Origin of the sequence: Enterocloster aldenensis, from assembly GCF_003434055.1 — a bacterium.
Lineage (GTDB): Bacteria > Bacillota > Clostridia > Lachnospirales > Lachnospiraceae > Enterocloster > Enterocloster aldenensis.
Genome location: NZ_QVEX01000008.1, coordinates 1 through 57671, shown reverse-complemented (window position 1 = coordinate 57671; position 57671 = coordinate 1). Strand labels below are relative to the sequence as shown.

Sequence of the window (57671 nt, the reverse complement as noted above, 5' to 3'; positions counted from 1 at the left end):
GCTGGGGACAAGCTTGCATGGAATAGGCTGTGGAGGGCCTGCGAGTATGAATGTATGGATATGCACCCGGAATTGAAGGAAGGGACAGAGGCGTTTTATCAAGAAGTAGGAAGGAGATTCAGTGAGATTGTTGATAAGACCCAGGTTGTTGACTCAGTGCTTCACCGGACACAGATTATGAGAAGTAGACATGCATTGGATAGACTGGCTACAAATTTCATGGCTGAGCCATTAAAGACTTATGATATGCTGTATAGGGCGGCTGCTGATGTAAGGATGGGAGTCCCAGGGGCAAAAAAGCGTGCAGTAAGAGCGGGGGCGGTATTCCTCCTGACCGGAGCATGTACTGCACTTGCTGCTTCTGTTGTAGATGCATGGAGGGATGATGATAGAGACAAAGACTTTGTAGACAAGTATTGGGAAAGTTTTCGAAGCAATATGTTAGATTCATACAATCTCATAAATAACATTCCCTGGGGTAAGGATGCCATGTCCGCAATGATTGGAGGATATTCGCCTATCAGAGCAGATTTATCAGGATTTAATGACTTGGGATATGCATGGAAGCGAATACAGCAATTACAGGATGGTAGTAGCAAATATACCCCGCAGGAAGTCGTCATTTACACAACCAGGATGGCGAGTAAGACATTAGGGGTTCCGGTAAATAGCATAGTAAGGGATGCTGGGGCGATTGCGGATACCGCTATAAATGCGTTTGGAAGCGAAACAAGTGATTACAAATGGCTGAAACAGAAGTATGATATAGGAAGTAAACAAAACCTTAATCTATATGTAGGTATGATGATAGAAGCCCATAGGAACAACGATATAGAGTTGCAGCAGAGAATCAAGGATGACCTTAATGCAGCCGAGATTGACAATGATACAATCAGCAGTAAGATTAAATCCCTCATAAAGGGAGAACTTATATCGAAAGACCATGTAGACCCAAGGATTGATGCAGCCGCCCAGGCTAAGATGGAAATGGATTTGGATACCTATGAATCTGCTATAGATGAATTAATGGTAGAAGGATATGCTGGGAAGTTAATCGGCTCCGCCATAGAGTCCAGGATGACACAGCTTAGTACTGGTGATGATATTGACTGGGAGGCAGAGGCTGCTTTGGAACCGGACGAACTATATGGAGAGATTTTAACCGGAAAACCAGAAGAAGAGGGCGAGTGGAGTATATATGGCACAGGAGATATAATAAATGCAATAGAGATGTTTGATAACACTGCAAAATCCTTAGATACATTTAACAGGATATCAAGGTCTATTGTTGATAGTAAAGTTAAATCCGGAAAGAAGGAAAAGGATGTAATAGGAACACTTAAATCTGTTATCACAAGAAAATATAAGTCTGAATGGATAGAGGCATATAAGAAAAGGGATAGAGCATCCTATGAGGCCATACAGAACAAACTGAAATTTTTGAAGGTGAATGGAAAAGCCTTATATAACAGTGAAGACTGGGGGAATTGGATTAAGGATGCGAAAAAGGCTTAGTGTGATGATGGCAGCAGAAATGCTGCCATTTATCGATTGAAATAGCAATTTTGGAGCAAACAGATATACAGATAATATAGATAATCTGTTTAAAAATTGTATAGTTCAATTGTTTCCTTCGCTTGGCACTACTGGTACCTTTCCAGTATCAGACATTAATGGGTCATTTTTGCGCGTTGTTAATAATGGTAGTGACTTCTGCTTTCAGCAACTTGACATCATAACCAACAAACACACAACATCATATATCCGTAGTTGGTATTATGGCAATGATACAGTATACCCTGGATGGTCTGATTGGCGAAGGGTTATCACAAACGCGGATTTAGCCTCTGGTGCCGTGTCATATACAGGGCTAACGGCTGGAGGTGTGACCCAGAAAACTATAACTTTTGGAAAATCTTTTTCGAAGGCTCCCATTGTTTTAGTACAACCTGTGACAAGTAACACAGCCGCACAAGTCAGGGTACGATCAATAGCAGCAACATCGTTTATAATTGATATAACACTACCTTCAAGCATGACAGCGTTAACTGTATATTGGTGTGCCATTATTAGTAACACGTAAAATAATCATTTCGTTGTCCAGCCACTCCAAACGCCCTCACGCCTATATCTGGTATATAGGTTAGGGTCGCCAACCGCCATTGCCAATTGGCATAGCCACTGATCACCAAGGCTGTACGTAAGGCAGAATCCATTGCCGTACGCAGTGTTTCCTGTGGACTTGGGGGTGCTGGCCGTATTGGAATCCCACGCAACTATGTTGACAACTCCCGCGGTATTATTGTTAATGTCTCCCACAAGGCTTGTTTTGAGTGGATTCAGGGATTCCTTTACATTGTTCAGGTCTGCGGATAATCCAGACACTGTATCAGCATTGGCCTTGGACTCTAAATTGCTATTTACATAAGGAAAGGTTGGAATTGTGTAAATTATTTAAACTGGTATCATAATGGGTAACAAACAGTAAAAATACACTGTATTTAAAGGACTTCACACTTTTGTGAAAAAAATGTGAACCCGGCAGTCCATGCAGCCGTATCTTCCATATAGGAAGCGCCATAGGAAATATTCATGGAGGACACGGCTGGGCCGGGTTACAGGTTCCTGTGGATGGTTTCCAGAATCCCGCGCAGTTCCCCCACATCAATCTGTCCGGGCGCCGAGGCCCCGCCCGCAGATCCAAAGGTCAGGCAGGAGCCAAAGACCTCCCCGCTTAAACGGCTGATAAGCCCGGTGCCTTTCATGGACATGGAAATGACCTGGCAGGAAAGGGTGCGGGATGCTTTTTCCGTGGCTGACAAAAGGGTCAGGACGTCGCCGGCCGATTGTGGCATCACGGCAATCTTGGCAATATCAGCGCCCAGGAAGTCCATGCGTTCCAGGCGCTTTAACAGCTCCTTTTCATCGGGCGTTGCGGTAAAGTCATGGTTGGAGAGGATGACGCCCACGTTGTTTGCATGGGCCAGTTTAATCAGGTCCCGGACCGTATGGTCATCGGAGAACAGCTCGATGTCCACCAGGTCGGCTGAGCCGGAACAGATGGCCCGTTCAAGAAGGGTCCGGTAATCAGCCGCGGATGCAGGAAGGTTCCCGCCCTCCCCTTGGGTCCGGAAGGTAAAGAGCAGTGGGATCCTGCCCAGGGTCCGGGCCAGGACAGGCATCACCATGTCCAGGGTGCCGGGGTCCAGTATGCCCGTATACCAGTCAGCCCTCCACTCAGCCACATCCACCGGAAGCGTGGTAAAACGTCCGGCTTCCCGTATAAGGGAATCAAAGCCGGATTCCACCAGAGGCGCGCATATCTTGGGAATCCCTTCCCCCAGTATTACATCTTTTATCTTCACAATATTCATATGGAACCAGCCTTTCTTTGTTCTGCTATGGGTCTTATTATAAAACGGGGAGGAGGATTCGTCCATACGGATATGAAAATAAATACAAAGTCCTTGCGATTCATAGATGATTCGGTTAAAATAAATGCAGCACGAAAGCCGTGAATAGAGGAAAGGAAGTATTGAAGAGATGAAATGCCCTTATTGCAACGAATCAGATACAAAGGTTATCGATTCAAGGCCTGCCGATGACAACAGTTCCATCCGCAGGCGCCGCCAGTGTGAGAGCTGCGGCAAGCGTTTTACCACCTATGAAAAATTGGAGACCATGCCCCTGATGGTGATAAAGAAGGATGAATCCAGGGAGACCTATGACCGCTCCAAGATTGAAGCCGGGATTATCCATTCCTGCCATAAGCGTCCTGTGTCCACCCAGCAGATCAACACGGTGATTGACGAGATTGAGAACCAGATATTTAATATGGAGGAAAAGGAAGTACCTACTTCTGTCATCGGCGAGCTGGTCATGGAGAAGCTTAAGATGCTGGATGAAGTGGCATATGTGCGTTTTGCTTCCGTATACAGGGAGTTCAAGGATGTGAACACATTTATAGATGAGATTGGAAAACTGCTTAAAAAGTAGACAAGGAAGGATTAACGCGGATTATGCTGGAAATGTTTTATCCACAGCGGTATGAGGTTTCTGCCTATGTGATTCCATATGACCACTACCATGCCCAGGGAATCAGGGGCGTCATATTTGACGTTGACAATACCCTGGTCCCCCATGATGCGCCGGCAGATGACCAGGCCAGGGAACTGTTCAGGCATCTTCATGAGATGGGGATGGAAACCTGCCTTCTGTCCAATAATAAGGAACCAAGGGTTAAGGCCTTTGCGGAAGATGTGGGTTCTGCCTACATCTATAAGGCCGGGAAACCAGGAACAGCCGGTTATGGGAAGGCCATGGAGCGCATGGGCACGGACAGGGGGAGCACACTTTTTGTGGGTGACCAGCTGTTTACGGATGTGTATGGGGCCAACAGGGCCGGTATCCTGAGCATTTTAGTCAAACCCATCAATCCAAAAGAGGAGATACAGATTGTCCTGAAACGGTACCTGGAAAAGCCGGTGCTGTATTTTTACGAAAGGCACCGCCGCAGGAAGGCGTGAGGCAGGGCGGTGTGAGGCAGGACGGCGTATCAGGGCGTACGTATGGCGGGAATGGATTATCAAACACACCACGGAACGTGATATATTATAGAATGAACAGCAGGGAGCGAGACGGAAAATGGACGGAAAGACAAGAGTATGCGGGCTGATAGCAAACCCGGTGGAGCATTCCATGTCCCCATTGATGCAGAATTTTTATGCTGAGCGCACAGGTGTGAACCTGGCGTATGTGCCGTTTAAGGTTGAGAATGACAAGGTAGGTGATGCGGTCAGAGGCGCATTTGCCCTGAATATCCTGGGACTGAACGTGACGGTTCCGCATAAACAGCGGGTAATGGAGTACCTGGCGGATATGGATGAAGATGCCCGGGCAATCGGCGCTGTCAATACCCTGGTGCGGGTGCAGGATGGGTATAAGGGTTATAATACGGATGGGGCAGGTTTAAAACGCGCCCTGGATACGGCGGGAATCGGGATATGCAATGAAAACTGTATCCTTATCGGTGCGGGAGGCGCTGCCAAGGCAGCTGCTTATGTGCTGGCAAAGGGAGGCGCCAAATCCATCTACATACTGAACCGGAACCAGGAAAAGGCCGCGGGACTGGCAGGTTACATCAACGGGCTGATGGGCCGCGCCATAGCCTCGGCCCTGCCTCTTGACGGGTATGGCGGCCTGCCCCAGGTAAGGTCCGGTTATCTGGCGGTACAGTCCACCAGCGTGGGCATGTATCCAAATGGGGACCAGGCGGTGATAGGGGACCCGCGTTTTTACGAACTGATCCACACCGGTGTGGACATTGTATATACACCTGCCAGGACCAGGTTCATGGAACTGGTGGAGGAAGCTGGCGGCAGGTCGGTAAATGGCCTGGATATGCTGCTGTACCAGGGAATCATTGCATATGAACTGTGGAATCCCCAGGTGCAGGTGGACGATGAAACCATATGTATGGCAAGGCGGCTGATTGAGGAACAGCTGGCCGGGGCCAGGTCCAAACGCAACCTGATCCTCATTGGTTTCATGGGAGCGGGAAAAACCAGCGTGGGGCAGGCCTATGCCAGACAGTACGGGCTTCCCATCATTGACACGGACCAGAGGATTGAAGAGGCAGCAGGCATGGCCATTGCGGACATATTCGCCGCCCAGGGGGAGGATGCGTTCCGAAAGCTTGAGACAGGGGTCTTAAACCAGCTTCTGGCCCATACGGACCATGCCATCATATCCGTTGGGGGCGGACTTCCCTTAAGGGAAGAAAACCGGGCGCTCCTAAAACAGCTGGGCTGTGTGGTCTATCTGGACGTATCGCCGGAAACAGTGATGGAGCGGATTGGAGGGGATGTGTCTGACCGCCCCATGCTTCAGTCGGAGGATGTGGAGGGAAGAATCCGGGAACTTCTGTCCTTCCGCCGTCCGGTTTATGTGAAGGCCTCCCATATAGTTGTGGATGTAAATGGCCGGAAGGTGGATGAAATTGTAGAGGAAATCCATAAAAAGGCAGGGATATAGAAGAATTTTGGAGAAATTTACACTGCCAATAAAAAAAACCTTGAAAATGATGTCTACATAGTATAGAATATAAAAGATTAAAGACTTATTGGGCGCTGTGTCTGGCGCCGTGAACGAACTCAAGGAGGAATATCTTTATGATATCAGCAGGTGATTTTAGAAATGGTGTTACACTGGAAATTGATGGACAGGTTGTTCAGATATTGGAATTCCAGCATGTTAAGCCAGGCAAGGGCGCTGCCTTCGTGCGTACCAAACTTAAAAATGTAATCAACGGAGGCGTTGTAGAGCGCACCTTCCGTCCAACGGAAAAATTCCCGGCAGCAAGGATTGACAGGGTTGACATGCAGTACCTTTACGCTGACGGCGAGCTGTTTAACTTCATGAACCAGGAGACATACGACCAGGTTGCACTGAACAAGGATATCATCGGTGACGCCCTGAAGTTCGTTAAGGAGAATGAGGTATGTAAGGTTGTCTCTTACAACGGCAATGTATTTTCCGTGGAGCCTCCCCTGTTTGTAGAGTTAGAGATTACCGAGACAGAGCCAGGATTCAAGGGCGATACGGCACAGGGCGCCAGCAAGCCTGCAACTGTGGAAACCGGTGCAACCGTATACGTACCTTTATTCGTGGAGATTGGCGACAAGATTAAGATTGATACCAGGACCGGCGAGTATCTTTCACGTGTATAATGGTCTGTAGGAAAAGAGCTTAAAGATTGCTCCGGCGTCAGCCGGGGCACTTTTAGCTTTCCCGGAAGGAAATGTTAGAGCAAAGGAGAACGTGGATTGTGAAGAAAATTCTGGACTTAATGGAGCAGGAACTGAAACAGGCTTTTGAAGCCTGCGGGTATGAAGCAAAGTTCGCCAAGGTCGTACTGTCCAACCGGCCGGACCTGTGTGAATACCAGTGTAACGGCGCCATGGCGGCGGCCAAGGTATATAAGAAGAAACCCATTGATATTGCCGCGGCAGTGGTGGAGAAACTGACAGGCGCAAGTGCAGATGCGTCCGGTGCACAGGCAGGCAGCGCCCATCCTGTATTCAGCGAAGCAGTGGCCGTGATGCCTGGATTCATCAACCTGAAGGTGTCCGGGCAGTTCCTGGCTGAGTATATGCAAGGCATGGCTGCGGCGGATAAGCTGGGGCTGGAAGCGCCGGCAAAGCCTGAGACCGTGATGGTGGACTACGGCGGAGCCAATGTGGCAAAACCCCTTCATGTGGGTCATTTAAGGGCTGCAATCATTGGAGAGAGCATTAAGCGTATGGGCCGGTTCCTGGGACATAATACAATCGGGGACGTACATCTGGGCGACTGGGGCCTTCAGATGGGGCTGATTATTGAGGAGCTGAGGGACAGGAAGCCAGGGCTGGTATACTTTGACGAAGCCTTTGCAGGGGAGTTCCCGGCCGAGGCCCCATTTACCATCAGCGAGCTGGAAGAGATTTACCCGGCTGCCAGCGCCAAGTCAAAGACCGATGAGGCGTTTAAGGAAAGGGCCCATCAGGCGACCCTGAAGCTTCAGAAGGGATATGCCCCCTACCGGGCCATCTGGCAGCATATCATGTCCGTGTCCGTGGAGGATCTTAAGAAAAATTATTCCAACCTGAATGTGGAATTTGACCTGTGGAAGGGCGAAAGCGATGCGGAGCCATATATTGCGGACATGATCCAGATGCTGGTGGATAAAGGCCTGGCTTACGAAAGCCAGGGCGCCCTTGTGGTGGATGTGGCAGAGGAGACAGATACCAAGGAGATTCCTCCCTGTCTCATAAGGAAATCCGACGGCGCTTCCCTGTATGCCACCTCCGACCTTGCCACCATTGTTGAGCGTGAGCAGGACTTCCATCCGGACCGTTATATTTATGTGGTGGATAAACGCCAGGGCATGCATTTTGAACAGGTATTCCGGGTTGCCAAAAAAGCCGGTATCGTAAAACAGGACACACCTATGATATTCCTGGGATTCGGCACCATGAACGGCAGGGACGGCAAGCCCTTTAAGACCCGGGAGGGAGGCGTCATGCGCCTGGAGACCCTGATTGCAGAGATTAACGAAGCAGTGTACGCAAGGATAATGGAAGACGAAGAGCGCACCGTGTCCGAGGAAGAAGCCAGGAGGACGGCCGGCATCGTGGGCCTGGCAGCCCTTAAGTACGGCGACCTGTCCAATCAGGCTGTTAAGGATTACGTGTTTGATATCGAGCGTTTTACCGCATTTTCAGGAAACACAGGGCCTTACATCCTTTACACCATTGTGCGAATCAAATCCATCCTTAACAAATACAGGGAAAACGGCGGCATTGTCAGTGAAGAGGCACTGGAGAAGGACATCCTGCCGGCTGCCAATGACTCGGAGAAAGCGCTGATGCTTCTGATTTCCAGATACAATGAGGTGCTGGAATCCGGTTTTTCCGAGACAGCTCCCCATAAGATATGCCAGTACATTTATGAGCTGTCCAATGCATTTAACAGCTTTTATCATGAAACCAAGATTCTCACAGAGCCGGATGAAGCCAGGAAGGACAGCTTCATCGGTCTTATAACCCTTGCCAGGCGGGTACTGGAAACCTGCATCGGCCTGCTGGGAATCGAGGCGCCGGACCGCATGTAGAGGAACGCCGAAAGGAAGCGTCAGTCCAATGAAGATAGTCAGGATGAACACCAGCAGCTTCTGGAAAGGAGAGGCTGGTGTGAAAGGCCTGGTGGAAGACCAGGGCAAGACATATAATGTAACTTTATATTTAGGGAGTGGCCGTGTAAAGGATTACTCTTGTTCCTGCAAAGAGGGCAATTCTTATAAGGGCATGTGTGCCCATGGGGACGCCCTTTTTGCGTATTATAAACAGCAGAAGGAAGAAGAATCAAAGCCTCCCGTCCATACATCCAACCAGGCCCACACCATGATCCGTGAATACACCAACCGGGAGGTGGCCCAGATACTGGCCGAGGATGAGGCCGGACGGGTGAGCCTGGAACCGGTCCTTATCATAAGCGGCCGGGAGATGCGGCTGGAGTTTAAGGCTGGCATCAGCCGCTTTTATGTGCTGAAGGATTTGGGCGCGTTCAGGGAAGCAGTGGAAAGCGGGACTTATGTGGAGTATGGCAGGGATCTGGGGTTCCATCATCAGAAATCAGCTTTTGCGAAGGAAAGCCAGGGCCTGCTGTCCCTGCTCCTGGGGGTGACGGAGAACCAGAAGGCTGTGCGGGACATTGTCCTGAGCCGTATGAACAGGGACCGCTTTTTCGGTATGCTCACCGGACGGCAGATGGATGTGCAGCTGGCAGGAGGGATGCGCGCAAGGATGTCTGTGCTGGACGGGGACCCGGTCATGGTCATCCGGGTGTCCAGGTATGGAAGGGATGGTCTGAAGGTTTCCTTTGAGGGGCTTGCCCAGGAAAAAAAGGGTCAGCCAAACAGAATGAACGCCTGTTTCAAGGGGGAACGCCATCTCTATGCCATAACAGGAAACACGGTTTACTGCTGCAGTGAGACATTTACCATAACAGCAGGGCCTTTCCTGGAACAGATATCCAAGGAGCGGGAGGGATACGTGCTGATTGGGCAGAAGGATATCCCTCTTTTTTATGAGCGTGTGGTAAAGCATATAAGTCCTTACAGCCGTTTAATCCTGGAACAGGTGGATTTTGGGGAGTATGAACCGGAACCCCTCAGGGCGGCCTTCCGCTTTGACACCGGCGGACAGGGGGAGCTTCTCATGGAACCGGAGCTTTCTTACGGCGGGTACGTGTTCCATCCTCTGGAGGATGAGAACCTGCCTAAGACCATCTGCAGGGATGTGCCCGGTGAGTTCCGCGTGAGTCAGCTGATTAAGAAGTATTTTAAATACAGGGACCCAGAGGGAATCAAGCTGCTGATTAAGGAAGATGAGGATGCCATTTACCATCTCCTGGACGTGGGGATGGAGGAGTTCCGCTTAGTGGGCCAGGTCTATATATCAGAGAGCCTGAAACAGTGGAAGGTGGTCCCGTCCCCCAAGGTCAGCGTGGGGGCAGGGGTATCCTCGGGCTGGCTGGAACTGTCTGTGGACATGGGGGACCTGCAGAATGAAGAACTGTCCAAAATCCTGGCCGCCTACAGCCAGAAGAAAAAGTATTACAGGCTGAAAAGCGGACAGTTCCTGAAGCTGGAAGAAGGCGGCCTTTATGCGGTGGGCCGGATGGCCTCAGACCTTGGGATCAGCCGGAAAGACCTGCAGAAGGGGAAGTTCAGGCTTCCTGCTTACCGCGCCCTGTACCTAGACCACCTGATGAAGGAAAGTCCGGGGGTGGCATATTACAGGGACCAGATGTTAAAGGCCATGGTACGTGGAATCAAGTCAGTGGAGGACAGCGACTATCCTGTGCCGGAGAGCCTGCGGGGCGTGCTGCGGGAATACCAGCGGGTGGGCTACTGCTGGCTTAAGACACTGGACAGCTATGGGTTTGGGGGCATACTGGCTGACGATATGGGACTGGGAAAGACAATCCAGATTATTACGCTTCTTAAAGACGCTTATGGGACAGGGGAGCGGCAGCCATCCCTGATCATATGCCCGGCATCCCTGGTGTATAACTGGGAGCATGAAATCGGCAGATTCGCACCGGACCTGCGGGTGCTTTCCATTGTTGGGAACGGACCGGAGAGGGAAGCAAGGCTTGAGTCGGTCCGGGAGCAGTTATCAGGAGGAACAGGGGACGGCTGCCAGGTTCTGGTCACTTCCTATGACCTGCTTAAACGCGACATCCGGTTCTATGAGGACATCCATTTCCGCTATCAGGTCATTGACGAGGCGCAGTACATCAAGAATGCGGCCACCCAAAGCGCTAAAGCAGTCAAGGCCATTGATGTCAGGACCCGTTTTGCACTGACAGGGACACCGGTGGAGAACCGGCTCAGTGAAATCTGGAGCATATTTGATTACCTGATGCCGGGATTCCTGTTCGCTAGCCAGTACTTTAAAAAGGAATTTGAGAATCCCATTGTCAGGGACGGGGATGAGGATGCCCTCATAAGGCTGAGGCGCATCATCGGCCCGTTTGTGCTCAGGAGGGTGAAGAAGGATGTGCTGAAGGAGCTTCCTGACAAGCTGGAACAGGTGGTGTATTCAAACTTTGAGGGGGAGCAGAAGAAACTGTATGCAGCCAATGCCGTGAAACTGAAGGAAAAGCTGGAATCAGGGGGATTTGCCGAAACAGGGGACGGCAGGCTTCAGATACTGGCGGAGCTTATGCGTCTGAGGCAGCTTTGCTGCGACCCGCGGCTGTGTTATGAGAATTATAAAAGTGAATCTGCAAAGCTGGAAACCTGTATGGACCTGGTCCGCAGGGGTATCTCAGGAGAGCACAAGATCCTTTTGTTTTCCCAGTTCACATCCATGCTGGAACTGATTGAGAGGAGACTCATAAAGGAAGGCGTGGCCAGCCACAAGCTTACGGGGGCCACGTCCAAGGAAGAGCGGATCCGGATGGTGGGAGAGTTCCAGCGGGATGATGTCCCTGTATTCCTGATCAGCCTGAAGGCAGGGGGCACGGGCCTTAACCTGACCGCGGCTGATATTGTCATCCATTATGACCCATGGTGGAACGTGGCGGCCCAGAACCAGGCCACGGACAGGACCCACCGGATTGGCCAGGAAAAACAGGTTACGGTCTATAAACTCATTACACGAAATACCATAGAAGAGAATATCTTAAAGCTTCAGGAGTCCAAACAATATCTGGCGGACCAGATCGTGACCGAAGGCACGGTCAGTTTTGGCAGCCTGACCAAGGAAGATATCCTGAACATAGTAACCCAGGAGGTAGAGGAATGAAAGTATTGATGTTAAACGGAAGCCCTCATGAAAAGGGATGTACCTACACAGCGCTCATGGAGGTGGCGGGAGAACTTGAGAAAGCCGGAATCCAGACGGAAATCATGCATGTCGGCGGAGATCTGGTTCACGGCTGCATGGGCTGCGGCGCCTGCTCCAAGCTGGGAAGATGCATTTATAGCCAAGACAAGGTCAATGAGGCAGTGGAAAAGATGAAGGAATCCCAAGGACTCATTGTTGGCTCCCCGGTGCACTATGCGTCTGCGGGAGGCGCCGTCACCTCCTTCCTGGACCGGTTCTTCTATTCAGGCGGCGCATATGCCGCCCATAAGCCGGCAGCAGCAGTTGCATCCGCCCGCCGGGCAGGCACCACGGCCACCCTGGACCAGTTGAATAAGTATTTCATGATTTCACAGATGCCTGTGGTGTCTTCCCAGTACTGGAACATGGTACACGGAGGATGTCCGGAAGATGTGAAAAAGGATGAGGAAGGCCTTCAGATCATGCGGGTACTGGGCCGCAACATGGCGTGGCTGCTACAATCCATTGAGGCAGGGAAGGCATCGGGAATCGCTGTGCCGGATATGGAAAAGGAAAAGAAGAGGACGAATTTCATACGGTAGCTGATAGTGGATTTTTATGGCAGGGGCCGCGACCATGGGGGTGCGGTCCCTGTCTTTTCCTTTCCTTCAGGGAAAGGCGGGGATTCCCCAAGGATACCCTTGATTTTTTTTCCTAACTGCGTTATACTATGCTAATGGTTAATTAGCTAACTATCAATTAACTAATCATCTATCAGCTGCCCAACGACCCGCTGCCCAATGACCAGGTACCCAATGACTAGCTAATCAACGACCAGCTATCCAACGACCAGCTGCCCATAAACGGACTGATTACAAAAAAGTCCATCATAAAGCAGCCGTCTATTCATAAACAGATACAATGGAAAAGGAGGAATCATCCCATGAAGGAACCAGAATCCAGATGGCCCTTTGACTCACCGGAGCACCGGCTTATTGAGAAGTATATCCGCGTAACACGTTTGCACCGCAGTGTGATTGAGCACCGGCTGGAGGGAACCGGTGTGTACCGCAGCCAGCATCAGATCCTTATGTTCGCATCCCATAACCCGAATGTTTCCCAGAAGGACCTGGCTGAAATGTACGGTGTGTCAGGGGCCACCATGGCTGTCTCACTTAAGAAGCTGGAAAAGGGCGGTTATATTAATCGGCTGGTGGACCAGCATGATAACCGCTGCAACCAGATATGCATCACAGAAAAGGGCAGGAAAGTGGTGGAGGAGAGCGTTTTGATATTCCAACGTTTGGAACGCTGTATGTTTGAAGGGTTTTCAGAACATGATATGGATGTATTGGGGAATCTGCTGGACCGGATTTACGGCAATCTGGACCAGGATTTAAAAGACGGTCCCATTGAAACAGAACACGGCCCAATAGAAGCAGGACACAATCCCATTGAAACGGAAAGAGAGGAGAACTAAGTGAAGCGTTATAAAAAATATATGACTCCATATCTAAGCGCATTCATCATAGGCCCCTTGCTGATGCTCACAGAGGTATTTGGCGAGATCATGCTGCCAAAGCTCATGTCCCTTATCATTAACAACGGGGTTGCGGAGCGGGATATCCATTATATCATGACCATTGGGGCCATCATGGTGCTCACCACATCCGTGATGGCTGTGGGGGGAATCGGCGGCGCTTATTTCTCGGCCAAGGCATCCATCTGCTTTACCAGCGATTTAAGGGAGGACCTGTTTGCCAAGGTACAGGAGTTTTCCTTTAAAAATATTGATACCTATTCCACCGGCTCCCTTGTCACCAGGCTGACCAATGACATCCAGCAGATCCAGAATGTAATCATGATGGGGCTGCGCCTGATGCTCCGGGCCCCGGGCATGTTTGTGGGCGCCCTTATCATGGCATTCATCATGAACGCCAGGCTGGCCGTTGTCATACTGGTGGTCATCCCGCTTTTGAGCCTGGCCATTGCCCTTATACTGCGGACCGCATTTCCCAGGTTTACCAGGATGCAGGAAAAGCTGGACCGCCTCAATTCCGGAATCCAGGAGGCGCTGACCAATGTGCGTGTGATTAAGTCTTTTGTCCGGGAGGATTTTGAGGAGGATAGATTCAGGGAAATGAACCAGGACTTAAAGGAATCCAGCCTGAACGCCATGAAGATTGTCATAGCAACCATGCCCGTGATGATGCTGGCCATGAACATCACCACCCTGGCTGTGGTGTGGTATGGGGGAAATATCATCATTGCAGGGGACATGCCTGTGGGAAACCTGACTGCATTTACCACCTATATCGTGCAGATCCTCATGTCGCTGATGATGCTCTCCATGGTATTCCTCCAGAGTTCCAGGGCCATGGCAAGCTTAAAGCGTGTAAATGAGGTCATGGACACCCGGATTGACTTAAAGGACGACCACGCATCCCATAAGGAACTACAGGTGATAGAGGGCAGGGTGGAATTCAGGCATGTGGATTTCAGCTATACGGGCAGTGAGGATGAACTGGTCCTGGAGGACATATCCTTTACAGCAAGACCGGGACAGACCGTGGGCATCATCGGTTCCACGGGCAGCGGCAAGACCTCCCTGGTACAGATGATCCCAAGGCTGTATGACGTGACAAAGGGCCAGGTCCTGGTGGACGGGGTGGATGTAAGGGAATATTCCCTGAGGAACCTGCGCCAGGGCGTGGGCATGGTCCTGCAGAAGAACGTCCTGTTTTCCGGGACCATAGAAGAAAACCTGCGCTGGGGCAAGGAGGACGCCACGGAGGAAGAGATACGGGAAATGGCGGCAAGCGCCCAGGCAGACGGGTTTGTCACCTCCTTCACCAATGGATATGATACGGATATGGGACAGGGAGGCGTGAATGTATCAGGAGGTCAGAAGCAGAGGCTCTGTATTGCAAGGGCTTTGCTGAAACGTCCAAGAATCCTCATATTGGACGACAGCACCAGCGCCGTGGACACTGCCACCGAGGCAAAAATCAGGGAATGTTTCCGTACCACGTTAAAGGATACCACCAAAATCATCATTGCCCAGAGAATTGGCTCAGTGGAAGAGGCAGACCTGATATTGGTACTGGACGATGGACGGATAATCGGCCAGGGCACCCATGAGGAGCTGCTCAAGGGCTGCGGGGCATACCAGGAAATCTATTACTCCCAGAGGGACCGTGAAAAAGAGGAGGTGGGCGCTTCATGAGCGGACAGGATGAAAGAGAACAGCATACAATAGAAAGTCTGAAACGCCGCTATGGGCGCACACCGGCCTCCGCGCCAAAGAGAGGCCCCATGGGAGGCCGCCACGGGGCTGCCAGGATGGCTTCTCCGGGCGGGAGGATGCCACGGGGGAGCAGACAGACCATAGTCCGCCTGATGCATTATCTGAACGAGGATAAACCAAGGATGATCCTTGCTTTTTTCTGCGTTATCGTGAACACGGCGGCAACCCTGGCAGGATCCTACATGCTGCGGCCCATCATTAATACCTTCATTGCCCCACCTGACGGAAGGCCTGGCAATCCGGAAGGGCTTTTTGAAGCGCTGACAGCCCTGGCCGTGATCTTTGTGGCAGGCGTCATCGCAAACTACGCCCAGGCCAGGATCATGCTGACCGTTGCGCAGAATGCACTTCAGAAAATACGCAATGATTTGTTCGGGAAAATGCAGAAGCTGCCGGTCCGTTTCTATGATACCAATTCAAGCGGGGACCTGATGAGCCGATTTACCAATGACGTGGACACCATCGGGCAGATGCTAAGCAGCACCCTGGTGCAGCTGTTTTCCGGCGCCTTAAGTATTGTGGGTACCCTGGCCCTGATGCTTTATACCAATGTGATACTGACCCTGGTTACCGTAATCCTCATACCGCTCATGATGAAGGCCGGCGGCGCTGTGGCCGGACGGAGCCAGAAGTATTTCACGGCCCAGCAGACATCCCTTGGGGCTGTGAACGGTTATATAGAAGAAACCGTGACCGGACAGAAGGTGGTTAAGGTGTTCTGCCATGAGGACACGGCAAAGGAGGAATTTAGGATCCTCAACCGGGATTTGAGGAACAACCAGATACGGGCCCAGTTTTTTGGCGGCATCATGGGTCCGGTCATGGGCAGTTTAAGCCAGATCAATTATTCACTGACAGCCTGTATCGGCGGGCTGCTGTGTGTGCTCAGGGGATTTGACGTGGGAGGGCTTACGGTGTTCCTCAATTTTTCCAGACAGTTTTCCCGCCCCATAAACGAGATTTCCATGCAGGTGAGCAATGTGTTCTCGGCGCTGGCAGGGGCCCAGCGGGTGTTCGCGGTCATGGACCAGGAGCCGGAGCCGGCCGACCATGAGGACGCAGTGGTCCCTGATCCCATGAAAGGCCATGTGGTCCTTGACCATGTGTACTTTGGATATGAGCCGGATAAGGTAATCCTTAAGGATATTAACCTTTACGCCAGGCCGGGGCAGAAAATCGCTTTTGTGGGTTCCACCGGGGCCGGCAAAACCACCATCACCAACCTGCTGAACCGTTTTTATGATATACGGTCCGGCGCCATCACCATTGACGGGGTGGATATACGGCACATGAAAAGGGATGGGCTGCGAAGGAACATTGCCATGGTGCTTCAGGACACCCATCTGTTTACAGGCACCGTCATGGAGAATATACGTTACGGCAGGCTTGACGCCACGGACGAAGAGGTAATCCAGGCAGCCAGGACCGCGTTTGCCCACTCCTTCATCATGCGTCTTCCCCAGGGATACCATACCATGCTGGAAGGGGACGGGGCCAATTTAAGCCAGGGCCAGAGGCAGCTTCTTAATATTGCCAGGGCAGCCATTTCCAAGGCCCCGGTGCTCATACTGGACGAGGCCACCAGTTCCGTGGATACCAGGACGGAAAAGCATATTGAGCGCGGCATGGACCGGCTCATGGCTGACCGCACCACCTTTGTCATTGCCCACCGCCTGTCAACGGTACGCGGGGCCGATGCCATCATGGTCCTGGAACAGGGGGAAATCATTGAGCGGGGAAGCCATGATGAACTTCTGGCCATGAGGGGGCGGTACTATGAATTGTACACGGGCATGAAAGAACTGGATTAATTGCCATGAAATTAACATATAAATTAAAAAAATAACGATTAAATTCTGTATTGTATACAATGTATATTTATGCTATACTAAGTTGGTGAATTCGGGAAGGGACCAGGCAGCTCTTCCCGTATTCCGGCGTTTACCGGCGGCATTGCCGCCAAAGGAATATTATGAAAGAAAGAGGGAGAGAATCCATGGGTTTGGCGACTTTTATAGGCGGCATCCATCCGTATGAGGGAAAAGAGCTGTCAGAAAACAAACCGGTACAGGTTCTGATGCCAAAGGGCGATCTGGTGTATCCTATGTCACAGCATATCGGTGCACCTGCAAAACCGCTGGTGGCAAAAGGGGACCATATACTGGCTGGCCAGAAGATTGGAGAAGCAGGCGGTTTCATATCAGCCAATGTCATTGCTTCCGTATCAGGAACAGTGAAAGCCATTGAGCCGAGACGTATGGCAAACGGGGCAATGGTACCCTCCATTATCGTGGAAAATGATGGGGAATATAAGACAATTGAAGGAGTGGGGGAGGACAGGGATCCCTCCGGGCTTTCCAAGGAAGAAATCCGTAGTATTGTAAAAGAAGCAGGTATTGTAGGTCTGGGAGGGGCAGGTTTCCCGACGCATGTCAAGCTGACCCCCAAGGACGAGAATGCCATTGAGTACATACTGGTAAACGGCGCTGAGTGTGAACCGTACCTTACCAGCGATTACCGCATGATGCTGGAAGAGCCCGAGAAGATTGTGGGCGGCTTAAAGGTAATCCTGCAGCTGTTTGATAACGCAAAGGGCGTGATCGGCATTGAGAACAACAAGCCCGAGGCCATTAAGATTTTAACGGAACTTGTTAAGGACGAACCGCGTATCACTGTTTGCCCCCTTCTCACAAAGTATCCTCAGGGCGGCGAGCGTTCCCTGATTTATGCTGTCACGGGCAGGAAGGTCAACTCCTCCATGCTTCCGGCTGATGCAGGATGTATTGTGGATAACATTGATACCGTGATTGCCATCTACATGGCAGTGTGCAAAAGAACCCCTCTGATGCGCAAGATCATTACCGTTACCGGCGATGCGGTGGCAGACCCCAGGAACTTTAATGTAAAACTGGGAACCAACTACCAGGAACTGCTGGAAGCTGCCGGCGGTTTTAAGACAGAGCCGGAGAAAATCATATCCGGAGGCCCCATGATGGGACAGGCGCTGTTTGGCCTTGATATACCGGTAAGCAAGACTTCATCCGCACTGACCTGCTTCACAAAGGACCAGGTAGCTGAGATGGAGCCTTCTGCGTGCATACGCTGCGGCAAGTGTGTCAGCGTATGTCCAAGCCACATCATTCCCGTGATGATGATGCAGGCAGCCCTGAGGGATGACTGTGACACCTTTGAGAAATTAAACGGTATGGAGTGTATGGAATGCGGAAGCTGCACCTATGTATGTCCGGCTAAGCGTCCGCTCACACAGGCATTTAAGGAAATGCGCAAGACGGTTGCGGCTAACCGCAGGAAGAAAGGGTAGGAGGGGACTTAAGAAATGAGTAAATTATTAAATGTATCGTCATCCCCGCATGTGAGAAGCCATGAGACCACCCACAGCATCATGCTGGATGTGGCCATTGCCATGTTGCCTGCATCTGCGTTCGGCGTATATCATTTCGGCTTACATGCATTATTAGTATTGATTGTCACGGTTGCGGCCTGTATGCTCAGCGAATACCTGTATGAAAAGCTGATGAAGAAGCCAAATACCTTATATGACTGCAGCGCCCTGGTTACAGGTATGATCCTGGCGCTGAACATGCCTCCGGAAATCCCGGTATGGATACCGGCCCTGGGCGGCGTATTTGCCATCATCGTGGTTAAGCAGCTCTACGGCGGCCTGGGACAGAACTTCATGAACCCGGCCCTGGCAGCAAGATGTTTCCTTCTGATTTCCTTTGCAGGCAAGATGACCAACTTCAGCTACAGCGGCTTTGACGGCATCTCCGGGGCAACGCCCCTGGCCGTGCTTAAGAGCGGCGGGACAGTGGATATCCCTGCCATGTTCGTGGGCAACATCCCGGGAACCATCGGTGAGGTATCGGTCATCGCCCTGCTGGCAGGCGCTGCCTATCTTCTGGTTAAGAAGGTAATCTCCATCCGTATCCCGGCAGCATACATATTGACGGTTGTTGTATTTGCAGCCCTTTTTGGGGGACATGGATTGGATGTGAATTATATCCTGGCCCATCTGTGCGGCGGCGGACTTATCTTTGGCGCGTTCTTTATGGCCACCGACTATGTGACCAGCCCGATTACGCCAAAGGGGCAGATTGCATTCGGTATCCTTTTAGGCGTGCTCACCGGACTGTTCCGTATTTTCGGCGGTTCTGCGGAAGGCGTTTCCTATGCAATCATCATCAGCAACATCCTTGTGCCGCTGATTGAAAAAATCACCCTTCCCAAGGCATTTGGAAAGGAGGGCAGGTAATTATGAGTAAAGCAGGATTTATGAAAGACGCAGCCATCCTTTTTGGCATCACATTGGTTTCCGGCTGTCTTCTCGGCGGCGTATACCAGGTGACAAAGGAACCCATTGCCCAGGCCACCATCGCGGCCAACAACAAGGCATACAAGGCCGTGTTTAACGAAGCAGAGACCTTTGAATCCGATGAGACCCTGACCGCTGCCATCGAGGGCTGCAACGCAGACCTGGCAGGCATGGATTTCGGCGGGGTGGAAGTGGAGAACGTGTTAAAGGCAGTAGACGCATCCGGCAATGAACTGGGATTTGTGATTACATCCCTTTCCAATGACAGCTACGGCGGGGTGGTGAAGCTGTCCGTCGGCCTTAAGGAAGACGGTACCATCACAGGAATCGAGTTCCTGGAAATCAACGACACCCCAGGCCTTGGCCTTAAGGCCAAGGAACCCGCATTCAAGGATCAGTTTACAGGCAAGAATGCACAATCCTTAAGTGTCACGAAGTCAGGTAATGCAGATGACACCCAGATTAATGCAATCAGCGGCGCCACCATTACCAGCAGTGCAACAACCAACGCAGTCAATGCAGCCTTATATTATCTGCATAACTGTGTCAATGAATAGGAGGTGGGATGATGAATAACTGTTCAGAACGTTTATATAACGGTATTGTGAAAGAAAACCCTACCTTCGTCCTGATGCTTGGTATGTGTCCGACCCTGGCCGTGACCACATCAGCTGTCAACGGTCTTGGTATGGGACTTTCCACCACCGTGGTTTTACTTTTTTCCAATATGATAATTTCAGCCCTTCGCAAGATCATACCGGACCGTGTGCGTATCCCGGCCTATATCGTTATCGTGGCTTCCCTGGTTACCATCGTACAGCTGCTGCTTCAGGCCTATGTGCCAAGCCTTTACGCTGCGCTTGGTATCTATATCCCGCTGATCGTGGTTAACTGTATCATCCTTGGCCGCGCAGAGTCCTATGCGTCCAAGAACGGACCGGTGGTATCCACATTTGACGGTATCGGCATGGGCCTTGGTTTTACCATCGCCCTTACCTGCATCGGCGTTGTCCGTGAAATCCTGGGCTCCGGCGCTGTATTCGGCAACGTGGTCATCCCTGAGGACTACCACATCGCAATCTTTGTGCTGGCTCCCGGCGCATTCTTTGTGCTGGCAATCCTCACGGCCCTTCAGAACAAGTTCAAGGCGCCGTCTGCAACCAATGGTTCCGTGCCACAGTCCAAGCTGGCCTGCGGCGGCAATTGTATGGAGTGCTCCGGTTCCTCCTGCATGTCCAACCATGAAGTCCTGGAGACCAGGAAGCGTCAGGCAGAGGAGAAGGCACTGGCAGCCAAGAAGGCAGCCGTGGCAAAGAAGGAAGCAGAGCTTAAGTCAGCTACTTCCAAGAAAGAAAATTAGGAGGGTGGATAGATGAAAGAATTATTATTAATTGCCATTGGTTCCGCTCTGGTTAATAACGTTGTTTTGAGCCAGTTCTTAGGACTTTGTCCATTCCTCGGTGTTTCAAAGAAGGTGGAGACCTCAGCCGGCATGGGTGCGGCGGTTATATTCGTCATTACCATTGCATCTGCTGTGACCAGCCTGGTTTACACCGGCATCCTTGTGAACCTGCACCTGGAATATCTGCAGACCATTGTGTTCATCCTGGTCATTGCGGCCCTGGTCCAGTTCGTGGAAATGTTCCTTAAGAAATCCATGCCGTCACTGTACGAGGCCCTGGGCGTGTACCTGCCTCTGATTACCACCAACTGTGCGGTTTTAGGCGTGGCTCTTACCAATGTGCAGAAGTCTTATAACTTCGTACAGAGCGTTGTAAACGGTATCGGCATCTCCGTTGGTTTTACCATTGCTATTGTCATGTTAGCTGGTGTCCGCGAGAAGATTGAGCATAATGACGTACCATATTCCTTCCAGGGGTCACCCATTGTTCTGATTACCTCAGGTCTTATGGCAATCGCATTTTTCGGATTTTCCGGATTAATTTAGAAGGAGGAGAAGGAAAATGGTAACAGGTATTATTATAGCGGCAGCAGTGGTAGGTATCCTCGGTATCCTGATCGGTATCTTCCTGGGCATTGCCAGCGAGAAGTTCAAAGTAGAAGTAGATGAAAAAGAAATCCTGGTCCGCAATGAGCTGCCCGGCAACAACTGCGGCGGCTGCGGTTACGCGGGATGTGACGCACTGGCAAAGGCCATTGCGGCCGGTCAGGCAGAGGTAGGCGCATGTCCGGTGGGCGGCGCATCCACAGCAGAGAAAATCGGGGCCATCATGGGCGTTGCCGGCGGGACTGCTGAGAAGAAGGTTGCGTTTGTCAAATGTAAGGGCACATGTGACAAGACAAAAGTGCAGTACAACTACTATGGAGTGGACGACTGCAAGAAGGTATCGGTGGTGCCCGGCGCAGGTGAGAAGGCATGTACCTATGGATGCATGGGTTACGGCTCCTGTGTAAAGGCATGTGCCTTTGACGCCATCCATGTGGTGGACGGCGTGGCAGTGGTTGACAAGGAGAAATGCGTTGCCTGCGGCAAGTGCGTGTCCTCCTGTCCCAACCACCTGATTGAACTGGTTCCCTACAAGGCGGAGCACCTGGTACAGTGCAGTTCCCATGACAAGGGCAAGGATGTGAAGTCCGTATGTGAGTCCGGCTGTATCGGCTGTACCCTGTGTACAAAACAGTGTGAGTTTGACGCCATCCATATGGAGGATAACCTGGCTGTGATTGATTATGAGAAATGTACCAACTGCGGGAAGTGCGCAGAGAAGTGTCCGGTTAAGGTGATTCAGTAATTGTTTATCAAGGATGAATATGCAATGTAGAATGGAAGGAGAGGCTGAAGGGTCTCTTCTTCTTTTTTTGTTGCCAGTATACCTGAAAGCCCCAAATAGTGTATAATAGACTGTAATAGTTAAAAATTTACATATTCTGCGGAATCTGTAATGAATATTGTAAAATGCTGTAGGTGATTTGAAAAATGCATACCAGGAGGATATGGGCATGATTGAAAGGATGACTGAAAAGACACGGGCAAATCTGTCAAAGGAAGGCAGCGTTCTCAAAAAAATCAGGATTTATGGTGGGATTCCCATGGCAATCATGGCAGGAGGTGTGGCCATGTTGGTCTGTATGGTTTTTTTATGCGGCCTGCTTATTATTATGGGTGCGCCGGAGGCAGGATATGCTTTTGGAATATTGCTAGGCATACCTGGATTGCTTATGATCCTGGGAGGAGCAGCCGCAAAAAATAAACAAAAGAAAGGATATCTTGACTATTATAAAAAAACCACAGGCTTTGGTGTGGAAGAGATTAAAACCGTTGACAGCGAACTCATGGGGCCGGATGCAATTATAATAAGCGGCCCTTTGTTGAATAAGGGTACAAAAGGCCTGTCCATGGCCTGCTTTATAACAGAGCACTACTTTGTAGTACCTTTGGCGGCAGGAACAAGCTATGTGCGGAGGATACAGGATTTGGTTGCGGTATTTTATTCCGATGAAATACCGGGAATTAACGGCTACAAACATGGAATGGGATTCATCTCACGGAGAGATGATGCACCGGGCTGCCACGCCGTATTAACCAAAGAACCGTACATGGAGGCTGTCCAGATACTTTCTCAACGAAACCCCAGAATGATTACGGACCAGAAGTTCCTGTATGAGGGTAAGATATATGACCTGTGGAAGAACAGCCGGGATGTTATCCAGCTGTTTGAGCAGCAGATGTCCAACGAAACAAGGTCATGAAAATCAATGGACGGTATGTGGAAGGGAAGGGCCAACACGGACATACAGGGGAAAATGTGATTTGGGGAAATTTGGGGCTGTGCGCAGGGGCGGGGGGATATGTCAAAATAAGGATAGAAATAAATTTAAAAATATTATATAATAGATATTGAAAAAATGCATAAAAAATGTTATCATGTAGACAACTGATATATCTGTTGTTTTTCCTTTATATGGACAGGAAGGAATATCCTGTGTGCGGGATGCCTGGAAGGAACAGGTACATCAGATTGAGGGAAATGGAGAATGATTTTGGGAAAGACAGACAGCGCATACGATTATATAAAAGAAAAAATAATAAGCGGTGAATATCCGCCCATGAGTGATTTATCGGAAGATAAGCTTCAAAAGGAGCTGAATATCAGCAGGACGCCTGTAAGGGAAGCAATCCTGCGTCTGGAAAAGGAGGACTTTGTATACGTCTACCCCAGAAAAGGGACAATCATAACAGATGTCACCCAGGATCTGATTGAGGATATCTATCAGGTCCGACGCCTGATTGAGCCTGAGATGGTTGTCAGTTCCATGCATCAGATTGACAAGGACTGGCTGAGGGATATGCGCCGCCGTTTCCTGGAGCCGGACCCGGCCCTTGAGGGTGAGCAGCTGAGGAGATACTACATAAGCCTGGATACGGAACTGCACAGCTACATCATGGCAGGATGTCCCAACCGTTACATGCGCAGGATGATGCGGAACATATATGACCAGAATCAGCGTCTGAGGATTGCCTGTTCCCGCGCAGATGACGCAGATGACGGGACCACAGAAGAGCATGTGGCGATTTTGGATGCGCTTTTAGAAGGGGATAAGGAGGAATTAGAGAGAACCCTCGCCCTGCACCTGGAGCAGTCCAAAGAGAGGACCATACGCAGTTTCCGTTAGGATGGGCACAATACAATTGAATCCGGAAGAGAAGGCCATATCGCCTGTATATTAGATAAGAAACGTATTCAGGTGATATGGTAAATCTTTACCACTATAGATATATCAGTTGAATATTATATAAATATAATATAAATATATAAAACACAAGGAGGAGCTATGAACACAAAAATCAAAAAGGCGAGGTTTTACAGGGCAGTATCCAGGATTACGAAACCCATTGCCGATTCCACCCACACAATCAGTAAGATTGCTTTTTATGTGACGGAGGTGGAAACCGCTGACGGCGTCAGGGGGCAGGGGTATCTTCTTTCATTCCATTACTCCCCGAATGCCATTGAGGGAGCCTTAATGGACTGCTGCAATTTCATTCTTGACAAGGAATACAATGTTTATCAGACAGTCCTGGCCAAAAAGGAATGGGATATGGAGGCGGAGTATTTTGGCAATACCGGGCTTAATACCTGTGCCGTTGCAGCCTTTAACGTGGCCATGTGGGATGCATGGGGACACTGCAACGGTCAGCCTGTGCACAAGCTATTGGGCTGCAACCAGGACCGGATTCCGGTATACGGAAGCGGCGGATGGATCAGTTACACGGATGAAGAACTGCTGGAGGAGGTGCTGGATTACAAGAGCAGGGGATTCACCGCGGTTAAGATCAAGGTGGGCCATCCGGATGGGATTGAGCGGGACCTGCACCGTCTGGGCATCTGCCGTGAAAAGCTTGGAAGCGGCGTGAAGATCATGATGGACGCCAATCAGGGCATGGATGTGGTGGACGCCCTTAAACTGTCGGAGCAGGCAAAGGAAATCGGGCTCCAGTGGTTTGAGGAGCCTGTGCCCCATACGGATTTTGCAGGATATGGACTGCTCAGGCAGAAATGCGGCATTGCCCTGGCCATGGGGGAGAGGGAATATGACTGTGAGGCCTTAAAGAACCTGATTGCAAGAAACGCCCTGGATTTATGGCAGCCTGACCTGATCCGCTTAGGCGGGGTGGAGGAGTGGCGCAATTCCGCTGCGCTGGCCAGCGCTTACCAGCTTCCGGTGCTTCCCCACTATTATAAAGATTACGATGTCCCGCTGCTGTGCACCATCAAAAGGCCATACGGAGCAGAATCCTTTGACTGGATTGACGGGATCATTGACAACACCATGAGGATTGAGGACGGATACGCCTACCCAAGGGAGGGCGCGGGCTGGGGATTCCGGTTTAAAGAAGAAGCACTTGAGGAGGTCAGGTAAATGAAAGCAGTATATGTATCAGAGCCAGGTAAACTGGAAGTAATTGAAAAGGAAATACCACAGCTTAAAACCAGTACCCAGGTACTGGTAAAGATAACAGCAGCCGGCATCTGCGGAAGCGATATACATATTTTCCACGGAACCCACGCCTACGCCACCTATCCCCGCATCATCGGCCATGAGGGATGCGGCGTTGTTGAAAGAATTGGGAATCAGGTTACGGGATTAAAAGCCGGGGACCCGGTCATCATTGAGCCGATCCATGGCTGCGGCACTTGTTATGCCTGCCGCAACGGACGCTATAACTGCTGTCCGGATATCGTTGTGGCCGGGGTCCATGCAGATGGGGTGATGGAAGAATACATGGTGGTTGAAAGCAGCCAGCTTTATAAATACGACCCGGTACTTACGCCTGTCCAGGCAGCCACGGCAGAACCCTATACCATAGGGGCCCAGGCCAATGCCCAGGCCCGTACCATGCCGGGGGACCTGGTACTGATCCATGGGGCGGGCCCCATTGGGATGATCATCTGCGACATGGCCGAAGCCCTTGGCGCCACGGTGATTGTCAGCGAGGTCAACGAGGCAAGGCTTGAAATCGCTAAGAGCTTTGGGGCAAAATATACCATCAACCCACAAAAAAGGGATTTGAGGGAAGCGGTTATGGATATCACGGATGGAAAAGGAGTGAATGTGGTATTTGAGACAAGCGGCGTACCGGCCCTGACCAGTCTATCCGTTGAACTTTTAAGCCCCCACGGACGCCTGGTCCCCCTGACCTTTGCGCCTGAGCCGGTGCCCATTAATTTCCGCCTGGTAAATAAGAACGAGCTGGTCATTGCGGGAACACGCAACCAGAACCGCAAGTTTAAAGAGGTGGTGGAAAGCCTGCCGGGGCGCAGGGACAGGATTGATTGCCTGGTTACCCATGTATTTCCGGTGGAAGAGGCTAAAAAGGCATTTGAAACGGCCATGGATAAAAACAGCGGGGCCTGCAAGGTAATAATCACATTTTAGGAGGAAACGAAATGACTTCACAGGAATATGTTGCTGGTTTATTTGACCTGACAGGCCATGTGGGCATCATCACCGGGGCCAGCCGCGGACTGGGGCTGGGCCAGGCAAAGGTACTGACGGACGCAGGGGCAAAGGTATATAATTTTGACATTGCGCCCCATTCCGATGAGGAGACAATCCGGGAAGGCAGCCTGATTGATGTAATTTGTGATGTGACGGATTATGAAAAAGTAAAAAAGGAAGTAGAGGCCATTGCCGGACAGGAAGGCCATCTGGATTTCCTGATTAACAATGCCGGGATTACCTATAAGTCCAGGGCAGAGGAGTTCCCGGAGGACCGGCTGGATAAGATCCTTTTAATCAACCTGAAGACCCCTCTCATGATGGCCAGAATCTGTTATCCGTATCTGAAGGAATCAGATTACATCGGACGTGTGGTTTCCATTTCGTCCATGGCTGCGTACATGGGTTTCACAGGAGTGCTTCCCTATGACATGACTAAGTCAGGCATCCTTGGGCTGACCAGGGGCCTGGCCGAGGAATGGAAAAACGACAATATCCTGGTTAACAGCGTGGCGCCCGGATGGTTCCTGACAAAGCTCAACGAGGGCATGTTTGAGCAGAACCCGGACCGCAGGGCGGCGGCCCTCAGTAAACCCATGCTTCCAAGGTTTGGGAAACCGGTGGAAATCGGATATATGATGCTGTTCCTTCTGTCCGGCGCATCCACCTATCTTACGGGACATGATTTTGCCGTGGACGGCGGCGCCACGTCCCATGGTTTTTAAGCAGGAGGAGGCACGGGATGAAGACTTCCATAACAGCGGTTGAGAAGGCCGGATGGAGCACGCCCCTGGTAATCCGGGGCAATCTGGAGCAGGGCATTGCCCGGGCCGCACAGTGGGGATATGATGGGATTGAGCTGCACCTGACGGATTCCGATGCCGTGGATAAAAAGGCGGTCATATCCGCCCTGAGGGCCAACAACATTTCACTCACATCCATAGGGACAGGACCTTCCTACAGCCAGCAGGGGATATTCCTGACCAGCCCTGTTCCTGAAACACGCAGGGAGGCCATCCGGCGCATGATGGGCCATATCCGGTTTGGGGCTGATACGGGCGCCGTGGTCATCATAGGCCTGATGAAGGGACAGAAAAGGGATTGCACGGATGCCGGGCTTTATATGGAATATTTTTATGATGGGATGGAAACCTGCATCCGGGAGGCAAAACGGCTGGGGGTCAGGCTGGTCTTTGAGGTCATTGACCGTTTTGAAAGCGACTGGCTCAATACGGTAGATGAGGGCCTTGAACTGCTTAAGGCCCTGGGCTCAGACAGCCTGCTGCTGCACCTGGATACGTTCCACATGAACATAGAGGAGCCTGACTGTGCAGAAAGCATCCAAAAGGCAGGGGATAAGGTGGGCCATATCCATGTGGCGGACAGCGACAGGTGGTATCCTGGCCACGCCCATTATGATTTTGAATCCACGTTTAAGGCCCTTAGGGATATAGGATACATGGGGGCGGTGGCCCTGGAGTCCTTTCAGTACCCGGACATGGAAACAGCTGCCAGGCGTTCCCTGGAGTTCATTCAGCCTTTTTGCCGAAAATAGGAAAAATGACTTAAAAAGGGACTGTATCACATCTATATTTCGTGAAAAGATTCACAATTCCATTCCGGGGAGACAAATAAATTAAAAAGTTAGATAAAAACTATTGATTTTCTTGTGATATATATGTATAATATCACATATAAAAAGTGTGATATATCAATAATATTTAAGTTCAATATCACTCAGAAAACAAAGAGAAGGAGAGTAAATATGAAAAAGGTATTGGGACTTTCAATGGCACTTATCTCAGCAGTTTCACTGACAGCATGCGGCGGGGGTACCGCACCTACAACAGCTGCAGCCACCACGGGGGCGGCCACAGGAGCCGCGTCATCAGAAGCACAGGAACAGGGCCAGGACGGGGGCGCGGCAGCATCCGGCAATTGGGACAACTACGAACTGAAGCTGGCCACCAACCTGGCCGAGGACCATGTGGCCTGCCAGGGATATTACGCTTTTGCCGAGGCAGTGGAAAAGGCGACGGACGGACATGTGAAGGTAACGGTTTATTCAGGCGAGCAGCTGGGGAAGGAAAGCGACGTGACTTCCTCCATATCCATGGGAGCGGGCACCTGCGATTTCACCATGTGCGGTCCCTCCGAGCTGTCTAAATACGACCCCACATTTTCACTGTTTGACGCCCCCTATGTATTCAATGACGGGGAGGCCATGACTGCCTTTGCCAACAGCGATGAAGTGCAGAAGCTGTATGACGGCCTGGCGGCCTCCAGCAACCTGAGGGTGCTTGGCATGTACTATTACGGTTCCAGGGAAGTGACGGTTAAGGGATTCCCGGCCACGGAGCCGTCCGGCTTAAAGGGCTGCAAGCTCCGCGTTCCGGATTCAGAGATGGCCATGGCCTATGGCGCTGCCTTAGGGGCAACCCCCACCGTGATGTCCCTGGGAGAGGTGTACATGGGAATCCAGCAGGGCGTTGTGGACGGGCAGGAGAATCCCCTTCCCACCATTGATGCCAATGCGTTCTATGAGGTATGCGATAACCTGCTGATGACTGACCATGTGATTGCGGCCGTTACATATACCATGGATGAAAGCGTATGGCAGAGCATGCCGGCCGACCTGCAGGAAATCGTACGCAGCTGTGTGTATGAGAGCTGTGAATCCATTACCCAGGCAATCCAGGACCAGGAAGCCGGTCTGGTGGACACCATGAAGGAAAAGGGCATGAACGTGATTGAGGTTAACAAAGACGCCTTCAAGGAAAACGTCCAGGGCATCTACGAAAAGTATGCTGATACCTGGGGCGACTGGCTGTCAATCGCGCAATCCTATAACAAGTAAAATCAATTAAATGATGGCAGATTCCCCCGGTTATTGTAACGGATACGATAATTGGGGGAATTACATATCGGGAAAATGTGTCAGGAGGATGTTAGGTGAAAGCAACAATGAACCGTATTAATCGGATTTACGACAAATTCAACAAGCTGAATGAATATTTTATAATCGGGCTGATGGCTGCCATGTGTCTGGTGCTGCTGGCCCAGGTCATCTCCAGGTATCTGTTCGGAAAACCGCTGACCTGGTCCGAGGAGCTGGCCAGGTATATGTTTGTGTGGCTGGCCCTGTTAGGCTCTGCATGGTGCGGCAGGGGCCATATCCATGTGCGTATGACAGCCCTGGTAAACCGGTTTCCGGCCCCTGTCATCCATGGACTGCAGGTTATAATCAGTCTGCTGATTTCCCTTACCTGTTTTTATCTGTTTCCGCACGCCTGCGAGATTTTCGTGAAACAGAGCAGACTAAAAGCCGTTACCCTGGGCGTCAGCCTGGGCATTGAGTACATAGCCGCGCCGGTGGGGATCCTGATGATAGCAGTACAGTGGTTTGTGGATTTCCTTTACGCGGCCCTGGACTGGGAAGGCTATCAGGCACGTTATATGAAACAGGAAGGAGAATAGAAGATGGCTGTATTACTGATAAGTTTTTTGCTGCTGATGGGATTGGGATGCCCCATTGCATTCTGCCTTCTGTGCAGCGGGACCCTGTACTTCATATCCAATGACATGGCGCTAATCATGCTGGTGCAGCGTCTGACCGAGGGCGCCAATACATTCACCCTGCTAGCAGTGCCTGGTTTTATCCTGGCCGGGAACCTGATGAACAGCGGGGAGGTGACGGACCGCATCTTTGATTTCTGCGGCAAGCTGGTGGGGCATATAACGGGCGGACTGGCCCATGCCAATATCCTGGCATCCGTGGTATTCGCCGGTATGTCAGGGGCAGCCATTGCGGACGCGGGCGGCCTTGGGGCCATTGAATTAAAGGCCATGCATGATGCGGGATACGACGATGATTTCTCACTTGCCGTCACAGGGGCTTCCTCTCTGGTAGGGCCGATCATCCCGCCCAGTGTGCCGGCCGTTGTATACGGCACCGTTGCGTCGGTTTCCATCGGACGGCTGTTTATAGCGGGAGCTGTCCCGGGAGCCATCATGGCCGCTGCCATGTGTATCATGGTTTATATTATAAGCAGGAAGCGGGGCTATGAAAAAGAAGGATGGTGCGGGCTGCGTGCCCTGTTACACTCCTTCAGAAGGGCGTTTCTATCCCTGCTGACCGTGGTGGTCATCCTGGGCGGGATCCTGGCCGGTATCTTCACACCCACCGAGGCAGCCATGATTGCAACTTTCTACGCGATTTTCCTGGGATTCTTCTACCGTACGCTGACGCCTAAGAAACTGGTGCAGGCCCTTAAGGAGGCAAGCGAGACCACCTGCACGGTCATGATGATTGTGTGCGGGGCAACGATTTTCTGCTGGATCCTTTCCTTTGAACGGTTTCCGCAGTTCGTGGCCAACCTGTTCCTTATGTACTGCAACAACAAATACATAGCGCTGCTGTTAATCAACCTGTTCCTGGTATTTGTGGGCATGTTCATGGATTCCACCCCGTCCATCATCATCCTGACCCCGGTATTCCTGCCGGTTGTCACGGCCATGGGCGTGGACCCGGTCCACTTTGGAATCATCATGATACTGAACCTGATGATAGGGCTTCTGACCCCTCCGGTAGGCATGGTGCTGTATGTCCTGTCCAAGGTGTCCAGTGTCCCCTTTGAGCGTATATGCAAGGCCACGGTGCCATTTATCATCATGTTCTATATCCTGCTGCAGTTCATCACCTATATTCCGCAGATAACGCTTATGCTGCCGACCCTGATGTATGGCGCGGGATGATGCATGTCATGGGAGGACTGGAAGGATGGAGGACAACAAGCTTTTACAAATCAATCCGGATGACAATGTGGCCATAGCCCTGGCCGGGCTGAAAGGGCCTGGGGTTTACCGGTGCGGCGACAGGATGGTAAGGATTACGGAGGATATAGGACCGGCCCATAAAGTTGCTTTAAGACAGATTGAAAAAGGCGGTCAGGTCATTAAGTACGGTCTGCCCATCGGAAAGGCAGCCAGGGAGATACAGCCTGGGGAACACGTCCATATACATAATGTGGTTACCAACCTGGAGGGCCTGATTGAATATGGGTACAGGCCGCTCCCCGATGTCTGGTCCGCCTTCTGCCCTCAGGAGGAAGCCTGGTTTGACGGTTATCTGAGGAACGACGGAAGGGCCGGTACCAGAAATGAAATCTGGATCATACCCACGGTGGGATGCGTGAACCGCACGGCCCGCATCCTTGCCCAAAAGGCAGAAGAACGGTACGGCGCCATGGTGGACGGAATACAGGCCCTGACACATAATGCGGGCTGCAGCCAGCTGGGCAACGATATGCTGATTACACAGAAGCTGTTAAGGGGACTGATCAACCATCCCAATGCAGGGGCGGTCCTGGTAGTCAGCCTGGGCTGTGAGAATAACTGTCTGGAATACTTTAAACCCGTGCTGGGCGAAGTGGATTCCCGGAGGGTTAAGTTCCTGGTAACCCAGGATTGCAGTGACGAGTATGCCGAGGGCATGAGGTTGTTGGATGAACTGGCCGGATACGCGGCTTTATCCAGACGGCGGAGGTTAAGCGCATCCCTTTTACGGATCGGTTTAAAATGCGGCAGTTCCGATGCATTTTCAGGGGTATCGGCCAATCCTCTCTGCGGGAGGATTACAGACCGTCTGGTACGGTGCGGTGGCGGGGCCATCCTTACGGAGGTATCGGAGATGTTTGGAGCGGAGACCCGCCTGATGGAACGGGCGGTGGACAAGGAAGTTTTTAAGGATGTGGTGGGCCTTATTAATGATTTTAAAGAATATTTCATGCGTTACGGACAGCCCATTGACAGGAACCCATGCCCGGGTAACATACGCAGCGGCATATCCACGGATGAGGATAAGTCCCTGGGCAACATCCAGAAGGGAGGCTCTGCCCCTGTGGTGGATGTGCTGTACTACGGCGGCCAGGCGGACCGGACCGGCCTGAGCCTTCTGACCGGAAGCGGGAATGATGCTGTTTCCGTTACAAACCTTACGGCCAGCGGCGCGAACCTGGTGCTGTTTACCACGGGGAACGGAAATCCCTTTGGCGCGGTGGTGCCGACCATTAAAATATCTTCCAATACCGCCCTTTTCCGGAAAAAGCCGGATTGGATTGATTTCAATGCAGGGCAGGTTTTGGACGGACGCGGATTGGAAGAGACCGCAGAGGAACTGTTTGGCTTTATGCTGGAAGTGGCCAGCGGTAAACGCCGGACAAAAAATGAACAATACGGCTATCAGGAGATATCTATTTTCAGGGATGGGGTAACCCTGTAAAAGCCCTTTGACGAATTGATTGGAGGAATTGATTAATATGAAATTCAGCGCAACCGTTACATTACAATATGATACGATTTTCTCATCTTTTTCCCATGAGGAGTACCTGAAAGGGCTGGATTGGATGCAGCAGAGCTGCCTGGACGGCGCGGAACTGTGTATCAGCAGCTATTCGGATATTGACCTGGGCAGGGTGAAGGCTGAACTGGATGAGAGGGGACTGGGATGTTCCACCATTTCCACGGGCCAGGCCAGGGGGATAGAGGGCCTTTCCCTGATTGGGGTTCCCGCAGATATCACCAAGCGGACCCAGGAGCGGTTCATGCAGCACATTGACGCGGCTAAGGTCCTGGGCAGCAAGGTTACCATTGGGCTGATGCGGGGACTGGGGTCACTGGAAACCATGGACAGGGATCTGGCGGATCTAAGCGAGGCCATGAAGCCGCTTGTCGCATATGCGGACCAGAAGGGGGTCACCCTCTGCCTGGAGGCAATTAACCGATACGAGACAGCCCTCCTCAATTCAGCAGAAGCCACCATGGATTTTATTGTAAATGACCTTGGCAATCCTGGCTGTGTAGGCATTTTATGGGATTTGTTCCACGCCAATATCGAGGACATCGGCTTTAAGCAAAGTATTGATATCATGGGAAGCAGGCTGCAGCATGTGCACCTGGCTGATTCCAACCGGATGTTCCCAGGATATGGGCATACTGATTTCGCAGGCGTGCTGAAGGCGGTTAAGGAGAGCGGTTATTCCCAGTACTGTTCTTTTGAGTGCCTGAACCAGCCTTCTGTGGAAATCATACTGAAGGACACGGCGGCCTGGGTCCGCTCCATGAGGGAGCTGTAAAGGCAGGGAGGATAAGATGGATGTATTGGAACGGATTTTAGGGAAGAAGATAATTGCCATCATACGCGGCTTTAAGCTGGATGAGACATTAAAGACAGCGGATGCAGTGGCGGCAGGCGGCCTGGGTCTTTTAGAGGTTCCCTTTGACCAGCGCCGGCCCCTGGCTTATACCACGGATAAAATAAAGGCATTGGCTGACCGGTACCAGGACGGCCAGGTGCTGGTGGGGGCCGGGACCGTACTCACCGTAGGGCAGGTACGGGCGGCAAGGGAAGCAGGCGCGGCATATATCATCACCCCCACATCCCGGGAGGACGTGATAAAAGAGACAAAGGCCCTGGGGATGACGGCCATGCCGGGAGCCATGACACCCAGTGAAATTGAGCAGTGTTACAGGTGGGGCGCTGATATTGTAAAGGTATTTCCGTCCGATCATCTGGGGGCGGGGTATATCAGGGCGCTGCAGGGACCATTGTCATATATACCCTTGGCCGCGGTGGGAGGCGTGGACCTGGATAATATACTTGACTTTTTTAAGGCCGGCGCCTGCTGTGTGGGGATTGGCGGGAATATAGTGAACCGGAAGATGATAGAAGCCGGGGATTACAGGGGGATTGAAAACCTTGCCGCGGCATATGCGGCCAAAATCAGATAAAAGGACAGGAAGCCGTATGTATATTGTTTATTATGATTCAGGAACAACCAACACCCGGGCATATCTGATAAAAGACGGAAGGATTGCCGGCCGGCTGGAGAGGCAGGTCGGCGCAAGGAATTCCGCCCTTATGCAGGATAATGCAGTGCTGGTCAGGGAACTGAGGGACATGTTTGACGCCCTGTTGGAGGATGCCCATATATATAATGAAGAGGTTGCCCATATATATCTGTCCGGAATGATTTCCAGCCCGTCCGGGCTGGTGGAGGTGGAACATCTTCCTGTTCCGGTGGATTGGAAAAAACTGCGGAATTCCATTGTCTGTCATGAGGAGGAACGGTTCTTCCAAAGAATGCTGGAAATCATACCCGGCATAAAAACCGTTCCTTATGATGCCCAGGTGGTTCCGGAAACAGCGGACAGGGTCAACATGATGCGGGGGGAAGAAATCGAGGTTTTTGGGGTGCTGCGCGGGAATCCGGTCCTTGAACAGGGGCGGGGTGTCCTGATACTGCCGGGAAGCCATACCCAGGCCGTGCTTCTGGAGGATGGATGTATTAAGGACATATCATCCAACATCACAGGGGAATTATTCAAGGCGGTTGTCAGTGAAACCATTCTGGGGGCAAGCGTTGCCGGGGAAGAGGAATGGGAAATCGATGAGGAGATGGTATGCCTGGGGGCTAACAACGCACATATACATGGATTTAACAGGGCGCTGTATATCCTGCGCATCTTAGACCTTTTTACAGAAGCAACCCTGAACCAGAGGCGTTCTTACCTGGAAGGGGTGTTGAATACAGGGGTGATGGATGCGGTAATGGAGGCCTTTGGCTTAAAAGGCATGGTGAATCCTGCAGGGCAGGGAAGATGCCCTGTAATAAGTCTGGCAGTTGCCGGGGATAGGATCCAGCAGACCATATACCATGGGCTTTGCAGGAAGGTATATCCCGGGTTCCATATGATTGCGGTCTGTCCGGACAAGGATATGCCGTTCTCTGTCAGCGGCCTGCTCCGCATTCTGGGGAACGCGGACACGCCCTAGGACAGGGAGCGTGGGAAGGATTACAGCTGTTACAGGGAAATGATGATAAGCCTGGCAAGTAACGCAGCAGGATGCGTATTGCCATGCTTATTGCATGCCGTTCATCTAATGTTTTTTATTCTTTTTCTGGAAGGCCGGGGAGTCAAAGGATTTGTCGTCGGGCAGCACCTTGCGGCTGGTTGCCTCCACCAGGTCGTCATAACAGGCAAAAATCCCATTTACATAATCAGGCTCCATTTTCGTGGTGAGGAGGGACACAAGCGGGACAATGATAAGTCCGGCCACCATGGCAAAGGCGCCTGCATTGATGGGGGATTCAATATAATGAAGGAACATGTTGGACACCGTGATACCCACACCGGCTGCAAAGCTGGCCCACACAGCGGCCGGCGTCACCCGCTTCCAGTACAGTCCGTACAGGAATGGCGCCAGGAATGCGCCTGCCAGCGCGCCCCAGGAAATCCCCATGAGCTGCGCAATGAAATCAGGCGGGTCCAGTGCCAGGACAACACTGATAATGATGAATGCCACAATCAGGACCTGCATCAGGATAAGCTGGGTCCTGTCCTTCATGTCCTTTACCAGGTTGCCCTTGATGAAATCCAGGGTGAGTGTGGAACTGGAGGTCAGTACCAGGGAGGACAAGGTGGACATGGAGGCGGACAGCACCAGCATTACCACAATGCCAATCAGGATATCAGGCAGCCCGGAAAGCATGGCCGGAATGATTGTGTCGTAGGCAATGCCCCCATTGCCGTTGTAGATGGCAGGACCGTCAAACAGGCGGCCGAAGCCACCCAGGAAATAGCTTCCCCCGGATATGACAATGGCAAATATGGTGGAGATGACCGTGCCGGTTGCAATGGCCTTCTCGCTGCGTATGGTATAGAACTTATGAATCATCTGAGGAAGTCCCCAGGTGCCCAGGGACGTCAGGATGACAACGCCCAGAAGGTTCATGGGGTCTGGCCCGAAAAAGGAGGCATAGGCGCCTGGCTGGCCCATGGTAAGGGGCACCTGGCTTGGAATCCTGGCTAGATTGCCCACAGCGGCCGTAAACCCGCCCTGTCCGCTTAACACGCTGAGTATGACGGCAATGATTCCTGCCAGCATGATGATTCCCTGGATGAAGTCATTGATGGCAGTGGCCATATAGCCGCCCAGGATCACGTACACGGCGGTCAGGACCGCCATGCCCAGCACACAGACGCCGTAGGGGATATCAAAGGCCATGCCGAACAGGCGGGACAGACCATTGTATACGGAAGCAGTATAGGGTATCAGGAATACGAAAATGATGACAGAGGCCACAATCTTCAGCTCCTGGCTGTTAAAACGGCTTCCGAAGAATTCAGGCATGGTTGCGGATGAAAGGTGTTTACTCATGACGCGGGTGCGCCGCCCCAGGACAACCCATGCCAGCAGGCTTCCGATAAGGGCGTTGCCAATCCCGATCCATGTGGACGCCAGGCCGTATTTCCATCCGAACTGCCCTGCGTATCCGATGAATACAACCGCGGAAAAATAGGATGTGCCGTAGGCAAAGGCGGTAAGCCATGGCCCGACTCCCCTGCCGCCAAGGACAAAATCATTGACATTGGTGGCGTGACGCCTGGAATAGAACCCGACTCCAATCATGATGGAAAAGAAGATAATCAGCATCAGCAGTTTGATTGTCATTTTAATAACCTCCGGGAGTTTTTTATTTATACTTTAATAATTAAAACTTCTGAACTTTAATGTAACAAAGTAAAGGCGAAAAGTCAAAGGGATTTTTGCTGTTTTCCATTCTTTGGTTGAAATGCACATATAAGGATAGGGCGATTTACAGTTAAAACAGGCTTTTTTGGCTAAAGTGGGGGAAGGGTGCTATAATTCGACAAAAAATGTGCGTATGTACTAAAATGAATAATAGTATAAATATGCTTTAAATAGTAAAAATTAATTTACATAATATAAATTACAAAAAAAGGAAATATAGGCATGTGCTTAAAAATTAATAATAATGTAACATAAATGTAAAAATAAAAAGGTGAAAGTGCATAATATTTTAGGAAAAAACACTGGAAAAATGTAGTGAATCTATAAAAATAATTACAAATATTTCAAATCTAATAAAAAATGTAACAAAGATGTTAAATCTCCATTGACTGCAAAAGTTAAATCCCATATAATTAGCCATACATCCCGGAAAAACATGCACAAAGTGGGGATTGACCCACTGGAACAAAAACAAGAATTGGGCTCCGGCATGTTGAGATAGGGGAGTCCAGGAAAGAGGAGTATGTATGCTTACATTACATTCATTCCTTCAGTCGGTTGTTCTCTTTGTTAAATCACTTGCAGTGAAAGTCACAAAGCAGATGTACCGATCCTCGTCAGTCCTGCTGACCGGTATGATGGTGGTTGCCATTATTGCATTTTCAGCCGAGGGGTTTGGAGGCGGGGGCAAGAATGCCCTGGCTGCGCCCATTGCTGATGAAAGTCAGGAAGAAGAACAGGCGGAGGAACCTGAGGGAAGCGGTCTGGTTACGGAAGCAAAAGTACAATTCGGACTTTTAGATACTGACAGCGAAGGCCAACAACTGGCTGGTGCGCTGTTAGAGGCAAATGTCCGTGAAAAGCAGAGACAGCAGGCAGCTGCACAGACCCAGATTGAGACACTTCAGAAACAGATATTAAAAGAGAAACAGGAAGAGGAAGCAAGGAAGAAAGCCGAGGAAGAGCGCAGGGCTTCCAGGAGGATCCGGTATACGGATGAGGATTACCAGGTCCTTTTGCGTATTGTCCAGGCAGAGGCAGGCATCTGTGATAAAAGAGGCAAGATACTTGTGGCAGATGTGATCATTAACCGGGTATTGTCAAAGGAGTTCCCTAACAGTGTAAAGGCAGTTGTATACGAGCCATCCCAGTTTCAGCCCGTTTCCAACGGCGCCATCAACTCTGTGAAGGTCACGGCCGAGACAATCGAGTGCGTGGACCGCGCCCTGGATGGGGAGGATTATTCCAACGGAGCGCTGTACTTCATGAACCGGAGAGGTTCCGGCAGCGCGGCGGCCTGGTTTGACAGGCACCTTACCTATCTTTTTGCACATGACGGTCATGAATTCTTCCGGTAGGGGAAGCATGGACCGGATAAAAAAACGATTGAGTTTCCCATGGCTTTAGGTGTATACTTGTAATGAAAAATAATCACACAAAGGAGAATGGGATATGATATTTGATGAGAAAAAAAATCTTGATTTTTACAGGAACCTGGGCGTGGACGGCAGGTATGCAAAAGCAGTGGATTTCCTGCAGAACACGGACCTGGGCGCATTGGAACCGGGCAAGTATGAGATTGACGGCAAGAATGTTTATGCCAATGTGACGGCTTATACCACCATCCCGTGGGAAGAGGCAAAGTACGAGGCCCATGAGCATTATACGGATATCCAGTATGTGATTGAGGGCAGCGAGGTCATGACCTATGCGCCTGTCCATGAGATGACGGTAAAGACCCCTTATAATCCTGACAAGGATGTTGTATTTTTTGAGAATACCACGCCGGGACTTCAGATCCTGGCAAAGGCCGGCCAGTACCTGATCTTTCAGCCATGGGACGCCCATAAGCCGAAGGCGGCTGACAAGGAGCCGGCTCCTATTAAGAAAGTGATTGTGAAAATCAAAGAAGATTAGTCCGTGTAAGCGGACATGGTGCCCATGGGTGCGTTGGCGCCCGCGGTACCGGGCCTGTCCGGCAGTGTAAGGCTGCCGGGCTTTTTTTGTTTTTACAGCGGGAAGCCTCCGGCGCAGTTTTATCCGGCGCAAAACAGGGGTTGTTACAGATGGATTTCTGACGTATACTCATAGGAAGGACACATGACATCTATGAGCGGAGGTAAACCATATGCAGCTCACCTATCTACACATACGCAACTTCAAATCCATCCGTGACCTGGAAATCCGCGGCATTGACAGGGCGCTGATCCTGGTTGGGAAAAACAATACAGGAAAAACATCGGTGCTGGATGCGGTATGTGCGGTGTGCGGCTGTTATGAGGTCCGTGAAGAGGATTTTAATGAAAAACGGCAGGCCATCCGCATTGACGCCGGATTTTGCATTGAGGAGGAAGACCTTAAGCTGTTCCACTGCAGGGGGCTTGTCAGCCAGTACAGACGTTTTGATGTGTGGAGACGTGTGTTTGGGGAGCGGCTTCCCTCCTTTAAGGATGGGGAGCTGTCTTTTACCTTCCATGTGAATCTGGACGGCAAGGTGCGCTACGAGGATCCTTACCGGAAGAATAACCCCTATATCCCCATGGTACTGCCCCATATTTACCGGATTACGGCGGACCGGGAGCTAAGGCAGCTGCAGAATGACCTGCTGATGTTCCAGGAAGATGAAGAACTGAGCCGCCTGCGTTCCGGAAGATGTATTTTTGAGGCATCCAAGAAATGCAACCACTGTTTCCAGTGCATTGGCCTGATAAACAAGAAAAAGCCGGAGGAACTGACTGCCTTTGAAACCGCCCGTCTGCTGGAATATAAGATTTATCAGCTGAACCTCAGCGGCTTTTCCAGGAAGGTGAACGAGAATTTCTTCAAGAACGGAGGTTATGAGGAAATCCGGTATACCTTAAACTGTGACACGGACCAGATGTTCTCCGTTGAGGTGACGGCCCATAACCGGCAGAGGGGCAGCGTTAAGCCGGTGGGGCTTATGGGCAAAGGCATGAGGAGTATCTACATGCTTTCCCTTCTGGAGACCTATATCAGCGAGCAGAGCCGCATCCCCAGCATCATCGTGGTGGAAGACCCGGAGATTTTCCTGCATCCACAGCTCCAGAAGACCTGCAGTGAGATACTATACCGCCTGTCCAAGAAGAACCAGGTTATCTTTAAGACCCACAGTCCCGACCTGCTGTTTAATTTCAGCATCCGCCAGATACGCCAGGTGGTGCTGGATGAGGAGCGGTATTCCGTTATCCGTGAAAAGGCAGACCTGGGCCAGATACTGGATGACCTTGGTTACGGGGCCAATGACCTGTTAAATGTTAGCTTTGTGTTTATTGTGGAAGGAAAGCAGGACAAAAGCCGTCTGCCCCTGCTTCTGGAAAAGTACTATTCCGAGATTTATGATGATAAAGGCAACCTGACCAGGATATCAATCATCACCACCAACAGCTGTACCAATATCAAGACATATGCCAATTTAAAATATATGAACCAGGTGTATTTGCGGGACCAGTTCCTGATGATACGCGACGGCGACGGCAAGGACCCGGAAGAGCTTGCGTCCCAGCTGTGCCGGTATTATGATGAGCGGAGTCTGGAAGACGCGGACCGCCTGCCCAAGGTCACAAGGCGGAACGTGCTCATATTAAAATATTATTCCTTTGAGAATTACTTTTTCAACCCGACCATCATGGCAAAGCTGGGCATTGTAAAAAGCGAGGACGCTTTTTATGACACGCTCTTTGACAAATGGCGCGAATACCTGTACCGCATCCGCAGCGGCCAGCAGCTCATGGAGATAATGGGGCGGGATTTCACTTCACCGGAAGATATGAAGGCCCACATGGAGGAAATCCTCACCTATATGAGGGGCCACAATCTCTACGATCTGTTCTACGGCCCTTTCCGCGACAGGGAGCAGGAGATACTGAGGGAATACATTGATATGGCCCCAAGGGAGGAGTTTAAGGATATACTGGACGCGATTGACCGGTTTGTGTATTTTGACAGCAGAAAGAAAGCGTGAAGGACACCGGTGCGGCAGGCAGGGGCAGCCTCAAAGGTCCTGATAACCTTAAGAAGCCGCCCCTCTTTTTTACTTTATATCCAATTGGCCGTTTACACGGAATATGCCTCTTCGGCTGTGCCTGCTTCTGCATTTTTGCCCTTGCCCAGGACGCAGGTGAACACGAAGGTGCCAAGGCAGACGGCGGCGAAGATGATTCCGGCAGGGTATGCGAAGGATGTGGGGAGCTGGAAGCCTTCCTTGGCAATCAGGATGTATGTACAGGATACGGCTGACATGAAGGTTGCAGGAAGGGCCGTAAGCCAGTAAAAGCGTTTTTTGCGGAACAGGTATACGCTTGCGGACCACAGCGCAATCATGGCCAGGGTCTGGTTGCTCCAGGAGAAGTATCTCCAGATTATCTGCACATCAATCTGGGTCAGTACGGAACCCACTGCCAGCAGGGGAACCGTGAGCATCAGGCGGTTCCTGACAGGCTTCTGGTCAAACTTGAACCAGTCTGCCAGGGTGAGCCTTGCGCTTCTGTAAGCGGTATCGGCAGAAGAAATGGGGCATGCGATAACGCCGATCATGGCAATCACTGCGCCTACGGGTCCTAAAAGGGTGAAGCAGATTTCGTATACAACGCTGGACTGTCCATTGCCAAGGGCTGTGAGAAGACCGCCCGTGCCATTGTAGAACGCAACGCCTGCCGCTGCCCAGATAAGTGCAATGATGCCTTCTGCCACCATGGCTCCGTAGAACACCCGGCGGCCGTCCTTTTCATTGGTAAGACAGCGGGCCATGAGAGGGGACTGGGTTGCGTGGAAGCCCGAGATGGCGCCGCAGGCAACGGAGATGAACATGGTTGGCCAGATGGGCGTATTGGCCGGGTGCAGGTTTTCCAGGGTGATTTCAGGTATATAGTATCCGCCTAACAGGATGGCCCCGCCAACCCCAAGGGCCATGACAATCAGGCATATCCCAAAGAACGGGTAAACCTTGCCGATTAATTTGTCAATGGGCACAAAGGTTGCGATGAAGTAATAAATCAGTACAACGGCCAGCCAGAACCTGGTATCCAGAACATTGGGTGTGAGCATGGCCAGAAGATTGGCCGGTCCGGTGGAGAAGCTGACGCCGACCAGAACCAGAAGTACAACGGAGAATACACGCATGACCTGTTTCATGGCGCTGCCAAGATAGGTCCCGGTGAGCTCTGAAACGCTGGCGCCTTTGTGGCGCATGGACATCATGCCCACCATATAATCGTGGACGCCGCCGCCCAGCAGGGTTCCGAAGGTAATCCACAGAAATACGCTGGGTCCCCAGCACGCGCCTGCCAGTGCGCCGAAGATTGGCCCCAGGCCGGCAATGTTGAGAAGCTGGATTAAGAAGATGCGCGGCGTGCCCATTGGGACGTAATCACTGCCATCCGTCATGGCAAGGGCAGGTGTCTTGCGGTCATCCGGACCAAAGACCTTTTCCGCAATCTTGCTGTACACTGTGAATCCCCCGATTAAGAGTGCCAGACATACAAAGAAACTAATCATAAACCTACCTCCTGTTATGTATTAATGATTTGTCTTTCTGTACTTATTGTACTAAAATACTGTTAAAATGGTAGGTTTTTTGCATAAAATGCATTATCAGATGCACAAACGGCAGGAAAATGTTCATTAACGTAGCCCTGTTACGGGACGGCAGGGGGCCGGCGGACCGGAAATTATATACCTAACAGCTGGCGCAGGTTTTTCACCTTCTCCCTTCCAACGGGCAGGATTTCCTTTTCAAAGCCCTGCATCTTTACAGCCAGGCTGTTATTGGCCCAGGGAAACATTTCCGTGATATAACCCAGATTTACAAGGTAGCTTTTGTGGATGCGGAAAAAACCGTGGGGCGCCAGCCGTTTTTCATATTCGCCCAACAGCTGGTTTTCCGTGTAGTCCCTGGTGGCCGTATGGATGATGCAGCTCCTGCCCGAGGTTTCAATGTAGACAATCTGGGGTATGTCCAGCATTACGATGGTCCGGTTCACATTGATTGCCATCCTGGCCGGGGACAGGACAGGGGCTGCCACGGGACCGGATACCGCCGCCGGACCGGATACCGCCGCGGGACCGGATACCGCCGCCGGACCGGGCACAGCCGCCGTGCCGGATACCGCGGCGGCGCCTTTGGACAGATTTAAATCGTGGCAGCATTTTTCCAGGACCCTGCGCACCCGGTCCGGGTCAAAGGGTTTTAAGATGTAATTATTGACACCCAGTTCAAATGCCCTGACTGCGTACTGGGAGTAGGCGGTGGCAAATACAATCTGGGCATCCGGCAGGATACGCCTGGCAGCAGCGGCCAGGGTGGTTCCTTCCATATCATTGAGGTTGATATCCACGAACAGCAGGTCAAAGGGCCGGCTGCTGATAAGCTCCAGGGCATTGGAACCGCTGTCCGCCTCCTCAATGAGGCTGTCCGGCATAACGGACAGAATCTGATGGATCAACTCTTTTCTTGACGGCCTCTCGTCATCAATCACAGCAATCTTCATTGTAAGAAATCCCCCTTATTCATCTATTTTCCGCATCCTGTTCAGCGGAACGCGGTACACGGAACCATACCCTGGAACCGGCGGCCGATGTCTCTATCTTCAGCCCGTTGTCTTCCCCGTAAATGCTTTTTAAGCGGCGGTGCACATTCTTTAAGCCCACACCGCCCCTGCCTTCGCCGGAATACAGCTGGATCACCATGTCCTTGGGGATTCCCGGACCCTTGTCCGAGACGGAGATTTCCACAAGGTCATCTATGGTCCGGGCCTGTATGGAAACAGTGCGCATTCCTTTGGCATCAGCGCCGTAGCGCACCGCGTTTTCAACCAGGGGCTGGAGGATGAAGGATGGCACCAGGCAGTTCAGGTCGTCTTCCACATCCATGCTTACCTGCAGCTTTTCCTCAAAACGGGCCTGTTCCAGTTCCAGGTAGCTGGATACATGGTACAGCTCGGTGTGCAGGTTCAGCATGTACTGGTCGTTCTCAAGGGTCTGGCGGTAGTAGGCGGAAAGGGTGAGGATCAGTTCCCTGGCCCTGTCCGGGTTTTCCCTGCACACACAGGATATGGTGTTTAAGGCATTGTATAGGAAATGCGGGTTGACCTGGGACTGCAGGGCTTTGAACTCGGCCTTGCGGCGCAGCTGTTTCTGGTAGTCCAGGTCGGAAAGCTCCAGCTGGGTGGAGAAAAGCCTGGCCAGTTCGGAGGCAAAGTTAAGGTTGGGCTGTGATGTGACCCAGTGCTTCCTGACCACCATGGTCAGGCTGCCGATGGGTTTGTCCATCTCAATCAGGGGCGCTGCAACGATGATGTGGTTTTTCAGTATGTGGTACAGCGGGTCCGGCTTCCTGGCGCAGGTAAAGGTGGTGGTCCTGCGGTCTTGGATGGATTCCAGGATGGGCTTTAGAAGGGCCTCCCCCTTAAGATCATTGTACCGGGCTTCCCCCTTCATGGCCAATATCTTCTGGGTATCCGTTATCATTACGGCTGCGCAGGAGGTGGAATTGTAGATGATTTCAGCGGCCGCCTCCATATCCATTGTGCTGTAGAGCCCCTTCCTCAGATGGGGCAGGCTCTGTTCCACAATCCCCAGGGCCAGCCGCATTTTCTCCGCAAACTGGCTGTCCTCCTCCATGAACACGATATTGAAGGTGCCGATAAATACAACCATGCCCAGGGCGTTCATGGTTATCATGGGAAATGCAATCAGCCGCACCAGTTCCAGGGCAGCTGGAAATGGCTTTGAGATGATCAGGATGATGACCATCTGGCAGACCTCTGCCAGGGCCGTGATCAGGAAGATGCCGGTGTTGTCAATCTTGCCTGCCTTGAAACGCCGGGAAAACGCAGAACCGATCAGTCCTTCCACAAATGTGGACACGGCGCAGGAAACAGCTGTGAAGCCTCCGATATCAAACAGGTAGCGGTGCAGGCCGCCGATGATGGCAGCCCCCATCCCCACGTACGGCCCGCCCAACAGCCCTGCCGCCAGGACGCCGATGACACGTGTATTTACAATGGCGCCCTGGGCCCGTACCCCTGTATAGGTGGAGACAATGCTGACCAGGCCGAAGATGACTGCAAGGGCCGCGCGGCTGCCAATCAGATTGTTTTCACCCAGAAGCATGCTGCGGACAACGGGAATCTTGGTCAGCATGGTGGCGATGAGAACCAGCAGCCCTATGTTTAAAAGCAGGCTGAAAAACATGGTGTTGGACATGGTAGGCCTCCTTATGGATGGATTTATGGATAAATGGTCTGATACTGGATTGCAGTTCCAGTATACCAAATATTTGCAGAACAGGGAATCTTAAGAAAATCTTTTATTGTATTTCATCTTAAGGTATGTTAATCTATGTTCAAGGATGACTGTATTAATATAATTAGTACAGTCGATACAATGATTTTCCAGAAAGGGGGAAGGAAGGCATGATTGTACTGGATTACAGGGACCGGAGACCTTTATATGAACAGGTGGCGGAACGTCTCCAGGAGATGATGTTTAACGGAGTGCTTCCGCAGGATGCACAGCTTCCGTCCGTGCGCAGCCTGGCCACGGACCTGTCCATTAATCCCAACACGATCCAGCGGGCCTACGGTGAACTGGAACGCCAGGGATATATTTATTCGGTGAAGGGAAAGGGAAGCTTTGTGGCTGACAGCAGCCGCATGAGGGCCGGGAAGCTGAAGGAGTGGAAGGGACGTTTTACCGCGTTTGTGGAAGAGGGCATAAAAATCGGCGTCACGGCAGAGGATATGACAGGGCTTGTGGAGGAGACATTTTGCGGGCGCATGGCAGGACTTGTGGAAGAGACATTTTGCGGGCATATGACAGAAAGGGGAGACGGGCATGATTGAGGCAGTGAACCTTACCAAACGGTTTGATGATATAGTGGCGGTGGACCATATAAGCGCCACCATAAAGGATGGAAGCGTTTTTGGCCTGATTGGCACCAATGGGGCGGGCAAATCCACATTCCTCAGGCTGGCCAGCGGCGTGCTGAAGCCGGACGAGGGATGTATCACCATAGACGGACATGAGGTGTTTGAGAATACGCCGGCCAAAAAGCGTTTTTTCTATATCTCGGATGAACAGTATTTTTTCAACAACTCAACGCCATTGGAAATCATGCATTATTACAGGCATGTATACGAAGGATTCAACGAGGAGCGGTTCCACAAGCTTATGAAGAACTTCGGGCTGGATGAAAAACGCAAGATCCATACATTTTCCAAGGGAATGAAGAAGCAGGTATCGGTTATCTGCGGCGTGTGCGCGTCCACGGATTACCTGTTCTGCGACGAGACCTTTGACGGCCTGGACCCGGTCATGCGCCAGACCGTGAAGAGCATATTTGCAGCGGATATGGAGGACAGGAACCTGACTCCCATCATCGCATCCCATAACCTGAGGGAACTGGAGGACATCTGCGACCATGTGGGGCTATTGCACAAGGGCGGCATCCTTCTGTCAAAGGACCTGGATGACATGAAGCTTAACATCCATAAGGTCCAGTGCGTGCTCCAGCCAGGCATGAAGCCCGAGGACCTGGTGGCCCTTGATAAGGTGGGGATTGAGCAGCGCGGAAGGCTGTGCACCGTGACCGTGCGCGGCAGCAGGCAGGAGGTGGAGGCCATCCTATCCTCCTATGACCCGGTGTTCTATGAATGCATTCCTCTGTCCCTGGAGGAGATATTTATCAGTGAAACGGAGGTGGCTGGTTATGACATCAGGAAACTTATTCTCTAAGCTTATGAGGGAGGACTGCAAGCGGCGCACATGGGCCTTTGCCCTGGTTTTCCTGGCCTTTTTCTTCATTCTTCCCATCGGTCTGGCCCTTGCCATGGAGGATGCGGCCAACACACAGTATTATGTATATAACGGCTACAGGGATTTTGTGCAGGACCCGTCCATGCCGCTGGCTGTCTACCAGGAAAAGCTTCTGGAACTGAAGACAAAGGTGGTCTTAAGCCAGGCGGAATTCGGCAACGGCATGGTGGTGTTCCTTATGATGGCTGCCGCGGTTGTCATGGGGGTATCCGGTTTTTCCTATCTGCATAACAGGAAAAAGGTTGATTTTTACCACAGCATCCCGGTAAGGAGGGAACTGATTTACAGTGCGCGGTACATGGGAGGCATCCTCATTGTGGGCGTTTCCTATCTCATAAACCTGATCCTTATGTTCGGTGTCGCCCTGGCTTACGGTGTGGGTACCCCGGGCATAGCAGGCGCCATGGCCGGAGGACTGGCGTTAAACATGCTGTTTTTCCTGCTGATGTACGCAGCGGTGGTGATTGCCATGATGATGACCGGCAATATGGTGGTGGGAATCCTGGCATCCGGCGTGTTCTTTTTCTTCCTGCCCGCAGTGATGCTGCTCCTGGAAGGGTACTGCGAAATCTTTTTTGTGACAACGGCCAGGAACGCATGGACCTCCGACGGCTCGCCCTTTATGTGGGGGATGAAATACCTGTCCCCATTCAGTGTCTATATAACAGCCCTTGACTGGAAACTGGATGAAATCATAAAGCATGTGCCGGAGCTCATATGTTCCGGATTCGGCGTCCTGGCGCTTTTCTTCCTGGGGATGCAGCTCTACCGCATCAGGCCTTCTGAGTCAGCCGGGAAGGCCATGGCCTTTAAACGCACCATGGCTCCTATCCGTATCCTTCTTGTGCTGGGCTGCGGCCTTGCGGGAGGGCTGTTTTTCTGGGCCATGCAGAGCAGATTGAGGTGGGGCCTGTTCGGGACCGTGGTATTCACAATCCTTACCCACTGTATTGTGGAAATCATCTATCATTTTGACTTTAAGAAGCTGTTTGGCAGGAAGCTGCAGCTGGTGCTCTGCCTTGGGGCCGGGGTCCTTGTGTTCCTGAGCTTCCGTTATGACTGGTATGGATATGATTCCTACCTTCCTGCGGCGGACGAGGTGGTGTCCGCCAGCCTGGAACTGGATATAGACAGCGGCTGGCTGAATAACCGGTCTGTGTTACAAAATGACCAGGGGGAGTATGAACTGGACTATAAACCTGCCTATGAAAACATCGAAGAGGATATGAAGCTTACGGATATGGACCTGGTCATGCCCCTGGCAAAAGAGGGCAGGAGGAGCGCCCTTCTTGGCAGGGATGAACGGCTGGGGATTGTCAAGGCGGTCCCGCAGGCGCGCAGTGTGTCTTACATCGGGGGAGCTGACGGACCCACTTCTGTTTTCATCGCATCCAAGATCGGCGGGGAGGATGGAGGATCCGATCCGGAAGCCAAGGAGTACTATACGGGCATGACCGTATGCTACCAGCTGGCCAATGGGCGCAGGGTAAGGCGCGCCTATACCATTGCCCTCTCGGATGTCATGGATGTTTACGGGGAGCTGTATAAGGAAGCTGCTTATAAAGAAGGGCTTTATCCGGTATTTCACGAGACGCCGGGGAACCTGGAAAAGGTAATCTACCGGGAAGCCGGGTCATCTGTCTATACCGGGGAGGACAGCAGGATAATCTCAGGACTGCTGGATGCATACAAGACCGACTTCATGGCCCTGGATACACAGACGCGGATAAAAGAGGTACCTGTGGGCGCCATTTCATTTGTGTCAAAGGACGTGCAGGAATATATAAATCAGAACCTGAAGCAGATGCGTTCCGGCGGACGGGGCGGTTACTGGGATATGGGCATGGATGATTTCATCCAGTACTGGCCCGTATACCCGTCCTTCACACATACCCTTCAGATCCTGGAGGGAGAGGGCGCAAAACCGGGAAAACATTTTGCCGCCGGCAATATCAGATCAGTCACCATGAATGTACAGTCCCTTTTCTACAATCTGGATTCCGGCAGCGGACTTCCCCAGGGCGAGGAACTGGCCGATCTGCAGAGAAGGAATCCTTATTATACAAAGGAAGGGAATCTGGTGATTACGGACCCGGCTGATATAGGGCAGCTTATGAAAGCTGTGGCGGAAGATGAATTCCTTCCGATGGACCAGTTCCATCAGGTTTCAGGGACAGTCTCCTACTGTGATGTGGAATTGGAAGGAGGATTCCATGTTTCGGGCATCCTGCTGTTAGACAGGATGACGCCCGGGATTCTGGAGATGTTTGAAGGACTTCCGCTGGAGGAGATCCTTTAAGGTTGAATGAGAGGGCACCGGTGCCTATGAAGCCTGCTTCATGGAATCCGGTGCCTTTCTGATGCCCATGCGTCTTATGCCCACATGCATCTTAAGCCTACATGCGTCTTTGGCTCCGTGCTTCATTGCCCCCATCTGCCTTTTCCGCCGTCCGGCTGTCCGGGCCGTCTATGTGCCGCTGCCCCATGGCAGGCTTTCCGTTTCTTTTTATTGACAATCCACCCATGGAAAGCTACAATCATATCAACAGACGGGAAGGCTCCATGGAACGCGCCTGCCCCAAGGGAGAAAGAGAGGACATAAGTATGATATCAGAGAAAATGAAACCATTGGTAAATAATAATTCCGCAATCCGGGCCATGTTTGAAGAGGGCAAAAAGCTGGCGGCCGTATACGGCGCGGAGAACGTATATGACTTCAGCCTCGGCAACCCCAATGTGCCTGCGCCGGATTCCGTAGGACAGGCGATCTGTGATATCCTGAAAGAGGAAGAGTCTACTTTTGTCCATGGATACATGAGCAATGCCGGTTATGAGGATGTAAGGGATACCATTGCACGGTCACTGAACCGCAGGTTCGGCACATCCTTCCACCAGAATAATATACTGATGACCGTGGGCGCTGCCAGCGGACTGAATATCATCCTTAAGACACTCCTGAATCCAGGGGATGAGGTGATTGTGTTTGCTCCTTATTTTGTGGAGTATGGCAGCTATGTGCGCAATTATGACGGCAATCTGGTCGTGATTTCGCCGAACACAGAGGATTTCCAGCCAAACCTTGAGGAATTGGGGGAGAAGATTACCCCAAGGACAAAGGCGGTCATCATCAATACCCCCAATAACCCTACCGGGGTCGTGTATTCCGCCGGGACCCTGGCCAGGATGGCGGATATCCTGAGGGAGAGGCAGACCCAGCTGGGAACCGATATTGTCTTGATTTCAGATGAACCATACCGCGAACTGGCATATGACGGCGTGGAGGTGCCGTATGTGACAGGGTTTTATGAAAACACCGTCATCTGCTATTCCTACAGCAAGTCCCTGTCCCTTCCTGGTGAGCGTATCGGCTACCTGGTGATACCGGACGCGCTAAAGGACAGCCAAGAGGTGTTTAATGCGGCAACCATTGCCAACCGCGTCATGGGCGCGGTGAACGCGCCGTCCCTGATGCAGCGCGTCATCAAACGGTGTGTGGATGAGAATGTGAACCTGGAAGCATACGACCGGAACCGGAACCTGCTGTACAATGGCTTAAGGGATTTGGGATTTGAGTGTATAAAGCCAGAGGGCGCGTTTTATCTCTTCTTAAAATCACCGGAGGCAGATGAGAAAAAGTTCTGTGCCAGCTGCAAGAAGTATAATATCCTGGTGGTCCCGGGAAGTTCCTTTGCATGTCCCGGATATGTAAGGATTTCCTATTGTGTATCCTATGGGCAGATTGAGCGTTCCCTTCCCGCGTTCAGGAAAGTGGCGGCTGATTATGGGCTGGTATAGGATAGGATAAGATATAGGATATGGTATAGGATAAAGAGAGCCGGCAAGGAATGGAGAGCCGGCGGGTAAGATATATGAGGTCAGAGAAAAGGGAGGAATTAAGGGTATGAGACCATGGGAAGCAAATATACGCAAGGTGGTGCCCTACGTGCCGGGGGACCAGCCGGGCGGCGATAAGCTGATTAAACTGAACACCAACGAGAATCCGTATCCCCCGGCCCCGGGAGCCATCAGGGCCCTCAGGGAACTGGAGACGGACCGGCTGCGCAAATATCCCGACCCGGCAGCTTCCATGCTGGTGGAGGCCCTGGCCGGATATTATGGGGTTGGGTCCGACCAGGTATTTGTGGGGGTTGGGTCCGATGACGTGATTGCCATGTCCTTCCTCACGTTTTTTAATTCGGATAAGCCGGTGCTGTTTCCCGACATCACCTACTCATTCTACAAGGTGTGGGCGGACCTTTACCGGATTCCATATGATACGCCTGCCCTGGATGGGGATTTTAACATTATCCCGGAGGATTATGAAAAAGAAAACGGAGGGGTCATTTTCCCCAACCCCAATGCGCCCACCGGGATTTATATGCCCCTTGAGCAGGTGGAGGGGATCCTGAAGGCCAACCAGGACGTGGTGGTGATTGTGGACGAGGCGTATATTGATTTTGCAGGGCCGTCCGCGCTGGAACTGATTGGACGTTACGAGAACCTTCTGGTGGTGCAGACCTTTAGCAAGTCCCGTTCCATGGCAGGCATGAGGATAGGCTTTGCCATTGGGAACCAGCGCCTGATCCGGGCCCTTAATGATGTGAAATACTCCTATAACTCCTATACCATGAACCTGACCTCCATTGTGATGGGCGCGGAGTCGGTAAGGGATGAGGCATACTTTAAGGAGACCACGGACAAGATAATAGCAACCAGGGAGCGGGCAAAGACGCGTCTTAGGGAACTGGGATTTACCTTTCCGGATTCCCGGGCCAACTTCATCTTTGCGTCCCATCCGTGTGTGCCGGCCTGTAAGCTTTTTGAGGCGCTTAAGGAAGAACAGATTTATGTGCGGTATTTTGGCGGGGAAAGGCTGTGTGACAGCCTTCGCATCAGCATAGGGTCGGATGAGGAGATGGATGTGCTGTTTGCATTCCTGGAGCGGTATCTTAAGGATTTTTCATAAAAGACAGGATTGGTGATATATTATGGAAGAAGCAGGGTGGAGACATTATCTGAGACTTGTGCTTAATATTGTGATTCCGCTGACAGGATGGATTCTCCTGTGTTTTCTGGGACCAAAAATCATAAAGTTTTTCATGCCCTTTGTCATTGGCTGGATCATAGCCATGATTGCCAATCCACTGGTCCGTCTGCTGGAACGGAGGATGAGGCTGGTGCGCAAACACAGCTCCATTGTCATTGTGGTGGCGGCCCTGGCTCTTGTCATCGGCCTTTTGTACCTGCTCATATCCAGAAGTTTTGCGCTGCTGTATGGGTTCATAAAGGATCTTCCGGTCCTGTACGCCGGGATTGAGGGGGATGTGTCCAGGAGCATGGAACAGATTGACCATCTGTTCCAGTTCCTTCCGGACAGTATCCAGCAGACCTGGTCGGAGATTGGGAATAATCTGGGGATTTATCTGGGCAAGGTGGTGGAGGGCATTGCGTCCCCCACCGTGGAGGCGGCCGGAACCGTGGCCAGGAGTATTCCCGCTGTCCTGGTTTATATGGTGGTCACCATATTATCCGCTTATTTCTTCATTGTGGACAGGGACAATATACTGGCTTTTGTAAAAGCCCATACCCCGGCCTGGAGCCAGCGGTATACCAGCTATTTGAAAGGGGAGGTCCGCAGGCTGGTTGGCGGATATTTTATGGCCCAGTTTAAGATCATGGCAGTGGTATGGCTGATCCTTACGGTTGGATTCCTTGTGCTTGGAGTGGGATACGGCCCCCTTTGGGCATTCCTTATCGCGTTCCTGGATTTCCTTCCTGTGTTCGGCACGGGTACGGCCCTGATCCCATGGGGCTTAATCAAGCTGCTGGGAGGCGATTATGCCTTTGCGGCAGGGCTTTTATTGATTTATGTCCTGACCCAGGTCGTGCGCCAGCTGGTGCAGCCTAAGCTGGTGGGGGACAGCATGGGTCTTAACCCGCTGCTGACCCTGCTGCTTTTATATCTGGGATTTAAGGTAAATGGAATTGCTGGAATGATTCTTGCAGTGCCCATTGGCCTGTTTTTTGTAAGTCTGTATGACTATGGGGCTTTCCGCGGGATAACGGACAGCCTGGGTATCCTGATTAAGGATATGGATAACTTCAGGAAGAAGGAATAAGTATGATGAGCAGGAGAAGGTTTAAGTGAGATGAAGGTTGAAAATAATCTGGATACGGATAAAGTACGCGGGCTGGTATGGAGACTGGCATTCCCCTCCATGCTGGCTCAATTTGTGAATGTGCTGTACAGCATAGTGGACCGCATGTACATTGGAAACATAGAAGGAATCGGGGCCCTGGCCCTGGCCGGGGTGGGAATCTGCGGACCGGTGGTGACACTCATATCCTCCTTTGCCAGCTGGATCGGGGTGGGCGGGGCGCCCCTTATGAGCATCCGCCTGGGACAGAAGAATGAGAGGGCCGCCACCCAGATGGTGGCAAACTGTTTTGCGCTTTTAACCGGGATGGCGGTTGTGATCATGACCATGACCTTTCTTTTCAGGAAGCCGCTGCTGGTGTTTTTCGGGGCCAGCCCCTCCATATTCCCTTATGCCAACGAGTACATGAGCTGGTACCTGTCAGGAACCGTGTTCGCGCTTCTGGCAGCCGGGATGAACCAGTTCATCATCTGCCAGGGATTTGCCAAGGTGGGGATGAAATCCGTGGTTTTAGGAGCCGTATGCAATATTGCCCTGGACCCTGTGTTTATTTTTGTCCTGGATATGGGGGTTAAGGGAGCAGCCATTGCCACGGTGCTTTCCCAGATGGCCTCCTGTATCTATGTGCTGGTATTTCTGTTTGGCAAAATGCCCCTGGTGCGTATTACCTTTGGCGGGTACCGGTGGAACACCATGAAGCAGGTGCTGCTGGTAGGACTTTCCCCCTTCCTCATCATTGCATCGGACAGCCTGCTTATCATTGTCATGAATATGATAATCCGTAAATTCTCCAACCCGGCGGATGGAGACATGCTGCTTACCTGCAATACCATTGTCCAGAGCTTCATGCTTCTCATCACCATGCCGCTGGGAGGAATTACCGGTGGAACCCAGACTGTTTTAGGTTATAATTATGGGGCGGGCCGGCCTGACCGCATAAGAAAGGCTGAGAAGCATATTGTATTCCTGGGACTGGCATTTACAGCCGTCATGTTTGTGATTGCCCAGACAGCCCCCGGATATTTTGTGCGGATTTTTACAAGGGATGAATCCTATGTGGGGATTACGGAGTGGGCAATCCGCATGTATACCCTGGCAGTAATCCCGCTGGCGGTCCAGTACACGGTGGTGGACGGTTTTACAGGAATGGGGATTGCAAAGGTGGCTGTCAGTCTGTCCATGTTCAGGAAATTTGTTTATTTTATGGGAATGCTGTTCCTGCCCATGCTGTTCGGCGTGGAGAAGGTATTCTTTGCAGAACCCATATCGGATATGGTGGCGTGCGTCCTGTCATCCTGCACCTATCTGCTGTTAAGCGGCAGGGTACTGGGGGATAACCGGCGCTTGTAAATAAAATCATACATAATCGGAGGGAAGCAGAATATGAATATACTGGTAAGCGCCTGCCTGCTTGGCGTGGAATGCAGGTATGACGGCAAGGGCGTGCTGGACCCGGCAGTAAAGGCCCTGTTGGACCGGCATTTCCTCATCCCGGTGTGTCCGGAAATCATGGGGGGTCTTGCAACCCCGCGTACGCCTGCGGAGCGCGTCAACGGACGTGTCATGACCAGGGATGGGCAGGATGTGGCCTCCTCCTACCAAAAGGGGGCGCAGCAAGCCCTGAAGCTTGCCCTGCTTTACGGCTGCAGGGCAGCCATCCTTAAGGAGAGGAGTCCTTCCTGCGGAAACGGGCAGATATATGACGGGACATTTACGGGAAAACTGACAGAAGGGGAAGGGGTCTGCGCAGGACTTTTGAAGTCCCATGGAATTAAGGTGTATGGGGAGAGCCAGATTGAGCGTCTCCTGGAGGAATCAGAAAGGTATTGATGCATGAACAGAGAACTGGATAAGAAAGAAGGGACATCAGTACAGCATAAGAAGGAAACCGGGCAGCGCGGAAAAAGCAGGAGCCGGGCTGCCTTCAAGGAGAGGAAAGACAGGCAGGCCAAGGCCCGGTCAGATGAGGCTCCAGGCAGGCCAAGGCCTGTCTGGGGAAGGGCTGCAACTGTCTGTCTGGTGGCGGCAGCGGCAATCTGTGTGGGCGGTTATATCTACCACGCGGTGGGATACAGGGATGCGTACCTGCCGCACACGGTCATCAATGGCATGGATGTGTCCGGCAGGACCGCCTCAGAGGTCAAGGAAATGATGGCATCCGGGGTAAAGGACTACAGTCTGGTCATGAGGCTGAGGGGCGGTGGGCAGGAAATCATATACGGGGCGGATATGGGGCTTCATACTGTGTTTGATGGAAGCCTGGAGGAAATTATACGCCAGCAGAACCCTTATGCCTGGCCAAGATACCTGTTAAAAGGGCCGTCCTATGATATACAGACCATGATTACATACGATGAGGCGGCGCTGGAGAAAGGACTTGAGTCCCTGGACTGCTTTAAGACAGCCAATATCGTGGTGCCCTCCGACGCGTACCTGTCTGATTATGTGAGCGGGGAGGGATACAGTGTTGTGCCGGAAACCGAAGGTAATGAACTGGATCTGCAGCTTGTAAAAGCAGCTGCAGGGGAAGGCGTGCGCACCCTTACGCCGGAACTTGACCTGGAGGCTTTGGGATGTTACCGGGAGCCACGTATCCGTTCCGGCAACAGTTCACTGGTGGCTGCCAGGGATGCAAGGAACCGGTATGTAAACATGACCGTGACCTATACCTTTGGCAGCGCCAGTGAGGTCCTGGACGGCAGCACCATCCACCAGTGGCTTTTGGCTGAGGGGGACAGCGTGACCCTTAACAGGGATACGATAGGGGATTATGTGAAAAACCTGGCGTCCAGGTACAATACCGCATATAAGAAACGACCCTTTAAGACCAGTTACGGACAGACCGTGGAGGTAAGCGGATTCTATGGCTGGAGGATTAATCAGGCAGCGGAGACAGAGGAACTGATAAGGATACTGGAGGCAGGGGAGAGCGTTGTCAGGGAGCCGGTATACTCCCAGACAGCCGCCAGCCATGACGGGGCGGATTATGGAGGTACATACGCGGAGGTGAACCTGACGGCCCAGCACCTGTTTTTCTATAAGGATGGACAGAAGATACTGGAGTCTGACTTTGTGTCCGGGAATGTATCCAAGGGACATACCACCCCTCCCGGCATATTTGCCCTTACCTATAAGCAGAGGGATGCCGTGCTCAAAGGCGAAGGCTATGCAAGCCCTGTCAAGTTCTGGATGCCGTTTAACGGGGGAATCGGTTTCCACGATGCCAGCTGGCGCTCCAGCTTCGGCGGCTCCATCTATAAGACAGGCGGTTCCCATGGATGCGTGAACATGCCATATGCGGCGGCAAAGGAACTGTTTGAGAATGTGTACGCAGGTATGCCGGTCATCTGTTATGAACTGCCGGGGACTGAGAGCAGCCGTTCCAGCACATCATCCGGCAAAGCGCCGGCTCCGACCCAGGCCCCGCCGTCCCAGACACCGCCGGTCCAGACACCGCCGTCCCAGACACCGCCGGTCCAGACACCGCCGTCCCAGACACCGCCGGCCCAGACACCGCCGGTACAGACACCGCCGGTACAGACACCGCCAGCCCAGACAGCTCCGTCCCAGCCGGCCGCTGGGACACAGCCCCAGGTAACCATTAACCCGGTGGGCCAGTCCACACCAGCGGCCACCGAAGGCGCACAGCCTTCCAAGCCAACGGAGGGATATGGGCCTGCATTCCAGACACCCCATACCGGTGAGGAGGGCGGTCCTGGCGTGGGCTAGGACGTGCTTTGTCCTAAAGGCGCAAAGCTGTTTTAGACACCATATATCGTGTGATGCATACCAGGCAGCACAATAATTGGTAAAGATTGGAAACTATGTTTTTTAGGTAAGGGGCCTTTTTATGGTGAATTTGTTGACAAATCGGGGAAAGCATTTTATAATGCCCTTAATGCATCTAGGGGATTACTTGTAAAGCCATTATTCAAAATTAGGGAGGATATGGACTATGGTAGAAGCTAAGAAAGATGTCAAGACAGCAGCAGGGCCAGCCGAAGAAACGGTTAAGCAGGTTGTGGAGGAAGAGGTGAAGGCGGCTGCCCCGGCAGCAGAAGCTCCTGCAGCAAAGGAGACAAAGGCGCCGGCTAAGAAAGCACCCGCCAAGAAGGCACCGGCCAAGACAGCGGCAGCCAAGAAGGAGACAGTTAAGAAAGAACCTGTCAAGAAAGAGGCTGTTAAGAAAGAGACAGTTAAGAAAGAGACCGCTAAGAAGGAAACTGAGAAAAAGGCGCCGGCCAAGGCAGCGGCCGCCAAGGCAGCACCGGCTAAAAAGCCTGCAGCCAAGAAGGCAGAGCCTGCAGCAGCCGTACATTTCCAGTTTGACGGAAAGGACCTGGTTGCAAAGGATGTCCTGGACCAGGCGGTTAAGGCATATAAGAGCACACACAAGGGCGTTGAGATTAAGACCATTGAGCTGTATATCGTTGCCAATGAAGGTGCTGCTTATTATGTGGTGAACGGCGAAGGGAACGATGATTTCAAGATCATGCTGTAATCCTTGGTTGTAGGGATTGAAGGATGAGGTGGGCTGCTGTATCATTGGGATACAGCAGCCCATTTACATTTATGGGCTTTAGCCTGTTGAGTATGTCGGAGTTTTTCG

The 57671-nt window shown here is 51.7% G+C and carries 49 protein-coding genes (1 of these 49 running past the window's edge); 43 read left to right on the top strand and 6 right to left on the bottom strand.

Annotated elements, in window-relative coordinates:
* A protein-coding gene (locus tag DWX59_RS16625; protein WP_117560344.1) for an OmpH/Skp family outer membrane protein crosses the window boundary here: on the top strand, nt 1–1515 show its final stretch. The gene continues 6465 nt to the left of window position 1, outside the view; only the last 1515 of its 7980 coding nucleotides appear in the window; its start codon lies off the left edge, out of view; it ends in the stop codon at nt 1513–1515.
* 261 nt (nt 1516–1776) lie between these two features.
* Here DWX59_RS16625 and DWX59_RS29035 read toward each other — a convergent pair whose 3' ends face one another.
* Together DWX59_RS29035 and aroD are read right to left on the bottom strand one after the other, a co-directional pair.
* The gene (locus DWX59_RS29035) at nt 1777–2067 is read right to left on the bottom strand and encodes a hypothetical protein (protein WP_207660439.1); all 291 of its coding nucleotides are present in this window, start codon (nt 2065–2067) and stop codon (nt 1777–1779) included.
* Between the two features lie 548 nt (nt 2068–2615).
* Entirely contained in the window at nt 2616–3374 is a 759-nt protein-coding gene (gene aroD, locus DWX59_RS16620) for a type I 3-dehydroquinate dehydratase (protein ID WP_117560343.1), read from the bottom strand.
* Between the two features lie 169 nt (nt 3375–3543).
* On the opposite strand from aroD, the gene nrdR reads away from it, so the two are divergent.
* The 29 genes from nrdR to DWX59_RS16475 all read left to right on the top strand — a co-directional run bounded on the left by nrdR (nt 3544) and on the right by DWX59_RS16475 (nt 35309).
* Nucleotides 3544–3996 carry a transcriptional regulator NrdR gene (gene nrdR / locus DWX59_RS16615; protein WP_008724885.1) on the top strand — a complete coding sequence of 151 codons (453 nt, stop codon included), beginning with the start codon at nt 3544–3546 and terminating at the stop codon, nt 3994–3996.
* Between the two features lie 23 nt (nt 3997–4019).
* Nucleotides 4020–4526 (top strand): YqeG family HAD IIIA-type phosphatase, encoded by a 507-nt coding sequence (locus DWX59_RS16610; protein WP_117560342.1) that lies wholly within the window; start codon nt 4020–4022, stop codon nt 4524–4526.
* A 118-nt stretch (nt 4527–4644) separates the two neighbouring features.
* Nucleotides 4645–6033 carry a shikimate dehydrogenase gene (aroE, locus tag DWX59_RS16605; protein ID WP_117560341.1) on the top strand — a complete coding sequence of 463 codons (1389 nt, stop codon included), beginning with the start codon at nt 4645–4647 and terminating at the stop codon, nt 6031–6033.
* 137 nt (nt 6034–6170) lie between these two features.
* Nucleotides 6171–6728 (top strand): elongation factor P, encoded by a 558-nt coding sequence (gene efp / locus DWX59_RS16600; RefSeq protein ID WP_117560340.1) that lies wholly within the window; start codon nt 6171–6173, stop codon nt 6726–6728.
* A gap of 98 nt (nt 6729–6826) precedes the next feature.
* Nucleotides 6827–8650 carry an arginine--tRNA ligase gene (gene argS / locus DWX59_RS16595; RefSeq protein WP_117560339.1) on the top strand — a complete coding sequence of 608 codons (1824 nt, stop codon included), beginning with the start codon at nt 6827–6829 and terminating at the stop codon, nt 8648–8650.
* Between the two features lie 28 nt (nt 8651–8678).
* On the top strand, nt 8679–11852 hold the full coding sequence (locus tag DWX59_RS16590; RefSeq protein WP_117560338.1) for a DEAD/DEAH box helicase: 3174 nt from the start codon (nt 8679–8681) through the stop codon (nt 11850–11852).
* Nucleotides 11849–12475 (top strand): flavodoxin family protein, encoded by a 627-nt coding sequence (locus tag DWX59_RS16585; RefSeq protein ID WP_117560337.1) that lies wholly within the window; start codon nt 11849–11851, stop codon nt 12473–12475. The genes DWX59_RS16590 and DWX59_RS16585 overlap by 4 nt, the downstream gene beginning before the upstream one ends.
* 341 nt (nt 12476–12816) lie before the next feature.
* The gene (locus DWX59_RS16580) at nt 12817–13353 is read left to right on the top strand and encodes a MarR family winged helix-turn-helix transcriptional regulator (protein ID WP_117560336.1); all 537 of its coding nucleotides are present in this window, start codon (nt 12817–12819) and stop codon (nt 13351–13353) included.
* Nucleotides 13354–15099 carry an ABC transporter ATP-binding protein gene (locus tag DWX59_RS16575; protein WP_117560335.1) on the top strand — a complete coding sequence of 582 codons (1746 nt, stop codon included), beginning with the start codon at nt 13354–13356 and terminating at the stop codon, nt 15097–15099.
* Entirely contained in the window at nt 15096–16991 is a 1896-nt protein-coding gene (locus DWX59_RS16570; RefSeq protein ID WP_117560334.1) for an ABC transporter ATP-binding protein, read from the top strand. Before DWX59_RS16575 ends, DWX59_RS16570 begins: the two co-directional genes overlap by 4 nt.
* 185 nt (nt 16992–17176) lie before the next feature.
* On the top strand, nt 17177–18502 hold the full coding sequence (rsxC, locus tag DWX59_RS16565) for an electron transport complex subunit RsxC (RefSeq protein WP_117560333.1): 1326 nt from the start codon (nt 17177–17179) through the stop codon (nt 18500–18502).
* Between the two features lie 15 nt (nt 18503–18517).
* Nucleotides 18518–19453: an RnfABCDGE type electron transport complex subunit D gene (locus DWX59_RS16560; RefSeq protein ID WP_117560332.1), complete on the top strand. Its 936-nt coding sequence runs from the start codon at nt 18518–18520 to the stop codon at nt 19451–19453.
* A 2-nt stretch (nt 19454–19455) separates the two neighbouring features.
* Nucleotides 19456–20070, top strand: a complete 615-nt coding sequence (locus DWX59_RS16555) for an RnfABCDGE type electron transport complex subunit G (RefSeq protein WP_117560331.1) — start codon at nt 19456–19458, stop codon at nt 20068–20070.
* 11 nt (nt 20071–20081) lie between these two features.
* Nucleotides 20082–20873, top strand: a complete 792-nt coding sequence (gene rsxE, locus DWX59_RS16550) for an electron transport complex subunit RsxE (RefSeq protein ID WP_117560330.1) — start codon at nt 20082–20084, stop codon at nt 20871–20873.
* Between the two features lie 12 nt (nt 20874–20885).
* Nucleotides 20886–21461: an electron transport complex subunit RsxA gene (rsxA, locus tag DWX59_RS16545; RefSeq protein ID WP_008724912.1), complete on the top strand. Its 576-nt coding sequence runs from the start codon at nt 20886–20888 to the stop codon at nt 21459–21461.
* 16 nt (nt 21462–21477) lie between these two features.
* On the top strand, nt 21478–22266 hold the full coding sequence (locus DWX59_RS16540; RefSeq protein ID WP_117560329.1) for an RnfABCDGE type electron transport complex subunit B: 789 nt from the start codon (nt 21478–21480) through the stop codon (nt 22264–22266).
* Between the two features lie 208 nt (nt 22267–22474).
* Complete coding sequence (locus DWX59_RS16535; RefSeq protein ID WP_117560328.1) at nt 22475–23224, top strand: hypothetical protein; 750 nt, start codon at nt 22475–22477, stop codon at nt 23222–23224.
* Nucleotides 23225–23515: 291 nt separating this feature from the next.
* Entirely contained in the window at nt 23516–24148 is a 633-nt protein-coding gene (locus DWX59_RS16530) for a GntR family transcriptional regulator (RefSeq protein ID WP_165641106.1), read from the top strand.
* 159 nt (nt 24149–24307) lie between these two features.
* Nucleotides 24308–25396: a mandelate racemase/muconate lactonizing enzyme family protein gene (locus tag DWX59_RS16525; protein WP_117560326.1), complete on the top strand. Its 1089-nt coding sequence runs from the start codon at nt 24308–24310 to the stop codon at nt 25394–25396.
* Nucleotides 25397–26413 carry an alcohol dehydrogenase catalytic domain-containing protein gene (locus DWX59_RS16520; protein ID WP_117560325.1) on the top strand — a complete coding sequence of 339 codons (1017 nt, stop codon included), beginning with the start codon at nt 25397–25399 and terminating at the stop codon, nt 26411–26413.
* 11 nt (nt 26414–26424) lie between these two features.
* Nucleotides 26425–27201, top strand: coding sequence for an SDR family NAD(P)-dependent oxidoreductase (locus DWX59_RS16515; protein WP_117560324.1), 777 nt, complete (start codon nt 26425–26427; stop codon nt 27199–27201).
* A 17-nt stretch (nt 27202–27218) separates the two neighbouring features.
* Nucleotides 27219–28031 carry a sugar phosphate isomerase/epimerase family protein gene (locus DWX59_RS16510; RefSeq protein ID WP_117560323.1) on the top strand — a complete coding sequence of 271 codons (813 nt, stop codon included), beginning with the start codon at nt 27219–27221 and terminating at the stop codon, nt 28029–28031.
* 210 nt (nt 28032–28241) lie between these two features.
* Entirely contained in the window at nt 28242–29333 is a 1092-nt protein-coding gene (locus tag DWX59_RS16505; protein ID WP_165641108.1) for a DctP family TRAP transporter solute-binding subunit, read from the top strand.
* 95 nt (nt 29334–29428) lie between these two features.
* The gene (locus DWX59_RS16500) at nt 29429–29953 is read left to right on the top strand and encodes a TRAP transporter small permease (protein ID WP_117560321.1); all 525 of its coding nucleotides are present in this window, start codon (nt 29429–29431) and stop codon (nt 29951–29953) included.
* Nucleotides 29954–29956: 3 nt separating this feature from the next.
* Nucleotides 29957–31231, top strand: a complete 1275-nt coding sequence (locus DWX59_RS16495; RefSeq protein WP_117560320.1) for a TRAP transporter large permease — start codon at nt 29957–29959, stop codon at nt 31229–31231.
* A gap of 25 nt (nt 31232–31256) precedes the next feature.
* Complete coding sequence (locus DWX59_RS16490; protein WP_117560319.1) at nt 31257–32756, top strand: UxaA family hydrolase; 1500 nt, start codon at nt 31257–31259, stop codon at nt 32754–32756.
* Nucleotides 32757–32793: 37 nt separating this feature from the next.
* Nucleotides 32794–33609 (top strand): sugar phosphate isomerase/epimerase family protein, encoded by an 816-nt coding sequence (locus tag DWX59_RS16485; protein WP_117560318.1) that lies wholly within the window; start codon nt 32794–32796, stop codon nt 33607–33609.
* A 16-nt stretch (nt 33610–33625) separates the two neighbouring features.
* Nucleotides 33626–34264 (top strand): bifunctional 4-hydroxy-2-oxoglutarate aldolase/2-dehydro-3-deoxy-phosphogluconate aldolase, encoded by a 639-nt coding sequence (locus DWX59_RS16480; protein ID WP_117560317.1) that lies wholly within the window; start codon nt 33626–33628, stop codon nt 34262–34264.
* Nucleotides 34265–34280: 16 nt separating this feature from the next.
* On the top strand, nt 34281–35309 hold the full coding sequence (locus DWX59_RS16475) for a 2-dehydro-3-deoxygalactonokinase (protein WP_165641111.1): 1029 nt from the start codon (nt 34281–34283) through the stop codon (nt 35307–35309).
* A gap of 105 nt (nt 35310–35414) precedes the next feature.
* On the opposite strand, the gene DWX59_RS16470 is transcribed toward DWX59_RS16475, so the two are convergent.
* The gene (locus DWX59_RS16470) at nt 35415–36989 is read right to left on the bottom strand and encodes a sodium:solute symporter family transporter (RefSeq protein ID WP_117560315.1); all 1575 of its coding nucleotides are present in this window, start codon (nt 36987–36989) and stop codon (nt 35415–35417) included.
* Nucleotides 36990–37597: 608 nt separating this feature from the next.
* On the opposite strand from DWX59_RS16470, the gene DWX59_RS16465 reads away from it, so the two are divergent.
* The 3 genes from DWX59_RS16465 to DWX59_RS16455 all read left to right on the top strand — a co-directional run bounded on the left by DWX59_RS16465 (nt 37598) and on the right by DWX59_RS16455 (nt 41052).
* Nucleotides 37598–38428 (top strand): cell wall hydrolase, encoded by an 831-nt coding sequence (locus DWX59_RS16465; protein WP_117560314.1) that lies wholly within the window; start codon nt 37598–37600, stop codon nt 38426–38428.
* Between the two features lie 94 nt (nt 38429–38522).
* The gene (locus DWX59_RS16460; RefSeq protein WP_117560313.1) at nt 38523–38987 is read left to right on the top strand and encodes a NanQ anomerase/TabA/YiaL family protein; all 465 of its coding nucleotides are present in this window, start codon (nt 38523–38525) and stop codon (nt 38985–38987) included.
* Between the two features lie 211 nt (nt 38988–39198).
* Nucleotides 39199–41052: an ATP-dependent nuclease gene (locus DWX59_RS16455; protein ID WP_117560312.1), complete on the top strand. Its 1854-nt coding sequence runs from the start codon at nt 39199–39201 to the stop codon at nt 41050–41052.
* A gap of 92 nt (nt 41053–41144) precedes the next feature.
* On the opposite strand, the gene DWX59_RS16450 is transcribed toward DWX59_RS16455, so the two are convergent.
* From DWX59_RS16450 to DWX59_RS16440, 3 genes are all read right to left on the bottom strand, one after another.
* The gene (locus DWX59_RS16450; protein WP_117560311.1) at nt 41145–42584 is read right to left on the bottom strand and encodes a carbon starvation CstA family protein; all 1440 of its coding nucleotides are present in this window, start codon (nt 42582–42584) and stop codon (nt 41145–41147) included.
* Between the two features lie 173 nt (nt 42585–42757).
* Nucleotides 42758–43576, bottom strand: coding sequence for a LytR/AlgR family response regulator transcription factor (locus DWX59_RS16445; RefSeq protein WP_117560310.1), 819 nt, complete (start codon nt 43574–43576; stop codon nt 42758–42760).
* Between the two features lie 19 nt (nt 43577–43595).
* Complete coding sequence (locus tag DWX59_RS16440) at nt 43596–45293, bottom strand: LytS/YhcK type 5TM receptor domain-containing protein (protein WP_117560309.1); 1698 nt, start codon at nt 45291–45293, stop codon at nt 43596–43598.
* 209 nt (nt 45294–45502) lie between these two features.
* Between DWX59_RS16440 and DWX59_RS16435 the strand changes: the two genes are divergently transcribed.
* The 10 genes from DWX59_RS16435 (at nt 45503) to DWX59_RS16390 (ending at nt 57563) form a co-directional block, all read left to right on the top strand.
* The gene (locus tag DWX59_RS16435) at nt 45503–45931 is read left to right on the top strand and encodes a GntR family transcriptional regulator (protein ID WP_117560308.1); all 429 of its coding nucleotides are present in this window, start codon (nt 45503–45505) and stop codon (nt 45929–45931) included.
* Complete coding sequence (locus tag DWX59_RS16430) at nt 45924–46823, top strand: ABC transporter ATP-binding protein (RefSeq protein WP_117560307.1); 900 nt, start codon at nt 45924–45926, stop codon at nt 46821–46823. Before DWX59_RS16435 ends, DWX59_RS16430 begins: the two co-directional genes overlap by 8 nt.
* A complete protein-coding gene (locus tag DWX59_RS16425) occupies nt 46798–49203 on the top strand; it encodes a DUF6449 domain-containing protein (RefSeq protein WP_117560306.1) in 2406 nt (801 codons plus the stop codon). The genes DWX59_RS16430 and DWX59_RS16425 overlap by 26 nt, the downstream gene beginning before the upstream one ends.
* A 305-nt stretch (nt 49204–49508) precedes the next feature.
* A complete protein-coding gene (locus DWX59_RS16420) occupies nt 49509–50699 on the top strand; it encodes a pyridoxal phosphate-dependent aminotransferase (RefSeq protein ID WP_117560466.1) in 1191 nt (396 codons plus the stop codon).
* Nucleotides 50700–50805: 106 nt separating this feature from the next.
* Nucleotides 50806–51870, top strand: coding sequence for a histidinol-phosphate transaminase (gene hisC / locus DWX59_RS16415; protein ID WP_117560305.1), 1065 nt, complete (start codon nt 50806–50808; stop codon nt 51868–51870).
* 19 nt (nt 51871–51889) lie between these two features.
* Nucleotides 51890–53023, top strand: a complete 1134-nt coding sequence (gene ytvI, locus DWX59_RS16410) for a sporulation integral membrane protein YtvI (RefSeq protein ID WP_117560304.1) — start codon at nt 51890–51892, stop codon at nt 53021–53023.
* A 30-nt stretch (nt 53024–53053) separates the two neighbouring features.
* On the top strand, nt 53054–54412 hold the full coding sequence (locus tag DWX59_RS16405) for an MATE family efflux transporter (RefSeq protein WP_117560303.1): 1359 nt from the start codon (nt 53054–53056) through the stop codon (nt 54410–54412).
* 33 nt (nt 54413–54445) lie between these two features.
* Entirely contained in the window at nt 54446–54892 is a 447-nt protein-coding gene (locus DWX59_RS16400) for a 2-thiouracil desulfurase family protein (protein WP_117560302.1), read from the top strand.
* A 3-nt stretch (nt 54893–54895) separates the two neighbouring features.
* Nucleotides 54896–56791, top strand: coding sequence for a L,D-transpeptidase family protein (locus DWX59_RS16395; RefSeq protein ID WP_117560301.1), 1896 nt, complete (start codon nt 54896–54898; stop codon nt 56789–56791).
* Between the two features lie 226 nt (nt 56792–57017).
* Complete coding sequence (locus tag DWX59_RS16390) at nt 57018–57563, top strand: DUF6465 family protein (protein ID WP_117560300.1); 546 nt, start codon at nt 57018–57020, stop codon at nt 57561–57563.
* The last annotated feature ends 108 nt before the right edge of the window (nt 57564–57671 follow it).

Excerpts from the sequence above, each read along its gene's own strand:
- DWX59_RS29035 (WP_207660439.1), bottom strand. The coding sequence starts at position 2,067 with ATGGCACACCAATATACAGTTAACGCTGTCATGCTTGAAGGTAGTGTT.
- aroD (WP_117560343.1), bottom strand. The coding sequence starts at position 3,374 with ATGAATATTGTGAAGATAAAAGATGTAATACTGGGGGAAGGGATTCCC.
- nrdR (WP_008724885.1), top strand. The coding sequence starts at position 3,544 with ATGAAATGCCCTTATTGCAACGAATCAGATACAAAGGTTATCGATTCA.
- DWX59_RS16610 (WP_117560342.1), top strand. The coding sequence starts at position 4,020 with ATGCTGGAAATGTTTTATCCACAGCGGTATGAGGTTTCTGCCTATGTG.
- aroE (WP_117560341.1), top strand. The coding sequence starts at position 4,645 with ATGGACGGAAAGACAAGAGTATGCGGGCTGATAGCAAACCCGGTGGAG.
- efp (WP_117560340.1), top strand. The coding sequence starts at position 6,171 with ATGATATCAGCAGGTGATTTTAGAAATGGTGTTACACTGGAAATTGAT.
- DWX59_RS16590 (WP_117560338.1), top strand. The coding sequence starts at position 8,679 with ATGAAGATAGTCAGGATGAACACCAGCAGCTTCTGGAAAGGAGAGGCT.
- DWX59_RS16585 (WP_117560337.1), top strand. The coding sequence starts at position 11,849 with ATGAAAGTATTGATGTTAAACGGAAGCCCTCATGAAAAGGGATGTACC.
- DWX59_RS16580 (WP_117560336.1), top strand. The coding sequence starts at position 12,817 with ATGAAGGAACCAGAATCCAGATGGCCCTTTGACTCACCGGAGCACCGG.
- DWX59_RS16570 (WP_117560334.1), top strand. The coding sequence starts at position 15,096 with ATGAGCGGACAGGATGAAAGAGAACAGCATACAATAGAAAGTCTGAAA.
- rsxC (WP_117560333.1), top strand. The coding sequence starts at position 17,177 with ATGGGTTTGGCGACTTTTATAGGCGGCATCCATCCGTATGAGGGAAAA.
- DWX59_RS16560 (WP_117560332.1), top strand. The coding sequence starts at position 18,518 with ATGAGTAAATTATTAAATGTATCGTCATCCCCGCATGTGAGAAGCCAT.
- DWX59_RS16555 (WP_117560331.1), top strand. The coding sequence starts at position 19,456 with ATGAGTAAAGCAGGATTTATGAAAGACGCAGCCATCCTTTTTGGCATC.
- rsxE (WP_117560330.1), top strand. The coding sequence starts at position 20,082 with ATGAATAACTGTTCAGAACGTTTATATAACGGTATTGTGAAAGAAAAC.
- rsxA (WP_008724912.1), top strand. The coding sequence starts at position 20,886 with ATGAAAGAATTATTATTAATTGCCATTGGTTCCGCTCTGGTTAATAAC.
- DWX59_RS16540 (WP_117560329.1), top strand. The coding sequence starts at position 21,478 with ATGGTAACAGGTATTATTATAGCGGCAGCAGTGGTAGGTATCCTCGGT.
- DWX59_RS16535 (WP_117560328.1), top strand. The coding sequence starts at position 22,475 with ATGATTGAAAGGATGACTGAAAAGACACGGGCAAATCTGTCAAAGGAA.
- DWX59_RS16525 (WP_117560326.1), top strand. The coding sequence starts at position 24,308 with ATGAACACAAAAATCAAAAAGGCGAGGTTTTACAGGGCAGTATCCAGG.
- DWX59_RS16520 (WP_117560325.1), top strand. The coding sequence starts at position 25,397 with ATGAAAGCAGTATATGTATCAGAGCCAGGTAAACTGGAAGTAATTGAA.
- DWX59_RS16515 (WP_117560324.1), top strand. The coding sequence starts at position 26,425 with ATGACTTCACAGGAATATGTTGCTGGTTTATTTGACCTGACAGGCCAT.
- DWX59_RS16510 (WP_117560323.1), top strand. The coding sequence starts at position 27,219 with ATGAAGACTTCCATAACAGCGGTTGAGAAGGCCGGATGGAGCACGCCC.
- DWX59_RS16505 (WP_165641108.1), top strand. The coding sequence starts at position 28,242 with ATGAAAAAGGTATTGGGACTTTCAATGGCACTTATCTCAGCAGTTTCA.
- DWX59_RS16495 (WP_117560320.1), top strand. The coding sequence starts at position 29,957 with ATGGCTGTATTACTGATAAGTTTTTTGCTGCTGATGGGATTGGGATGC.
- DWX59_RS16490 (WP_117560319.1), top strand. The coding sequence starts at position 31,257 with ATGGAGGACAACAAGCTTTTACAAATCAATCCGGATGACAATGTGGCC.
- DWX59_RS16485 (WP_117560318.1), top strand. The coding sequence starts at position 32,794 with ATGAAATTCAGCGCAACCGTTACATTACAATATGATACGATTTTCTCA.
- DWX59_RS16480 (WP_117560317.1), top strand. The coding sequence starts at position 33,626 with ATGGATGTATTGGAACGGATTTTAGGGAAGAAGATAATTGCCATCATA.
- DWX59_RS16475 (WP_165641111.1), top strand. The coding sequence starts at position 34,281 with ATGTATATTGTTTATTATGATTCAGGAACAACCAACACCCGGGCATAT.
- DWX59_RS16470 (WP_117560315.1), bottom strand. The coding sequence starts at position 36,989 with ATGACAATCAAACTGCTGATGCTGATTATCTTCTTTTCCATCATGATT.
- DWX59_RS16465 (WP_117560314.1), top strand. The coding sequence starts at position 37,598 with ATGCTTACATTACATTCATTCCTTCAGTCGGTTGTTCTCTTTGTTAAA.
- DWX59_RS16460 (WP_117560313.1), top strand. The coding sequence starts at position 38,523 with ATGATATTTGATGAGAAAAAAAATCTTGATTTTTACAGGAACCTGGGC.
- DWX59_RS16455 (WP_117560312.1), top strand. The coding sequence starts at position 39,199 with ATGCAGCTCACCTATCTACACATACGCAACTTCAAATCCATCCGTGAC.
- DWX59_RS16450 (WP_117560311.1), bottom strand. The coding sequence starts at position 42,584 with ATGATTAGTTTCTTTGTATGTCTGGCACTCTTAATCGGGGGATTCACA.
- DWX59_RS16445 (WP_117560310.1), bottom strand. The coding sequence starts at position 43,576 with ATGAAGATTGCTGTGATTGATGACGAGAGGCCGTCAAGAAAAGAGTTG.
- DWX59_RS16440 (WP_117560309.1), bottom strand. The coding sequence starts at position 45,293 with ATGTCCAACACCATGTTTTTCAGCCTGCTTTTAAACATAGGGCTGCTG.
- DWX59_RS16435 (WP_117560308.1), top strand. The coding sequence starts at position 45,503 with ATGATTGTACTGGATTACAGGGACCGGAGACCTTTATATGAACAGGTG.
- DWX59_RS16430 (WP_117560307.1), top strand. The coding sequence starts at position 45,924 with ATGATTGAGGCAGTGAACCTTACCAAACGGTTTGATGATATAGTGGCG.
- DWX59_RS16425 (WP_117560306.1), top strand. The coding sequence starts at position 46,798 with ATGACATCAGGAAACTTATTCTCTAAGCTTATGAGGGAGGACTGCAAG.
- DWX59_RS16420 (WP_117560466.1), top strand. The coding sequence starts at position 49,509 with ATGATATCAGAGAAAATGAAACCATTGGTAAATAATAATTCCGCAATC.
- hisC (WP_117560305.1), top strand. The coding sequence starts at position 50,806 with ATGAGACCATGGGAAGCAAATATACGCAAGGTGGTGCCCTACGTGCCG.
- DWX59_RS16405 (WP_117560303.1), top strand. The coding sequence starts at position 53,054 with ATGAAGGTTGAAAATAATCTGGATACGGATAAAGTACGCGGGCTGGTA.
- DWX59_RS16400 (WP_117560302.1), top strand. The coding sequence starts at position 54,446 with ATGAATATACTGGTAAGCGCCTGCCTGCTTGGCGTGGAATGCAGGTAT.
- DWX59_RS16395 (WP_117560301.1), top strand. The coding sequence starts at position 54,896 with ATGAACAGAGAACTGGATAAGAAAGAAGGGACATCAGTACAGCATAAG.
- DWX59_RS16390 (WP_117560300.1), top strand. The coding sequence starts at position 57,018 with ATGGTAGAAGCTAAGAAAGATGTCAAGACAGCAGCAGGGCCAGCCGAA.